We start from the raw sequence: 57,671 nt of genomic DNA, 5'->3' as shown, positions 1-57,671 counted from the left end.
GAGGATCTCGTCCGCGGTCTTGGTCCAGACGTAGGGCTTGGGGGCGGTGTTCCACGCGGCGATCCAGGTACGAATGTCCTTCTCGAGGGCCTGGACGCTCTTGTGGACGCCTCGCCGTATCTGCTTGTTGGTCAGCTCGGCGAACCACCGCTCGACCAGGTTGAGCCAGGACGAGCCGGTGGGCGTGAAGTGCAGGTGGAAGCGGGGGTGAGTCAGCAGCCAGGTCTTGATGGCCGGTGTCTTGTGGGTGGCGTAGTTGTCCAGCACCAGGTGGACGTCCAGGCCCGCCGGTATCTCCTGGTCGAGTTTGATCAGGAACTTCTTGAACTCCTCGGCCCGGTGCCGGCGGTGCAGGGAGCCGATCACCTTCCCCGTGGCGACCTCCAGGGCGGCGAACAGGGTGGTGGTGCCGGCACGCACGTAGTCGTGGGTGATCCGCTGCGGGACCCCGGGCATCATCGGCAGCACTGGCTGGGACCGGTCCAGGGCCTGGATCTGCGACTTCTCGTCGACACAGAACACCAGAGCGCGTTCGGGCGGGTCCAGATAGAGGCCGACGACGTCGTGGACCTTGTCGATGAAGTACGGGTCCGTGGACAGCTTGAACGTCTCGGTGCGGTGCGGCTGCAGGCCGAAAGCCCGCCAGATCCGCGACACGGTCGACTGCGACAGGCCCATCTCCGTGGCCATGGCCCGCGTCGACCAGTGCGTGGCGTTCTTCGGCGTCGACTCCAGCGTCCGCTTCACCACCGCCGCGACCTGCCCGTCGGTGACCGTCCTCGGGCTGCCCGGACGCGGCATGTCACCCAGTCCGGCGATCCGGTGCTCGACGAACCGCTTCCGCCAGCGGCCCACCGCATGCGGTGTCGAACCGAGTTGGGCGGCCACGTCCTTGTTCGACGCGCCGGTCGCGCAGGCCAGAATGATCCGGCACCGCAAGGCCCACGCCTGCGGAGTGGAGCGGCGCCGCACCCATCCCTCCAGCGCAGCCCGCTCCTCATCCGACAGGACCAACTCGGCCTTCGGCCGCCCAGTGCGTGCCACCAGGCAACCCTACACATCTGAACAGAATTCCTGACTCAGAAGACTAGGTGGGGGAGGCGGCCCGGACGGAACACCGAGCCGGGGCGCAGTGAGACATCGGGAACGTAACGGCGGCCGGTGCGGCTGACAAGCGGGTCGCGGCCTCCTTCGACCAGAAACGAATTGCTTGCGCGGCACCTCCGCCCGTCACCACCCTGGCGTCCACGTGCCCCAGCGTCACCAGGCCGTCCAGCCACCCCCGGCCGTGCCCGAAGGAGCCCTCATCCTCATGCCTCCGCTCCGTCCCACCCGCCTGCTGCCGCCACCCGGCACCACCGGTCGGGGGCACCTGCTCCGCGTGGTCCGTCGCGGGCTGCGGCGTCCTCCGCGCCGTGACCAGCCGTGGCCGGCCGTGGTCCTCATGTGCGCCGGGCTGCTGATGGCCGTGTGCACCGGTCCCGCAGGCGCAGCGCCTTCCCCCGCCTCCGCAGCCGCCACCGTGGCCGCCCCGGACGCCGCCCGCGCGGTGTGGCTTCCGCACGCCTCGGCCCCGGCGCCGGGCGTCGTAGCGGTACCCGGCACCGACAGGAGGGGGGTCGGCACCCTCATGGGCATTCCCGAAGGCGTCACGGCGGGGGTCGCCGTGTTCGACCGGGTGACCGGTGACTTCACCGAACTCCACGAGGCGGACCGGCCGTTCCGCGCCGCGTCGGTGGTCAAGCTGCTGCTCGCCCTGGACTACCTGTGGGACCGGGGACCGGTGTACGACGTGCCGCAGGCGGACCGGGACCGGCTGCGGGCGATGCTGAGCAGGAGCGACGACGCTGCGGCGAGCCACTACTGGGCGACGGGTGGCGGCAGCGCCGTCATCACCCGAATGGTGCCCCGTCTGGGCCTCACGGGCACGGTCCCGCCGCCCACGGCCTACCCCGGTCACTGGGGCTACACGGCGACCACCGCTGCGGACACCGTCCGGGTCTACCGCCATCTGCTCGACGAAGCGCCGCCGCCGGTCCGGGACCTGGTCCTGGGCGCTCTGCGCCAGTACACGCGCTGCGCCGCCGACGGCTTCGACCAGCACTTCGGCCTCCCTTCCGCCTTCGAGGCACCGGGGACGGTCAAGCAGGGCTGGTCGGGCTTCACCTCCGGGGGGTGTGGGGCCGGCGAGAGCCCGGCAGGCGGGTCCAGCACCGCACCGGGCACGGTGACGGGCACCGCCGCACCCGCGAACGCCACCGCCCTGGATCTGACGTCCGACGCACTGCACACCACCGGCACCGTCGGCCCCGACGACCGGACCGTCGTCGCCGTCCTCACACTCCATCCGGACGGCACGCCCTACGGAACCGCCTACAGCAAGGTCACGGCGCTCACCGGTTCCCTGCACGTGCCCGGGTCCGTCAGCCCCTCCGGGACCCGGTTCGCGACCTGGGGCAGCGGCGTGCGTGTCCGTGCCGCCGCGACCACCTCCGCCACCGCGCTCACCACCCTGCCCGCGGGCGTGCACGTCCTGGTGGGATGCCAGAAGCAGGGCGGCACGGTATCCGTCCCGCCCTACGTCAACGACTGGTGGGCCTACCTGCCCCAGTACGGCGGATGGGTGACCAACATCTACATCAGCTCACCCGGCGACACCCTCCCAGGCGTACCCCCTTGCCCGTAGGGCTCGGCGCCCTCCCGGACGGGCGCACAGCACAGGCACACTCCGGCCGCTCCGAGCCGCTCACGGACTGGGGACTCGGCCCGCCCCACGAGCGCGCGACCGGTGAACCGGCGTGCCAGGTCCGGTAGTTGCCCGTCCCCTTGATGGCTCCCCGCGGCCCGGCCGGCGTCGCGTCCGGCCCCCGCGAGAGCGCCCGGCTCAGAGCCCGCAGTCTCTTGGCGCGCACGTCCAGGGCCAGGCGTCCGGCCCGGTACGCCGACATGTGCCGCACCGCACTGTGACACCGGACCACGTCCGTCCTCCTCCCACGGGCCGGCACCGGCGTGGGCCGCATCCTCCCCGCCCGGCCGGCGCGGCGCCGGCGGCCTCGTCGGCAGACGCCCACTGCGCGCCCCGTCCGCCGGCTCCCTCGCCAGGCTCTTTGTCCCGCCCCTAGAGAAAGTTGCCGCCCGGTGCGTCAAAGGGCTATCTGGCGGGGGCAAAAGCCATTACCTTCCTGATCTGAACCGGACAACAAGGACGGAGTGCCTTCCCTCCCCTCGTGGGCACCCGCCTCCCCGGCGCGACGGCGCGCGCCTGTGTTCCACCCTGGCCCCGTCACCCACGGAGGATTCGCGTGCACAGGAGACCCACCCGGCCCCTCGCGGCGCTCGTCTGCACCCTGCTCGTCGTCGCGGGCGCCCTCACCGCCCAGCAGAGACCCGCCGAAGCGGCCCCGGCCGCCGACGCCTTCCAGCAGGTCACCCTCGCCAAGGGGGTGGCCGAGACCGGTGAGCCGATGACGCTCGCCGTCCTCCCAGACAGGTCCGTCCTGCACACCTCGCGGGACGGCACGCTGCGCCTCACGGACGCCGCCGGCACCACCAAGGTCGCCGGGAAGCTGGACGTCTACTCCCACGACGAAGAGGGGCTCCAGGGCGTCGGTGTGGACCCCGGCTTCGCCACCAACCGCTTCATCTACCTCTACTACGCGCCGAAGCTCTCGACCCCCGCCGGGGACGCACCCGCGAACGGCTCGGCAGCGGACTTCGCACCGTTCGACGGCGTCAACAGGCTGTCCCGGTTCGTCCTCAGGACGGACGGCACCTTGGACACCACCACGGAGAAGAAGGTCCTGGACGTCCCGGCCAGCCGGGGCCTGTGCTGTCACGTCGGGGGTGACATCGACTTCGACGCCCAGGGCAACCTGTACCTCTCCACCGGGGACGACAGCAACCCGTTCGCCTCCGACGGCTACTCCCCCCTCGACGAGCGGGCCGACCGCAACCCCGGTTACGACGCCCAGCGTTCGTCGGGCAACACCAACGACCTGCGGGGCAAGGTCCTGCGCATCAAGGTCAACCCGGACGGCGGTTACTCCGTCCCGTCGGGGAACCTCTTCGCCCCCGGTACCGCGAGGACCAGACCCGAGATCTACGCCATGGGGTTCCGCAACCCGTTCCGGATGAGCGTCGACAAGCCCACCGGCATCGTCTATCTCGGTGACTACGGCCCCGACGCGGGCACAGCGAGCGCGAGCCGCGGGCCCGCCGGACAGGTCGAGTTCAACCGGATCACCAAGGCCGGGAACTTCGGCTGGCCGTACTGCACCGGCAAGAACAGCGCCTACGTCGACTACGACTTCGCCACCTCGGCATCGGGCTCCGCGTTCTCCTGCGCCGCCCCCAGGAACACCTCGCCGAACAACACGGGCCTCACCGACCTGCCCCCGGCGCAGCCCGCCTGGATTCCGTACGACGGTGGCTCGGTGCCCGAGTTCGGCAGCGGTTCCGAATCGCCCATGGGCGGGCCCGTCTACCGCTACAACGCCGCGTCGGCCTCCTCGGTCAAGTTCCCCGAGAGCTACGACGGTGACTTCTTCGCCGGCGAGTTCGGCCGCAAGTGGATCAAACGCGTCGAGCAGGGTGCCGACGGTACCGTGCAGTCGATCAACGCGTTCCCCTGGCAGGGCACCCAGATCATGGACATGGCCTTCGGTCCGGACGGTGCGCTGTACGTGCTCGACTACGGCACCGGCTACTTCAACGGCGACGCCAACAGTGCCCTCTACCGCATCGAGAACGTCACCGGAGGACGCTCCCCGATCGCCAAGGCCACGGCCGACCGAACGTCGGGGAAGGCACCACTGGCGGTGCAGTTCTCCTCGGCGGGGAGTTCCGACCCCGACGGCGACCCCCTGGGCTACTCCTGGAAGTTCGGCGACGGCTCGACCTCGACGGCGGCCAGCCCCTCGCACACCTACACCACCAACGGCCGCTACACGGCGGAGCTGACGCTCTCCGACGGAACCGGGAACACCGCGACCGCCTCGGTCATCGTGACCGTCGGCAACACCGCCCCCGCCGTCAGCCTGGAACTCCCGGCCGACGGCGCCATCATCGACCCGGGCGCGGCCGTTCCCTTCAGGGTGACCGTCACGGACCCCGAGGACGGCACGATCGATTGTTCCAAGGTCAAGGTCACCTTCATCGTCGGCCACGACAGCCACGGTCACCCTCAGACGTCGGCCACCGGCTGCTCCGGCACCGTCCAGACGATCGCCGACGGTGAACACGACCCCAACGCGAACATCTTCGGCGTCTGGGATGCCGAGTACACCGACAAGGGGGCGAACGGCCAGCCCGCCCTGACGACGCACGACCAGAACATCAGCCAGGGCAGCAAGCGCCAGGCCGAGCACTACGGCGCCTCCGCGGGCGTGACGGTCATCGACAAGGCGTCGGCGAACGGCGGGAAGACCGTCGGGAACGTCGAGAACGGTGACTGGATCTCCTTCACGCCGTACCTCCTCGGCAACGCCACCTCACTGACCGCGCGGGTTTCCTCCGGTGGCAGTGGAGGCACTCTGGAGGTGCGTGCCGGATCCCCCACCGGGACCCTGCTCGGCTCCGCCGCCGTCCCCGTCACCGGAGGCTGGGACGCCTTCCAGAACGTGTCCGCGCCCCTCACCAACCGTCCTGCCGGCACCACGACCCTGTACCTCGTCTTCAAGGGCGGCAGCGGATCCCTCTTCGACGTCGACGACTTCACCCTGAGCACCACGGGCACACCCGCTCGCAGTGGTCCGGTCACGGGGATCGGCGGCAAGTGCGTGGACGTCGCGAACGGCGCGAGCGCGGACGGTACGCAGATCCAGCTGTGGACCTGCAACCAGTCGGCGGCCCAGCAATGGACGGTCGGCACGGACCAGACACTGCGCGCCCTCGGCAAGTGCCTGGACATCAGCGGCGGCGGCACAGCCGACGGCACGAAGATCCAGCTCTACGGCTGCAACAACACCGCAGCACAGAAGTGGGCACCCCAGAGCGACGGCACCCTGAGAAACCCCCAGTCGGGCAAGTGCCTCGACGCGTCCGGCGTGTCCTCCGCCGACGGCACCAAGCTCCACCTGTGGACCTGCCTCGCCGCCGTCAACCAGAAGTGGATCCTGCCATGAGCCGACGACTCGGCACCCTGACCTCCGTGGCGGTCTGCGGACTGCTCGCCGCCGCCGTCCTGCCCTCAGCCGTCTCCACGGCCGCCGATTCGGGGCCGGCCCCCTCGGTACGCCCCGCGGCATCGGCCGCCGACCCGGCGTACGACGTGCTCGTCTTCTCCAAGACCGCCGGCTTCCGCCACTCCTCCATCGACGAAGGCGTCACCGCCCTGCGCGCCCTTGGCACCGCCAACAACTTCACCGTCACGGCGACCGAGGACGCCGCCGCCTTCACCCCGGCCAACCTGGCCGGGTACGACAGCGTCGTCTTCCTCTCCACCACGGGCGACGTTCTGGACGCCGCCCAGCAGACCGCCTTCGAGGGCTACATCGCGGCGGGCGGCGGCTACGTCGGCATCCACGCCGCGGCCGACACCGAGTACGACTGGGGCTGGTACGCGGGTCTGGCCGGCGCCCTGTTCCAGTCGCACCCGGCGATCCAGCCGGCCACCGTGAAGGTGGAGGACCGTGCGCACGACGCCACGGCCCACCTCGGCCCGTCATGGCAGCGGACCGACGAGTGGTACAACTACCGCACCAATCCGCGCACCAGCGCCCACGTACTGGCCTCGCTCGACGAGTCCAGCTACAGCGGCGGCTCAATGAGCGGCGACCACCCCATCGCCTGGTGCAAGGACTACCAGGGCGGGCGCGCCTTCTACACCGGCGGCGGCCACACCGAGGAGTCCTACGCCGACCCGGCCTTCCGCCGCCACCTGCTCGGCGGCATCCGCTGGTCAGCCGGCATGACCGAGGCCGACTGCCGCCCGGAGACGGGTTACGCCACGCTTTTCGGGACCTCGGGAACGACGGGCTGGAAGCAGGCGGGGCCCGGCTCCTTCACCCACGCCGACTCCACCCTCACCTCGCAGGGCGGTCTCGGCCTGCTCTGGTACCAGACGAAGGAGTACAGGTCCTATTCGCTGAAGCTCGACTGGCGTCAGGCGGGTGACGACAACTCCGGTGTCTTCGTGGGCTTCCCGGCCTCCGACGACCCGTGGTCGGCCGTCGACAACGGCTATGAGATCCAGATCGACGCCACGGACACTCCGGACCGCACCACGGGTTCCGTCTACGGCTACAAGTCCGCCGATCTGGCCGCCCGGGACAGGGCGCTGAACCCTCCCGGCGAGTGGAACACCTACGAGATCCGGGTCGAGGGCGAACGTCTGAGGGTGTACCTCAACGGAGTGCAGATCAACGACTTCACCAACACCGTGCCCGCCCGCAGCCTCCAACAGGGCCACATCGGCCTGCAGAACCACGGCGACGGCGACGACGTCGCCTTCCGCAACATCCGCATCAAGGAGCTCGGAGGCACTACCGGCCCCAGGGAGGGAGCCGTCACGGGGATCGGCGGCAAGTGCGTGGACGTCGCGAACGGCGCGAGCGCGGACGGTACGCAGATCCAGCTGTGGACCTGCAACCAGTCGGCGGCCCAGCAATGGACGGTCGGCACGGACCAGACACTGCGCGCCCTCGGCAAGTGCCTGGACATCAGCGGCGGCGGCACAGCCGACGGCACGAAGATCCAGCTCTACGGCTGCAACAACACCGCCGCACAGAAGTGGGCACCCCAGAGCGACGGCACCCTGAGAAACCCCCAGTCGGGCAAGTGCCTCGACGCGTCCGGCGTGTCCTCCGCCGACGGCACCAGGCTCCACCTGTGGACCTGCCTCGCCGCCGTCAACCAGAGGTGGGTGCTGCCGGGCTGAGCAGGCCCTCGACTCCGTCGTCATCGCGGGAGGCGCTGACGACGGAACCGGCCGCGACATCGGGCCGGTGACGGCGGCGGGGCGCGACGCCGAAGCGCACCGCCGCCGTTCCCACAGAAGGAACCTCGGGGGGAGACCGCGCCGTCGCAACGGCCCACCCCGCGCCGGGCACGAGGGCCCGGCGAACCTCGGGCGACTACCTCAGCGGACGGCGCACAGGTGCTGGTGCACGTGAGGCACAGGTACCCGGGACGTGGCCCTCTGCAGCATCCCGACCTTCTGCTGCAACGGTCGCTGCTGCTCTCCGTGCAGTGCGTTGAGCACGACGACGGCCCCGGTCAGAGCCGGGACGGCCCACTGCATCACTGTCAGCTGCGTACGGGCCTTGTCCAGGTCGACGGGGTGCTTGGCGGCCTTCTCCAGGTCGTCGGGGTTGTCCGAGGTGACGAGTTCGAGCTTCTTGCCCAGCACTTTGCTGTACGCGGTCGCGGCCAGCGCCGCCCCGGTCAGCACGGTCTTGGCGAGGGTCGAGGCGGCGACCCCCTGCTGGTGCTGCACACGGGCCGCGTTGGCGGCCAGCAGACCGGTGCCGCCGATCAGGTGAGCGCCGATCGCCGTCGCTCCTGGCGGCGCCGTTCAGACCTACCGCCCCCATCAGGGACCCGCCGAACCATGCTGCCAGCCCCAGGTCGTGGACACTGCGCAGAGCGGTGTTGCGTTCCGACATCGTTGCTCCTCACTGCGTGAAGGCCCGCGGAGATCTGCGGACGTCACCACTACGCTCGCCGCAGTGGAACCGGTGCACCAATGCGACGACGCATCCGGGCGAGACACACACCACGATCGACAGGTGGCGGGGACGGGGAATCCTCTTCGCCGGTGGGAGTCCGTCCCGGGTGCACCGCCGGCACCGGCTCCGCGCGTCCGCTCCACCCCGGTGCCGGTCATCCACGGACGCGGACGCGGCCTCGCCACGTGGCGGAACCGTCGCGACTCCCTTTCAGCCCGCTCATCTGGAGACGCCCCCTGCCCCACTAGGATCCGGCTCATGGGGCGGGACGCACAGATCGTACTGAAGGGGCGCGGTGGCGCCATGCGGCTGGGGCATGGGGAGGTGAGGGTGGTTCGGGGGCGTACGACGTGGGTGATACCGCTGCGGGCCGTCGGCGCCGTGGAGAGTGACGGCCGTACGGCGGTGCGGCTCCGGAGCATCGGTGACGCCCCTGGGGGCGCCTTCGAGGTGCGCAGCCGCAACAGGCACGCCGTGACTGCTTTCGCCGAGGGTCTGCGGGGGGCCATGGAGGGCGTCACGCCCGTCACGGACGGGGCGGCCCTGGTGACCGTCACGTCCACGCCCCGGACTCCACTCGCGAAGACGTCCCGCGCCGCCCGGGTGAGCATGGGCGTGGCCGGCTACCGCTGGTGCTGGTGGTCCTGTTCACGGTCGTGGAGGCCCCGGACCAACTGGGCTGGCTGACCGCTGCGGCCTTCTTACTGCCCTGCGGCGCCGGACTGCTGGTGGTGGCATGGAGGTTCTTCCTGCGCGACCCGTCCTGCAGACTGCCTGCCGATCCGAGTGTTCGACTGGGGGCGTCCGCTGGACCGCGCTGAGCCTTCGTCGCCGCTCTGGGGCCGGACCCCGCGGCTGTTCGATGGGATCTGAACGCATGGCTGCGGTTCCCGAAGCCGGGCTGGAAGCGATCTCGCAGAAGTACGCGTGCCTCACGCTGACAGTGAATTCCCGGGACCTCTACCAGGACGAACCGTCGCAGGACCACACCACCCACGTTCACGTCCGGGATCGGAACGGCGACCAGATCGCCCGCGTCCACTGGCTCGCCGATCAAGTGAGTGGCCGATTCACAGGCAGGGTGGAGTTGGCGCCGCTGTAAGCAGGCAAGACCGGCGTTTCTATCTGTCTCTGCCCATGATCGGCCGGCCGGCCTCCCGACCGCAGTACGGTCCAGGCTCCGCGCAAGGGGCACCCTCCCGCCAATTCCATACCGCGAGCCTGCCGCAAGTCAGCGTTTGATGCGGCCGCGGACAGCGAGGACGGCAAGGGCTAGGAGAGCGGGTTCCACGAGGCGGGAGGTCATCTCGATGTACGTTCCGCTGGTGGTGAGGTCCTGCCCACTGGAACGGAAGACTACCGAGTTGAGCGTGACGCTCAGGGCCTTCTCGAAGCGCTTCGTGGTGAACCGGTCCCCGGTGGGGTTGCGCGGGTCATCCTTGTCGATCTCGAAAGTGACCTTGCCCCCACCCGTCGGCACGCTGCCAGTTGCCTGTTGCTTCAGATCATCCTGCGGGAGCCCGAAGGCCATCAGCAGCACGACGGTGACGAGCATGGTCGCGGCGAGCGAGCCCAAGGCGCGGGAGGCACGCAGACCGTAGCCAGACAGCGCCCAGTAGGCGGTCAACAGGCTTCGCTCGCTTCGGGGGATATCGTCAGCGTGCCGACGCATCTCCATCTCGCCGTAGTAGAAGTCGGCGGCGCCGGGCTCGTGCTTGCCGTCCTCGAACGCTTTACGAAGCGCGCGGTACACGGGCGCCAATTGCAGCGGCCCGACACGTCCGGCACCGAGCACGGCCACGTTCCAGCCAGGGGTGGCCTCTGGTTGGCTCGCGCGCCAGTGGTGCTCTTCGGCGAGGGTGCGGCGTGGGGTGTGTCGGACGGGACGCCAGCCCCGCCACCGGATCGCGGACGGCGTGGTGTCGAAGGTGCAGGCGCCCTCCAGCCGCAGCTGGTCCAGGTGCACGGTCCCGAGGAACAGGCACCCTGACAGGTCGACGTCCGCGAGGACCAGGTGCGCCGCGTCCACCCCGCGCAGCGTGGCGACCCGCACCACAGCACCAGGCGCATGGGCCAGCACCTGCTCGTCCACCGCATGCCCTTTGACCTGCGCGAAGGGATGGGCCTGAGCAGCGATCGTGAGGGGATACTCGAAGACCGCGTGGTCGAAGTCCACTGTTGCATAGCGCAGCTGCAACGTGGCTGTCGACGACCAGCGAGTCCGCCTACAGACGAGTCTGCGCGCGGCGAGCATAAGTGTCGCCGGGCTTCTGAACACAGCCCCGGACAAGTCGACCCGCCCAGCACACACCAACGGCCCCATATCCACCACCTGCTCGAAAACCGCCGACCCGAACCAGGCGTCGCCGTGGATGGTCATCCCCTCGAATCCCACGTCGCCCTGGAAGGTTGCCGCCTCGAACCCTGCGTTGCCCTGGAAGGTCGCCGACCTGAACCAAGCTCGGTCCTGAAACGTGGCCGCATGAAATGCGGTGCGGCCCTGGAAGACCGTCCTCACGAACCAGGCATTGCCGTGGAAGGTCGCGGACCCGAACGCGGCCCCAACCCGGAAAGTTGCCCCCTGGAACTCAGCGCTGCTCTCAAACCATGCCGACATGAATTGAGCGTCGTCCCGAAAGGTCGCCGACACGAAGCACGCATCGCCCTCGAAGGTCACCGACCCAAACGTGGCACGGCGCAGGAAGGCCGCCGAATCGAACCTGGCTCTGCCGAAGCGAGGGTGCCCGGTGGTGGGGTCACGGAGGGCGTCGAGGAGAGGCGCTAGCAGGGGCTCAGTGAAGGTGGTGCCGCGAAGATCGATGTTGCTGCCGGGGGCCAGGCTTGCCAGGTAGGCATTGCGGTCGGGGTCGGTCAGGTGGGCGAGGCACGCATCGTACGGGGCGACTTTGATGCCGCGGCAGCCGACCGTGTCGAACGCCTCGGCACCCCGTGCGCAGTGCGGCCAGGACGGTGCGGCGGGTGGGGTGCCGGTGGTCGTCATGCTCCGTGAGACGTCCTGTGCCTGCGGGGCGGTTGCCTTGATAGGTGGCAGACCGCGAGGGTCCTTTTGGGCTTTCGGGAGTACGTGGTGAGAACGAGGTGCGCCCGGGCATTGGGGCTGTGGCAGGTCATCCTCAGCAGATACGGACCACTGTCAGGGTGCCGTGGCGGCCGGTCCCGGCGACGATCTCGACGACCAGGTCGGTCTCGAGTCTCGTGTACGGCTCTCCGCCTGCGCGTCGCTCACCGAGGACGGATGCGAGGAGGAGCAGGAAGCGTCGCGGCGTCTGGCCGAGGTGATCGCCGCCGCGGCCCGTAGGGATGGCGGCGCCTGACCAACCCGGTACGCCGACCCAACCATCGCGCCCCGCCGACACAAGCACGACGTCAGCGGGGCGCAGCGCTGCCCGGCATCAACTCATTGGGCGACACACCGTACTCATGGCCCGCCCGCGCCGTCGGATCGGTCGGCCTTACCCACGTCGTCCCGGCCCCCGCTACCCGCACCGCCCCGCCCGGCTGCCCGGGTGCGTGGAGCCGGTGATGTCGCGCCGTCGAATGAGGCGCCGGGCGCCGGGCCGCGCCAGCACCGGCAAAGGCCGGCCGCCCGCTCCCTCACCCCGTCGAGTTCCAGACCCACCAGGATAAAACGCTCTTTTAACCCTGCAGCAGCCCCAACACCCGGTGCGTCAGCACTGAGCCAGGTCGCCGGGAGCGGCCGACGGGGTCACCGCCCGGTCGTGCCGATGGTCTGGTCGGCCGTTGCGAAGCGGTGCTCCGTCGGCTTCAGTACGTCGTAGAGGTAGCCGAAGTACTCCGTTTCCGCCGTTCCGGTGAGCACCGCCAGCAGGAAGGCGACGCACCCCATGTTGTGGTGCTCCCAAAGAGGGCCGCGCCCTTCGTTGTAGAGCACAGTCCACTCGTCGGGGTGCTGACCGGGCCGTGCGAGCCAGTACAGGAACGCTCCCGTGCCCTCCTCGAATGCCCACGGCAGGACCTTCGCTCCCGCCTCCTGCAGGCCAGCTGGCTTATCCTCGAACTCCCACAAGTCGGCCAAGATCCCGAGCCGTTCCGTCGTCTGCGCGTGCAGGTCACAGTCGCCGTAGGCAGAGTTGGGGACGAGCAGCCAGATTGTCTCGTCGAAGATGCCGTCGCCGTACGTCTCGACGAGCTGCTTGTAGTCGGCGGGCAGAGCCAGACCGAGGGCCAGCTCGGCATACGCCCAGTCCACTGCGGGCGGCGGATTAGCCGGCGGCAGGCAGAGACGGACAAGCGCATCGAGGGTGACCATGGAACGGACGCTACCGGAGAACCCGCCGGGAGCCATGGGGAGGTCGGCAGACCATACGAAGGCACACAGCGGAGCCCAGCCCAGGCAGAGCCCGCCGAGCTTGAAGACCCTCCTGGCGCGACCCGAAGAAGGCCGCCAAACAACCCATCCCGGTATGAAACATCGGACGAAAGCGACCTCTGAGTGGATGTCCGATTCTGGCTGATGCTTGTGGCAGGGATGCAGGTCGCGGCTTCGGCAGCTGCTTTCTGACGATGCTGCCGGTGTCGGCTTCGGTGAGGATGCCGAGTTCGACGAGGCGGGCGAGCTTGGCCTGGGTGCCCTTGACGTTCTTCGGGACTCGGCGTGCCGCAGCTGTTTTGCGAGTCGTTGCTCCAGTGCCACTAGCAACGGCCGGATCAGCGACCACTGCCCATTCGACAAGCCGCCCGGAAACGGTCCATCAGAAGGAGTTCTGGCTTACTTTCCGTGGAGCGCTGACTGAGTGTGATGTCAGCGGTGTGTGGTGGCGCGCTTGCGCAGGAGATCGAAGCCGACTCGGCCGAACATCTGGCGCTTGAGCATCTTGATCCGGTTGATGTGTCCCTCGACGACTCCGGAGTTCCAGGGCAGGGTGAGGCCAGCGATGACGGCATCGCGGTCCAGCGCGGTCACGATCGATGCCGGCGGCGAGGGTGTGCAGGCTGGGGAGGTCGTCTTGCCGGACGGCGTCGAGCCACTGCGGCAGCCGTTCGCCCCGGCGCTCGGTGAGCATCTGGCCGGAGGACCGGACGTGACCGGTGAGGGCACCGAGTTCGGGGCAGTAGACCAAGACAGCTTTGCGCCAAAGGCGGTCGGCCGCTGTCAGGGACCCGAGCCGGCGGAGAATCCAGCCGGCGACCACACGAGGTGACGGCGGCCGAGCTGTAACGGGGCCGGGAGAAAGACACTTCTCCCGGAAGTAGGCGCGAACGCGCTGGTCGCTGCCCTCATAGCCGAGCGGCACAATCTCCTCCCACATGGTTCAGGCATTCGTGCAGCCCTGGTTCCAGCGGTCATCCAGGCAGGGCTCGAACGCGTCGAGCTTGGACGGACGGCTCTGCCACCGCCCGTGGAAGAGGTCTTCCGGGGTGGCTGCGTCGGCGAAGAGCTTCACGGTACGGGATGTCATGTGGAGCTGGCGGCCGATCGCCCTCCGGCTGAGCCCGGCGGCCAGCAGTTCGTGGACGGTCGCGTGCTTGGCGCGGGTGCGGTCGGCGAAGCGATGGCCAGTGGGCCAGGGCGAGCCGGTCGGGTCTTGGACCTTGTCGGGCTCGGAAGCCGGCCGGGCAGGATCGGGTGTCAGAACCCGCAGGTAGCCCCGGTGGTCGGCGACGCATCGCTCAGCGGCCTCGCTCAGGTTGTGCCAGAGATGCCACCTGTCCGCCACCTGCACCGCCTGGGGTGCCCGGACGGCGGCGCCTTCGGCGAAGAACGGTGCGCGATCGCGGCAGACCACCTCGATCTCTGGCCGTTTCGCGAGCCAGGCGGCGAAGCTGGACGCCTCCCGGTCGGGCAGCAGGTCCACCGGCCGCCGACTTTCAACGTCGACCAGGATGGTCCCGTAGTTGGGACCCTTGCGGGTCGCGTACTCATCGACCCCGACCACCCGTGGTGCCGGAACCTGAGGGTCGGGCAATGCCTCGACCAGCCTTAACACCGTTCTGCGGCTGACGGGCACTCCGATGACTCTGGCCAGCCGGCACCGGCCCGGCCAGCGAGCGCGAGGCCGACCGCGGCCAACGTCAACCGCAGCCGCTCGGTCCGCCTGCCATAACACCGGGTCAACCCTGACAGCTGTTCCGCGAAGTTCCGTCGCCCGCACGAGATGACCGGGCAGAGAAAGCTGCGGACGCGTAAACAGAGAGCGACCCGCCTGCCCCCGCTGGGCATAACACCGGGAAAGCGAAGGTAGGAGCTGTGAACGCGCCGTGACCAGCTCCCACAGGCGGGACAGACGGCCCCAGCCACCGTGCTTCGGACCTCTATGCGTACCGCCTCGTCGTTCACGTCGACCGACAGCACCGCGACATCGGCGATCGACGGAAACAGCAACTCCTCCAGCCGGAGCACCACTTCTTCCACAGGCCGAACTGTCAGCCACACCGCATCCGGTACGGCTCAATTCCGGGCAAGTTCCCCAGGGCTCATTCGCTCAACAACCGTCACTCAGCGTGCACACTCCACGGAAAGTGAGCCAGAACCATTTCCCGTGAACACTCGCGGGCTCCCTGACCACTGATCGCCGTTGCAACTGGGTTCGGTCACAGATCCTGGGGAGCCGTCGCAGAGAGTGAGGGCGCTCTCACCCCTTCTGGCGAGCTTGAACGAGCCTGCCTGGGTGAGACGAGTCCCAGGCCGGCAAGCCGTCGACAGCGCACCATGGGTGCAGGCCCGGCCTATATGCCCAGGCCCGCACTCGTTGGTCGTCTGTGACCGCAAGGCGCCCCGAACCCGCCCCAGCGGACCGTGCGGATGCAGGGTCGGCGCGGTGGTCCGGGGCGCCACGGGTCAGGAGCGGTAGTCGCGCAGGAACAGTGAGGGGCTGGAGTCCGTACGGGAAGCGTTGACGCCGTCTCCGCGGGAGTAGTCCACGCCCTCGTTCGTGGCCCAGTCCTGGATCGGGCCGGCCGCGCTTCTCAGGTGCTGGAAGGTGCTCGCGTCATCTGCGGCGGAGCCGAACTGGTACAGCCGGGAGGTGTCGCCGTAGGGATGGTAGGGCTCGTACGGGCCTCCGGGGGCGCGTTGTTTGGCCAGGGTGTTGTGGAAGAAGACGTTCTGCGGGCCGGTGGAGCCCGACCAGCCGATGCCCTTGCTACCGGCGGCCCAGTAGATCGGCCACCAGGTGCCGTCGTCGCCGGCGCCGCCCTCGCCGCCGCAGTTGGTGTCGCACTCGCCCGAGGAGTGGTTGTACGGCACGCGGACGGTGTTGTTCTCGAACAGGTTCCAGCGTTCCCAGCCGCCGTGCAGATTGAGGTCGGAGTCGAAGTCGTTGCCGATCGCGACGTTGCCCGACGCCGACCACTGGAAGGTGAAGTGGCGCAGGTTCCGGCTGGTGTTGGAGGCGTACAGTGAATCCCAGACCCGTGATCCCCGCAGGTAGCCGTTGCCGCCCTTGCCCTTGTTCCAGGAGCCGTCGAAGACGTTCCGTTCGATCTGGATGTTCCGGGCCACTTCGGTGACGACGGGGTGCGAGCCGACCATGTCGGCGCGCACGCCCCGCACCCAGGAGTCGCGGGCCCACTTGAAGACGATGCCGTGCATGGCGTACTCGGGGGCCAGGTTGCCGTAGTTGTGGACCGCCTGGGCGGGGTCGAGCTGGTAGGTGCCGCCGCGGAGCTTCGGCAGGCCGTTCAGGTCCTCGGTGAAGGAGAAGTCCTCGAAGCCCACATCGGTGATCATCTTCAGCGCGGTGACCTTGCTGGCGTACGGCTTGCCGCTCACCCCCAGGGGCGGCGAGCCGTCGGAGGTGGAGTCCACCGGGAGGTCGTACTCCAGCGGCTTGTCGAGGGTGACGGTGCGCTTAGCGGTGTCCACTGCGGTGATGGTGAACACCTGCTGGCGCATGTGCAGGTTCTCCAGCCGGCCGTCGTTCTCGGCGCCCGCGATCTCCTGCGACTGGTAGAACTTCAGGCTGTTGGCCGCGCCCACCCACAGGTCGCCGCCCGGCTTGAAGGCGTCCATCTTCGCGTTGGCGTTCAGCTGGACGACCCGGTCGCCCTGGCGCGCGGCGTTGTTGGCGTCGCCGGGGGACCCGCCGACGGCGACCCCCGACTCCCAGTGCTGGTTGATCGACCCCTCGAAGAGGTCACGCCGGTTCTCCGGGATCTTGGACGGGAAGCCACAGATGCGGGCGTACTTCTCGGCAGCCTCCCTGGTCTGGACCCGGAACAGGCCGCGGCCCGGCCAGATCCAGCCGCCGGTGCCGACGTTGTTGCCGGTGGTGAACTCGCACTTGTGCTCCATGCCGGCCTGGTCCCAGCGCTCGCCCCTGGCGGTGAGGACGTCGTACCGCGTGTTCTCGTCGGGGCGGAAGACGATCCGCGAGCCGTTCGCCGGGTCCGCTCCCTGACCCCGTACGAGCAGGTAGGAAGCGTCTACGGAGAGCTGCTTGCTGACGTTGAGCACACCCTTGGGCAGCTCGATCACCGACAGCCGGCCGGGACTCGCATGCGGGGTGCAGTCATTACGGATCCGGTCGATGGCCTTCTGGAGGCCCGCCGTGTCGTCCTGCCCGTCATCGGCCTTTACCTGGAACTGCGACTCCAGGGCGGAGGGGCCGAAGTGGCAGGCGGAGTCGGGGTTGCGGGCGGCGGCGGACGGCAGCAGTTCACCGCCGCGGTACCCGGCCCGGCTCCAGTCGGGCAGCCCGGCCACGGGGCCGCGGCGATTGCCACGCCCGAGGTCTTGGCCCGAGTTGCCGACCGAGCCGTCCACGGCGCCGGGCAGTGCGTACGGGGTGCCCACGCAGGAGGAGGCCACCGGGTGGTCACCGAGCTGGGCGGCGATCTTCGTCAGGCAGGCGGCGAGCGCCTGCTGGCCGTAGCGGTTCGGGTGGATCGCCTCCTGCTGATGGCCCTGGGCTTGCCACGGCAGGTCCTTCGCCCCCTCGAACAGGTACGGGACCCAGCGCACCCACTCGGCGTGGTGGGCGCTCAGCGGAGCCGTCAGCCGGTGGCTCGAATCCGCCTGCCTCGTCGTCGTGCTGCACAGCTCGTGGCCGGCGAACGCGCTCTGCAGGTCCAGGAAGGAGACAGCCGCCTCGTTGGCCGCGCCCCGCAGCATGTCACTGATCCGGGGCACCACGGAGGTGTGCGCCCAGTCGCTGTCGGCGTCGAGGAAGGGGCAGCCGCCGTTGATGTAACGGCCGTAGTTGGCGGGCGGCACTGGAGCGTTCTCCGCGTCGCGGTAGTTACGGCCCAGCGGCAGCGGGTTGGCGTAGGACTGGAGGACGATCTGGTACGTGCCGTCCTCCTGCCCCGCCTCACGCAGCACCGTACGGATCGTCTCGACCGTCCCTACGACCTTGGCCCGCACGGGGCCGAGGCTCTCAGCGAACTCCTTCTCCTTGGCCCCCCGGCAGCCCTTGTTGAACACCGACGGGTAGAAGTACGCCTTGACGCAGTCCTGGAGGATGTCGGAGAACTTCAGGTCGTTGCCGCCGACAGAGAGCACCACCATGCGCACGTCGTTGTTCTGCGCGATCTCGCGGAGGTCCTCGACCTGGGGCCGCTGCCCCTTGAACCCGGTCGTGGTCACGTTGTCGGTGGTGGCTCCCGAGCAGGCGATGTTGAAGCGCCGCTCCAGCGGTACGCCCTCGAGTTCGAGGCCCCGGATCTCGGCGGAGTCGGACCTGTCGCAGGCGTCGGCGCCCCGGTCGTACCCGGTGTCGCCGTAGACCCGGGACACGTCGTGGTCACACGTGCTCTCGTCGGCGTTGCAGTTCACCGCCGCCCGGTCGGTGCCCCAGGCCGACCCGGCCGCCGAGACGGCCGCGTTGCCCGCCCAGCGTCCGCCCTCGCCGGAGATGTAGCTGTCGCCCATGGAGACCACGGCGGGAGGCAGGCCGCAGGAGTCGTCGCCCGCGGCGCGGGCGGCACGAGATGCCGGGTTGTAGACGGTGATACTGCCCCAGCTGTCGCCGCACGTCGGCCCGCCCGCGGGGGCGAACCGCACCGGCCAGTGGTCGGAGGTACCGTTGCGGCCGTTGAGGGACACCGAGAGGTTCTCCAGCTGGTCACTGGCGATCATGTAGTCCAGTGCGTAGCCGGAGAGCTGGGTGGTCGCGGGAGGGCCGTCGGGGCGGCCGTTACTGGTGGCGTAGAAGGTGTTCGGGAACCGGCCGCGGGTGGGAGCGGCGGAACTGTTGAAGTCGCCCAGGGCACGCCAGCTCTGCCCGGCCATGGTCTGGGAGATGGTGTTGATCAGGGCGACGGCGTGCGGGTTGGGGGTCTCCCCGGAGCGGATCGACGCGGCGTGGATGTTGAAGTACCAGGTGCCGCCCAGTTGTACGCCGAATGCGGGGCGTGTCCTGATCCACTTGTTGCTGGGGTCCGCGGCGGGCAGCACGCGGATGCTCGGGGCGAGGGTGCTGAGGTCCTCGGGGGCGTCCTTCAGCCAGATGGCCATGGACTTCTGGGTGTTGCCCTCGGTGCCGGTGTCGGGATCGTCGGTGCCGGTGGTCTGACCCCAGGCCGTCTTGTCCAAGATCTTCAGGTAGATCAGGACGCCGGGGGCCGCACGCGTGCTGGGCTTGCCCCAACGAGCAGCACTCACACGGTATTTGAGACTGGGTAGCCCGGTCGGGGTCTGCGTGGTGTCGGTGCTGTTGTCGAGGAGCACCTGCTCACCCGTGAAGTCGCTCGGTGGCTTCACGGTCTCCTGGAGGGCGATCACGTCGGCAGCCTTGAGCAGGGACGACCTGACGAGGTCCCAGCGGGTGCCGCCCTGGGTGTTGAACGTGATGGACGACTCGGTCACGTCTTCGACGGCCTGCGCCGGCGTGGGTGCGACCAGGGTGACGAGGGAGGCGAGCAACGCGGTGCAGAGCGCCTGCACGAGTGTGCGCCGGGGTCCGGGGCCGGGTCTGTGCCGGGTGGCGCGGCCCGGTGTGTGAAGGAAGTGCAGGGACACGGTGGTCTCTTTTCTGGGGCCGCTGGGTGCGGCGTCTCCTCAGCCGCGGGATGCGGCTTTCTGCCCACGGGAGGCGGCGGGCAACAGCGAGAGGCTACAAATCCGATCTGGCGGCGCGGGCACAACACCTCATGTCTGGCTTGTTGCTGACGATCCGAAACCTCCACCTGGCACACACGGTTAGGCTTTGCCGTGAAGGTCGCGGAGCGTCGCTCCGTGCGGTCCGGACCGAGCCGCACCGGCGGTTCAGAAGGTGGTAAGCCATGGGAATGAGTTCATCGGGAACAAGATCGCTCAAGGCGGCTCTCGTGACGGGCGTGGTCGCCGGTGCGGCGCTGTTGTCCGCTGCGGCCCCGGCCTCCGCGGCCAACCCGCCGTATGCCGACTGCCCGGGCTGGGCCCTATGCCTCTACCAACACGGCGGGGGGACGGGCTCCAAGGCGATCATCACCCCGTCCACCGGCAACATCAACCTCTACAGCGTCCACTTCCTGAACGGGGACCTGGCCAACAATCAGGTGTCCTCCTGGCTGAACAACTCCACCTGCCAGGTGAAGTTCGTCGACGACCCGTACAACTACTCGGACCTGGACTTCACTCCGAGCAATCAGTACGGCGCCACGGGTGACTGGGCCGGCGAATTCGCCAACGACAGGCTGACCGGGTTGCAGTTCTACTGCCCCTGAGTGGGCTTCTGTTCCGCGGGACCCGACCGGTTCTTCCCGCCAGCCTCGAAGCACGTCACGGCCTGGCACCGGACTCGCTCCCGAGCGTCTCTTTCGACGTCGGTCAAGCTGCCGCCCTGCGGATATCTCACCGAACGAGGACTACCGAGGTCACCTTCCCGCTGTCTGGCGAACAGCCCGACATCACCGGACCAAGTTCAGTAGCGTGCTCAAGCGCCATCTATCGCGCTCAGTCTTAACGTGGCTGAGCACGATAGATGGCGCCGACGGACAACTGCGATGCGCAGAATGGCGACAGGCGCGCGGGGTTCCATGGTTGGGGGTCGGCCACTCGTCGTTCAGGCCAGCGGGGCCCAAAAGTCGTCGTACGGTTCGGGTTCCCCGGTAATTGCGGCCCGGACTGCGGCCACCGACCGGCCCGCAGGGTAGCCGGTCACCTCGACGCCGTAGTCGTCGTAGTCGTCGGGTGCGTGGCATTGAGGGTCGGTGCGGTTGAGGAGGAATGCGTCGCGGGAAACGGTTCCGGAGCGACGCGCGGGCCGAAGCGGAGGAGACCGCCAAGAGCGTCAGCGCGGTGTGGACGGTGGGGGTCGGTGGTGATCCGGCTCAGGAACGGTACGGCGAGAGATGCGGCGGTCGGCTGTCGTCGGCGCACATGCAGATCAGTACAGCCACCGCGTTGCGTGCGGCCCCGTCTGCGGTGTGCATCTGCCGAACGGCATCTCGGGCCCCCGTGAGGGAAGTTCCCCCCACGGAAGGTCGTCTAGAGCGTTTCGGTGGGATCACCGCGCAGACCACATGAAGATGCCATCTGCTGCAGTCCGCGCTCGTACACGTCAACACACTCTTGCTGCAGCAGATCCTCGCCGAACCGGCGTGGGCGAAGAAGCTGTCGGACGAGACCGGCGCGGCCTGACCACGCTGTTCTGGTCCAACGTCAACCCGTAAGGCACGTTCCGCCTGAACATGGACAAGCGCCTCGGCCTGGGACCGACCGCCGCCGTGCCCCGCCCCCGCAGGCCGGCCTATGGCGCCGACCACTCGCGGACGGGGGAGCGATGAAGGGCTTCCAGGACCTCACCGGCCTCGGAGGAACGTGGCCGCATCGTGGACCCTCGGCCTGATGCGCGCCTACGCAGTCCGGGACCGTGCGGCAGTTGTTGAGCACCTCGCACACCTCATGTCCAGGTGTGGGCGGACCGGGAGCCCCGGCCCGCCCACCGCCGCATCAGGCCGCCAGCGCTTCGCGGAGCGTTGAAGGTTTGAGACCGAAGGTGTCGCGGATATCGCTGTCATCCACGATGAACGGACGCTCGGACATGTAGCTCATCTCGGCGAACTCCCGCCACAGTGGATCGGTGAAGGACAGCAGTGTTATGTCCCGTTCGGTGAGCGGCTCCAACCGCGGTTCGGGCGCTCCATGGCGTTCGGCGAGTTCGGTTGCGGCATGACGCACGGTCGTGGTGATGACCGGGGCGTGCCAGGCCCGTCCCCAGGCTCGCTCGTCGTCGCTGACCGCCACCAGCGCCGCTGCGACGTCCTCGGTGTAGGAAAACGAATGCGCGGCATCGGGGTTGCCGTGGACGAGAGCCAGTTCACCCTCGCGGACCCGGGGAGCGACCAGCAGCGTGAACGCTGAGACTGCGCCTGAGCCCAGGTACTGGCCGGCTCGCACTTCAGTGACCCGCAGCCGCCCTTCGTCGTGCGCGTTCTTGGCCCGCTGCCACAGTTCGGCCCGCACCCGGCCCTTTCGCGTGTGCGGGGCCATCGGGGTGCGCTCGGTGACCGGCCCGGTGGTCTGCTGATAGCCGTAGTGATTACCGAGCATCACGTAGTCGGCCCCGGCACGCTCGGTCGCCGCGAGAATCGAGGCGAACAACGGCGGCATGGTCTCCGGCCAGGTCTGGTAGGCGGTCATGGCGGCGTTGAAAACCGTGGCCGCTCCGGCCAGCGCCTCGGCCAGCTCGTCAGCGCGGCCCGCGTCCAGGGCGACCCGTTCGATGGCAGGGTGGTCGGGACCACTGGCGCTGCGGGTGATGAGGCGGACCCGCTGGCCGCTTTCGGCCAGTTGCCTGGCGGTCGCGACCCCGGTCGCACCTGCCCCGATGACGACTGATCCACCCATGGTCTTTTCTCCGTTCACCTTCAGCGATGGAACGCTTCCCCGAAGGGGAAACGTGGTGCACGGAGGGCCCGTCCGCACCCCCAACTCTGCCGTGCGGACGCAGGGTAGGTTAGTGGCCCGAAAGCCATGACCTCCAAGGATCTAGCCATGCATCGTGTCGCCGTCCTGGCCGTACCCGCGGTCAAAGCCTTCGACCTGTCCATGCCGTCCACGCTGCTCGGCGCCGCCGAGCTCAACGGACGTCCCGGCTATGAGGTGAAGGTGTGCACCGCCACGCCGGGCGTGATCGGCGCCTCCGGCGGCATCGAGGTGGTGGTCCGGCACGGCCTTGAGACGGTCGCGGCGGCGGACACGGTGATCGTCCCCTCGACCGGCAGCCGGCACGACGCCGAGCCGGCCGCCCTGGACGCCTTGCGGGTGGCGGCGGCCGCGGGCAAGCGCGTCGCCTCGATCTGCAGCGGCGCCTTCGTCCTCGCCCAAGCCGGACTCCTCGACGACCGTGTCGCCACCACCCATTGGGGCCTGGCCGAGGAAATGCAGCGCGCCTTCCCTTCGGTGCGGGTGGACGCCGACCGGCTGTTCGCCGAGGACGGGTTGATCATCACCGGTGCCGGCTCGGCCGCCGGGATCGACCTGTGCCTGCACCTGATCAATTCCGACTACGGCGCGGCCGTGGCCAACGCGGCGGCCCGTGCCGCCGTCGTCACCCCGGTCCGCCACGGCGGGCAGGCGCAGTTCGTACAGACCCCACTCCCGGCCGAGACCGACTCCTCACTGGACGCGGCCCGCATATGGGCACTCCAGCACCTGGACCAGCCGATCTCCCTGCGCGACCTGGCCGGCCGAGCCAAGATCAGTGTGCGGACCCTGACCCGCCGTTTCACCGCTGAGACTGGTGTGACCCCGTTCCAATGGCTGCTCCAGCAAAGGCTGCTGCGGGCTCGCGAGCTGCTGGAGACCACCGACCTCACCGTCGACCAGGTGGCCGACCGCAGCGGCCTCGGCTCCGGCGAGTCCCTCCGCCAGCACCTGAGCCGCCAGATCGGCATGACCCCGGCCGCCTACCGGGGCGCCTTCCGCCGCCCGCGCGTGAGACCCGGTCAGTGACCGCGTGACTCGGTCCCGACCTGGTGTTTCATAGGTGGTCGCCTGTGAAACGCCCCGCCCTGCGGCGACCGACCTGGACAGATCGTGCTGCATGTGTTGCTTCATCGCCGCCAAGCTCGTCATCATCACGGCCAAGAAGAAGGGCCAGCACCCCTCGCCGGCCTCTGTCATGCGCATGCTGCGCGGCCACAACGAACAGACCACCGCGGCGGCGAGTACGTGATCACCCCGCTACTTTGCACCGTGGGTCAGCGATAGGAGTCCGGGGCCGACGTCGGCGGTGAACTGCGTGACGCGGGTCTCGGTGAACCGGCCGCCGTCGTTGAGGGCGGGCGCGGTCCAGGTGATGGTCCAGGTCACAGGGGGCCGGTCCCCTGGAACCGGCCCCCCGGCTGCTCGGAGGAGGGCGGCATCGAGCGCGGCCACGTGGTCACCATCGCCCGGGGTGGCGGCCCCTGGCACCGAGCGTTCGTCACAGTTTGCGCGGACGCACACCCTGTCCGGGCCGATCGGCGCCACGCGCCCGGATCATCAGGGGATGGGGTCAGCTTCAAATGGTCGTCACGATCCCCGGCTACCCCAAACGGCGATCGTCGGCCATGTTGCGCCCTTTGCGCCCGTAGGGCAGCAACTGTCATCGCGAGCAGGCTCTGCTACTGAGGCACCATCCTGAGCGCCGCGAGGTCACCCAGGAGCCGGGAAGCACGTGTCTCCGCGCCCGGTGAGGTACGAGTCTTCGACTCACTGTCGGCGGAGCCAGCGGTGCGCGGACGATCGCCCACGAAGCCGTTCAACGACGATCTGCGTCTTACACAGTGGCGTTGCGAGGAGGGCCCGCGGGCCGTACGCAAGACGAGCCGCAAGCCTCTTGGTTTTTGGCGACTAGTTGTCAGGTAGGCAGTCTCTGTCACCCGCGAGGCCGGTTACCGATCGCCGTGACCGGGTGGCGGAGGTGGTCAGCCTGCCACGGCTTCACTGGGTTCGGTGCGCGGGCCGCGGCGGCGTCGTCGGCCGATGGGCGCGGGTCTCCACCAGTTGACGGGACCGAGAAGTGTCATGACGGCGGGGACGAGGATTCCTCGGACCAGGATCGCGTCGAGGATCGCCGCGGAGGCGATGCCCGCACCCATGAGTTTGAGGATGGTGACGTGGGAGGTCGCGATGGCAGCGGTGGAGATGGCAAGAGCCGCTGCGGCTGAGGTCATCAACCGGCCGGTGCGAGAGATGCCCGTGACGATGGCCGTCTGGTTGTCCAGGCCGCGGTCGAACTCCTCCCTGATCCTGCCGAGGAGGAAGACCTCGTAGTCGAGGGACAGGCCGAACGCCACGGCCAGGGTGAACAGCAGCAGACTTGCGTCAAGGGAGCCAGTGACCGTGAACCCGCCCAGCACGTTGGCCCCGTGTCCGGACTGGAAGATCCACACGATCCATCCGAGCCCGGCGGCCAAGCTGATGACGGCCACCGCGAGCGCCTTCAGCGGTGCCATCGCACTGCGGGTGAATACGGTGAGCGCGGTCAGCAAGAACACACACATCGCCACCGCCACCCATGGCAGAGCGCCGCGCACCGCGTCCGTGGTGTCGGTGATCTGCGCGGCCCGACCACCTACCAGTATCGGGCCCGGCGATGGAGCTTTCCGCAAAGCATCGACCAAGCGCGCGGCCTGGGGCGTGTCGGGTCCCACCGTTGCCGCCACCAGCACCACTGCCGGGCGCCGCTCTTGCTTGGCCTGTCCGGGCCCGCCCGCCGCAGAGGCCGGTACAAGGCGCACCGCACCCACATGCGGCAGCCGGGCCACGGCGGCCGTGTAGTTCGCTAGGTTCGCGTCCGGCCGTTCCAACACCACCACCTGGACTCGCTCCGGCGATACCTCGAAGCGGCCGCGCACGTCTGCGGCGGCAGCGGCGGACGAGGCCGTCGGTGCCAGTGTCCGCTCGTCGATCGCACCCAACCGCAGATCCATTGCCGGCCAAGCCATCACGACCAGCACTGCCAGCGCCCCTACGCCCGCCGCCGCAGGCCGGTCGGTGACACGGCGAGCGAGCTCCCGCCAGAACCGGCTGGGGCCCCCGATGGGATCCCGGCGCAGCCGGCGCAGCGGGTCGGCGCCATCGACGCGGTCACCCAGCAACGTCAACGCGGCCGGCAGTACCGTCAATGCGGCCAGCGCGGCCAGCAGTGTCACCGCCACACCCGCAAGAGCCAGCGCGCGCAGCAGCGGAACGGGGATGGTGGCCACCGCTACCAGGCATGAAGAGATCACTACCGCCGAACAGAGCACGCAGCGCCCCGATGTATCGAGAGCTACTTCCAGTGCTCGGGGGCGCAGCATGCCTTTGGCGTGCTCCTCGCGGTAGCGGGCCAGGACGAACAAGGTGAAGTCGATCGACAGGCCGAAGCCGATGGCCGCGGCCGCGTTGACCGCGAACGCGGACACATCAGTCACGTGGGCCAGCAGGCCCAGCAATGGAGCACAGCAGACGACGGCCGGCACCGCGACCACAAGCGGCAGCGCGGCCGCAGCCCACGAACCGTAGGTCAGCAGCAGGAGAAGCACGATGAGCGGCGCCGCCCAGAGTTCGGCCCTCAGCAGATCGCCCCCGCCCTGCTGGTCGATCTCGGCTGTCGCCCATGAGGGCCCGCTGGCATCCACCCGCATTTCTGGGACAGCCGCACGCGCCTTGGGCACCAGACGCAGCGCCGATTCCTTGCGGTCCCCGTCGCTGCCCGACAGCGAAACCGTCACCAATCCGGTGCGCCCGTCGCGCGAACTCAGCCACGGGTCTCCCGTGGCAGCGGACCGCACCGTACGCACACCAGACTCGTGCGCCAGCACACGGGCAACAGCACCGGCACCCGCTGCATCCGCCGGCTGGACGCCCCCGTCTCGCATCGTCAGGGCGAGCACGAGATCCGGGGTGCCGACGCCCAACAGCTCAGCCTGCTTCTGAGCCTTGGCCGACTCGGTGCCTGTGGCGATGGTCCCTCCGGCGCCGAAAGCGTCGGACATCGCGGGAAGGCTCAGCAGGGCCACGACCAGCGCAACCGCCGCGCATGCCGCCACCCTCCAGGCCCGGGACGCCGACCACGGCCGCCTTGCTGTCCCGCTCTCTCTGCGTACTGGCATGCCTGCACTAACGAGCAACCCGCACAGCAGTGCTGTTGGTTGTGGCCGGAAGGCTGGCCGAAGCGGCCGGACCGAGCCGGTTTTCCCGGCCTGTTGCGGGCGCGTCAAGGCTGCGTTCAGTGGTGAAGGGTGAGGTTTTCGTCGTGGACTGGGGCAGTTGGGCCGGCCTGGCGGCGGGCGCGGCGTCCAGAGCGGTGCGGCGCCGTTGGCACAGGCGGTCCAGAACCCGCACCCCCGGTTCCGCGCCGCGGAGCAGGGAGGGTGCGGAACCGACGAAGCGCGAGCAGACGCCTACGTGGGCGTGGTGGACCTCTGTCAGGACCTCGACCAGGCGCCTGTGGGCGGGGCGCAGGGTGGAGGACTTCGCCGGTGCGGCCAGACCCCACTCGCGCAGGCTCTGCACCAGGACGCGGTGATCGGCCGACCAGAGGCCGGAGAATCCCGGGGGAGCCTGCGGTGGGGCCATGGAGGGCCGGACGGTGTCGTGGTAGTCCTGTGCGTCGAAGGACGCGGTGATGCGCAGGGCGGACGCGCTGGCGCGCAGGAAGTGAGCGGCGGTTTCCAGGCCGAGGGCGGAACTTGCGGGCGAGGGAGCGCGAAGGGCGTGTCGCAGGGCGACGACGGTCGCCTGGGTGAGGGCGAAGAACAGCCGGTGTCCCTGAATCCAGCGTTGGTGCACCGTGGCCTGCGTCCTGGGCTCGCGATTGTCCGTTCGTGAGTCCAGCCCGGCCGCGTGCGCGGCGAGATCGAGGTCGGGCTCCGTCGAAGATCCGTCCGGGTGGCGGGAGAAGGCCCGCACTGCGGCGAGGGTGTCGTCGAGGGCGCCGATCAGCAGGGGCGCGGGGGCGCAGGCACAGCGTGAGACCGCGAAGTATTCGTCGAACACAGCTTCGCGGGGATCTCGTTCGGGGATCCGAGGGTGGTCGGGCGGTGTGTGGTGGCGGTCACGCCGGTTCGTGGCTTCGCGCAGGGCCGCCAGGCTGTGGGGCAAGTGCTGCGGCGGAGCGAGCCACAACACGGATTCGCTTGTCATCTGGGCCATTTCACTAGTTTTTATGCGGTATGTTACCCGGCATGTCAGTGACTCTTGGTGATGATTCGTTCCGCAGCGCAATCGGGGAGGTCGCCGCGGTCCTTGAGGGCTACTGGAAGGACCTGCGAGAGGAACGCCTGCCGGTGACGCCGGACCTCCGCCCCGGGGACGTACGTGCGATGCTGCCCGATTGCGTACCGGCACACGGCGAGCCGATCCGGGAGGTCCTGGCCGATGTACAGCGTGTGGTGATGCCCGGTCTCGTGCACTGGCAGCACCCGTCGTTCCTCGGCTACTACCCGACCCAGACCAGCCCCGCGTCGGTGGTGGGCGAGCTGTTGGCCTCCGGCCTGGCGGTCCAGCACATGATGTGGTCCACAGGCCCGGCCGCCACCGAACTCGAGGAAGCGGTCCTGGACCATCTCGCGGTCGCGCTGGGCCTGCCGGAGCGGTTCCTCAGCACCGGGGACGGCGGCGGGGTCCTGCAGGACTCAGCGTCCTCAGCGGTCCTGGTGGCCGCAGTCGCCGGCCTGTACCGAGCCTCAAGCGGGCGCTGGCGCGAGCACGGCACCGAGGGGCGCTACAGGCTGTACTGCACCGACCAGGCGAACTCCTGCGTCCCCAAGGCCTCGCGCATCGCCGGCCTGGGGGAACCGACCCTGATCTCCACCAGGGCGGGCACCTGCGCGATGGACCCCCGCGCCCTGCGCGAGCAACTGGCAGCCGATCGCGCCGCGGGCGTCGTTCCCGCGATCGTGGTCGTCTCGGTCGGCACCACGGGCACCTGCGCCATCGACCCGGTCGCCGATATCGCCGGCGTATGCCGGGAGTTTGGGGTCTGGTTGCACGTGGACGCCGCCTACGCCGGGTCGGCGGCCATCTGCCCGGAGAACCGCTGGATCAACGAGGGTGTCGAGCACGCCGACTCCTACGCCGTGAACTGCCACAAGTGGCTGCTCACCGGGCCGCCCTGCGACGCGATGTGGGTGGCCGACCGCCACAGCCTCACCGCCGCCATGGACATCCGCCCGCCTTTTCTGCGCAATCAGGCCAGCGACTCGGGTGACGTCACCGACTTCCGGGACTGGCAGGTGCCCCTCATGCACCCCTTCCGTGCCCTGAAGCTGTGGTTCGTCCTGCGCACCCACGGCGTCGAGGGCCTGCGCGCGCACATCCGCGAACAGCTCTCCCATGCTGCGTTGTTGGCCAGTCTGGTCCGGGACACCCCCGGCTTCGAACTGGTCTCGCACTCACTCGGACTGGTGTGTTTCCGCCTGGCCGGTGACAACGCCCGCACCGAGCGACTGCGTACCGAGCTCGACGCCACCCATCAGATCCTGGTGACCCCCAACACCGTGGACGGCCGCTACATCCTGCGCGCAGCCCTGGGCTCACGACTGGCATCCCAGACGTCCGTACGCAACGCCTGGGCGGTGGTACGCGAGACCGCCGCCTCGATCCCCGACGACCGGCCCGCGTCGCCCAAAGCAAGGCCGACGCCCCCGGTAGGCGCCCGGTGACCAGGAAGTGCGGCCTACAGCACCACGCACCCCGGCAGGCCGCGGACCCTGGACGCCGGCACGTGGGGTCCGGCCGCATCGGCCCCCGTCGATGCCGCGTCCCGGGACATGACGCGCCCCCGGGCACACAGCCCACGGCCCACGTCCCCGCCACGCGAACGACCTTCAGCGGAGAACCCCGTGCACGATCATGACGGCGCGGCCGACGCGGCCATGGCGGGCGAACGCTGGTTCGACTACGCGGCAGCACACCCGCACTCGAGCATGGAGATCGGCGGGGTTGCCGTCATCGCCGGCCCCGCCCCTTCGACCGCAGAGCTGCACGCGTTGATCGACTTGGTCCGGGTCGCCCACCCGCCACTGCGCGACCGAGGCCGCCTCCGGGGCGCGAACGCGGAGGGCCCGGCCGAACCCGCCGAGCACCTCCAGGAGGTCACGCTGCCCGCGCACGGCGGCGACGTCGCGCTGCACGCGGCGATCGAGCGCGTCTGTGCCCGGCCGCTGACGGACCTCTCCTGGGGCATGACCCTGCTCCACGGCCACCGCGACAATGAGTTCGCCCTGCTCCTTCGCGCCCACCACGGCCTCCTGGACGGCATGTCCCTGATTGGCATCATGCTCGCCGCGGTGCGAGAACCCCGCCTCCCGCACCGCCGCACACCTCCCGCGCCCTCGCCCTCCTGGACGAGCGGACGCGTGCGAGCCCTGGCACGCGCGGTCGCCGGCCTCGCGCTGCCCGCGCGCACCATCAGCCTCGGCCCCACGCGCGGCCAGGCCCCCACCGGCCCACTCAGGCGCCTGTGGGTCCACACCCCACTGTCCCGTATGAAGGCCATCGCGCGGACGGCCGGCACGAGCCTCAACGACGTTTACCTGGCCGCCCTCGCCGGCGCCCTGCGCCCCACTCTGCCCGACCGCGCCACAGGCACCGTGCGGGCAATCGTCCCCCTCAACACCCGGCGCAGCAGCACGAGCACCGCGTTGGGCAACTTCCACCGCGGCGTCCCCGTGATCCTGCCCTGCCACATGCCCACGGCCGCCGAGCGCCTGGCCGCCACACACGAGGCCACCGCGAACATCCTGACCAGCCGCCGCGATCCCGACGCGGATGTTCTGTTCGACGTCCTGCCCACGCGCTGGCACGGCAGAGCCCTGGCACGAATCCTGCACCCGCGGCGCACCACTATGGTGGTCACGCATGTCCCCGGTCCCGCACATCCTCTCGAACTCGACGGCCGTAGCATCGAGGCCTTGCTGCCGCTGATGTTCCTGCCCGCAGGACATCACCTGTCGGTCTGCCTGGGCGAATACGCCGGAACGGCGTACCTGGCCGTCGTCGCCGATCCCAGCCTGCCCGGCATCGACGAACTTCCCACCCGCTGGCTCGCCGAACTCGACGCGCTCGAAGTCACCTTCACGCAACCCCGACGACCTTCGGATGCCCACGCTCGGCCAGCGCGGTGACGGCCGGGACGTACTTGGCCAGCCTCATGGCCCACGACGGCCACAGCTGCGCCGGCACGCGCGCCGCCCGCTGCCGTAGGTCGTTGAGGGCCAGGAGTTTCAGCCGGGGCCGCCGTGAGGCCGATGCGTAGGCCAGCCGGTCATAGGCCCGCAGGTACGGACCCATGGCCGTCAGGACTCGGCCGGACAACGCTGGACTGACCCCTCGGTACGGCTACTCACCGGGAAGAACGGTGTCCCGGCGGGCAAGACCGGTCCGGGTGATCCACTCCAGAACTGCCTGACCTTCCTCGTCTCCGCCGGCAGTGGCAGCAAAGGCGAGGACGGAGCCGACGGCTACGCTGCCCGCCTCGTGAAGCGCCAGCGACAGGGACTACCGTCACCCACCTGCACCTGCTGCTGGACCAGTGGCGGCCCAACCGCTGCCGCCGCACGCCCAGCGGCCCGGTCGGCCACCACTGGTGGATCTTCCAGGCCGAGGTTTCCGGGTCGCTGTGCCCCTCGGCCCGTGAGGTCCGCTCCCCTCAGTGGATCCACCCCGACCAGCTGCAGCAGCACGCGCTGCGCACCGCCGCGTACGCCAACGGGGGCCTGGACCTTATAGAGTTCGAGTGCGAGCCCGGCCTGGAGCCGGTGTGGTGCCGCTTCCTGCACGACCTTGAGCGTGTCACCCTGCCCTCGGCCGACCTCGATCGGATCGAGGCCGGCCTGTGAACGGCGACCAGCGGCCTACCTCAGCGGGAGCCGACCGTCCGGCCGGCTGCCAGACGGCGCACGGATCCGCTCGCGGTCCTCGGGGAAGACGCTGTCCCAGTCGCCCACCAGACGGAACCATGCCGCCGGCTGGTTCTGCTCCCCGGCGAGCGGTACGTCGCGTTCGGCGACCGCGGCATAGGACAGGCCCAGCGTCGGAGACCAGTCGGCCCGGTAGGAACGCACCGCCACGGCTGCGGGCTCGGGCAGCAACTCGCTGCGCAGGCCGGTCTCCTCCAGCAGCTCTCGTGGCGCCGCCGCACGCGGCGCCTCGCCCGGCTCAACCTTGCTGCCGGGCGGCACCCATCCGCGCACGCGGTGCTTGACCAGCAGGACGTGCTCGAAAGCAGGGTCGGTGACCCATACCCCGGCCGCCAGCGGATCCATCGGGTGCCGGCGCGCTTCCTCCAGCCGGGCCCGTGCCTCCCAGTGCGAGCTGGAGTATCTCCGCTCGCGCAGCATCCTCGACCACGACCAGGACGAGGTCCTCATCGAGATGAAGCGGATCGACATCTAGCTCTGCGAGTACCTCGCCAGTCACGGCTGGGCGGCCGAGCACACTTTTACTTGAAACGCAGTTTCCTTCGCGACACCATCGCCCTCCGCCCGGACTTCTCCACGCCATGACCGACCAGGCGGCCCCCGGCAATCCCCCGCAGGAGGTACCGCAACCCACACGAGTGATCGAACACAGCATCACAGCCCGCCTCACCCGACCACAAAAGGAGAGGACCCGCTATTCGAAATCAGGTTCCAAATTTCGCCCGCCCCCACCCGTTACGGCGACAGCAGACCCGCCGTTACCCGATCACCTGTCCGCATCCCCCGAGGAGCCCACATGCATCCCGTACGCCGCCTTGCGCTCGTTCATCCTGCGTTCGAAAGCACCGCTGCCTCCTCGGGCGTCAGCCTTCACCTCGCCTCCGATCGCGCCGCCCTGCTCTACAACGGAGCACGACCGGATACGAGGTACCTCGCATGACGGACTCCACTCGTCTTCCCTCCCCCCTCCACGCCTGGGTGGAGAGCGTGCTGGGCCCCCTCGCAGAGCCTGACGCCGCCAGCGCTCTCGCCTACGGTCCTCGGCACGGAGACCCGCTCGTGACCGCACGCGGCCTGCGCACCGTCGAACGCCTGCTACAGGAGGGCCGCCTGTGAGCCACGCGCCTCACCTGCTGATCGCCGGCGTGGCCCAAGTCCTGCTCCGCGCAAGCGGCGCAACCCTGTGCGTACGTCGCAAACCGAGGGCGGCGCTCGCACCGGGACAACTCACCGTTGTGGGCGGTCATCTGGAAGCCGGCGAACCGCTCGACCACGCAACGCGGCGCGAAGCGGGAGAAGAGACGGGGGTCTGCATCAGCGCCGAGCAACAGGAGTTCTGCGGCCTCATTCACCACCATGAATCCGCTGACAGCCCGGACCGGATCACCGCGGTCTTCGTCGCCCGATCGTGGGCGGGCGAGCCGCACAATGCCGAGCCGGACAAGCACGAGGGCTTGTTCTGGGTGTCGATGGAGAAGCCCCCGCCGGACTGCCACCCGTACACCACCGCCATCTTCCACATGATCACCCACGGCCCGTCCTACCGGGCTCTGAACTGGCCGACGCAGGGAGGCAGCAAGTGAAGCGATTCTTCGGCAAGGTTCGCATGGCGGATCCCCAGGTTTCCGAGGCAGAGCGCGAGCTCTTCGGCGGGCCGTTGCGCTACGACATGGGCTGGTCCCAACATGAGCACGCGGGGCTGGACTTGACCATGCGGTCGGCGCTGCGCCAGATGCCCAGACTCGTCGGCGCTGCCCTGCGGATGGCCTGGAGCGCGGATCGCCGCGCGCTCGTGGCAGTGGCGATCAGTGAACTCGGCCAGGGCATCGCCGCCGCGGTCGGCCTGCTTGTCATCAACGCGGTCATGCACGCGCTGTTAGGGGCCGGAGACGCTGTCGAGCGGCTGCACGCCGTGCTGCCGGGACTGCTCGCCGCCGCAGGCGTAGCCGTCGTCAACTCCGCCCTGGCCGGCTGGTCGACCTCTCAGGCCGGCCGCCTGGAGCCGAAGGTCGAACGGATCGCCACCACCCAGTACCTGGCCGCGGCCACCGCTGTCGAACTCGAAGCCATCGACGACCCGGACTTCCGTCGTCTGATCGACATCGCCCAGTACGGGCCCGCCTCCGCGCGCCGCATGATCGGCGCCTGTGTCTCCGCGCTGAACAGCAGTATCTCGCTGATCGCCACGGCCGGTGTGCTCACCATCCTGCATCCGGCACTGCTGCCCATGCTGCTGGTCATCGCCGCACCCCGCGGGTGGGGCGCCATGCGGGTGGCACAGGAACGCTACGTGTCGGTGATGAGCTGGATCGAGCACCTTCGGGCCAGTCGCCTCATCGGCAACCTCCTCACCGAACGCACCGCCTCACAAGAAGTGCGCATCCACGCCGTCGGTCCATTCCTCCTCGATCGGTACCGGCGCATGGCCGACAGCGCAGAGGCGGAGCAGGAACGTCTGGCCTCCAGCAAGGCCGTCACCGAATGGGTCGCCTCCGCACTGTCCGGACTGGCAATGGCAGCTACCTACGGAACGATGATCTGGCTGATCATGGCCGGGCACATGAGCCTCGCCGTCGCCGGCACTGCCGTAATCGCGGTACGGACCGGGTCAGCGAGCCTGGGTGCCCTGGTGATGAACATCAACCAGCTGCACGAAGAGTCCCTCTACGTCCGGGACCATGGACAGTTCCTGGTCGAAGCTGCGCAACGTGCCATCCCCCACACCGGCAGACCCGTCCCCGCCCAGGTCAAGCAGGTCTCCCTTGAACACGTCACCTACCGGTACCCCGACCGCGACGCACCGGCCCTGGACGACGTGACGCTCACCTTCCCCATGGGGTCGGTCATCGCCGTGGTAGGCGAGAACGGCTCCGGCAAAAGCACCTTGATGAAGATCCTGTCCGGTCTGCTCCTCCCTCACGCCGGGTCGGTGAGGTGGGGCGAGTTCGATGTCTCCGGGCTGAAGCGCTCCCAGGTCTTCGACCGCGTCTCGCTTCTCACGCAGGACTTCCAGCGCTGGCCCGTGACCGCCGCGATGAACATCCGCATCGGCCGCCCCGGCCACGACGCCTCTATGCATGACCTGCAGATGTCCATCGACTACGCCGGAGCCGGATCCGTCACCGCCAAACTCCCCAACGGTCTGGAGAGCATGCTCGGCCGCATGTTCCGCGGCGCCATCGAGCTCTCCGGCGGCGAATGGCAGAAGGTGGGCCTAGCCCGCACCCACTGGCGCAGCTCAACATCGCAGGAGGACAGCGTCCTCATCGTCGACGAGCCGACCTCCGCGCTCGACCCCGAAGCCGAGATCGCTGCCTTCGACCGCATCCGCCGCCTCGCCGCCCCGCACCGGGCCGTTGTCCTGGTCACCCACCGCATGTCCGGCGTCCGCCATGCCGACCACATCTACGTCCTCAACCAAGGGCGCCTCGCCGAGCACGGCACGCACGACGACCTCATCGCCGCACGTGGCCGGTATGCCGCCATGTTCGACACACAGGCCGCCCAGTACGCCCCGGCCCCGAACGTCCCAAAGCCTGCTTCACCCAGCGTCGTAGACAAGGCATGACCCGCCCCACCGAAAGGCAGAGCCAAGCCATGTCCTCCTCTCTCCCCCGTCAGCACGAGTTGCCTCGCAGTCCGTCCTGTCAGCAGCGCAGTACGCCGCCGCCCGGCACGCTGCGTGGCTCGGCGCAGCCGCGATCATCACCGACGATGTCGGCCGGGTCCTGATTGTGCGCCCCACCTACCGCAAGGACGACTCGTGGCCGCTGCCCGGGGGCGCCGGCGAAGCCGACGGCGGTTCATCGCGGCCGACGAGTGGGACCGTTTCCGCTGGCCCTTGATCGAGCTTCTGCGGCGACAAGGCCGGATCGAGGAAGCCCTCGCCTACGCCGAGACCCTGCCGTCAGGCCTGTACGGACTGACTTCGAGCATCGCTTGGGTCCTGGAACAGGCGGGCGCGTCGACGAGGCTCTCAGCCTGCTCAAGGCAGATGCCGACGTGGACGCGTGGCAGGCGGCCGCGCTCCTCGTCAGGCACGGTCGTGCTGACGAAGCGATCGACAGCATGCCCTCCATCTCCGATCTGCGTGCAGCCAGTCGTTGGGGGGTAGCCAAGCCACCGAGCCACCGCCAACTTGAAACCGCAGGTCCCGAAGGTGGTGTCACTGGTTCTCGGGGATGTTCACTCCGGGCTTGGGCGGCCGTCTGGGGCGTAGATCGTCCGGCAGGGCGGCCATGCCGATGAGTTCACCTTCTGCGAACGGTCTACCCGGCGACACGACCATTCTTGAGAGGAGTGCCATGTCCACCATCCAGCCAGTGATCCTGACTGCCGAGCAGGACGCCCTGCTCGGCTTCTATACGAAGCTGTTCGGCGCCGAGGAGGTCTTCCGGGTACCGGAGGAAGGGCCGGCCTTCTACCGCGGCCTGCGCATCGGCGACACCGACCTCGGGCTGGTAACCAGAACGGACCTGGAAACCGGGGCGGCACCGCGGATGCTGCTCAGCATCAGTGTCGACGATGTCGACGAGACGCTCGGCCGCGTGGAGGCTCTGGGCGGATCGGTCCGCAGCGGTCCCAGCGACATGCCGTGGGGACAGCGCGTCGCCCACATTCAGGACCCCGACGGCAATCCGGTGAACCTCACCCAGTCGATCCCGGCCCGGTGACACTGTTCCCCCGTGATCCAGGAGCGTGGGCAGAGGAAACGGCTTTGCGCCCTGTGTGATGGGCATGGGTGCTGGCTCGCCGGGGGTACTGAAGATGATCAACTTGGTGTTGCAGTTGTCAGCCCGTGATCTGGTGCATGCGGACCTGGCGTCGTGCAAGTGGGCACGTTCTAACCACCACTTGGCCGGCGTCGCCAAGCAGTTGGAACGTGTCCGGTCCGGCGAGGTCGACTACCTTGCGGTCTGCCCTGCAACGGGCATCCCTGTGGCGAAAGGTGGCGTCGACTACCAGGTCAAGAATGGGGCCGGGCACTCTGGGGCAGCTGCCCGTCCACCCCGCATTGCAGTCGTGCGGAATCGGCACGTTCCTTGTCGCAGAGCGGTCGCCCCTGTCACGCCCCGTACAGGAGCGATGCAGGGGCGACGGCCGCCCGAGTAGAATTCGGCTCATCGTAGCGAGTGACGGGCGGCCACAGAACTACGTCTTTGGTACCGGTCCGCCCGGGTCCGCAGCCCGATTCGCCGAGCCCCGAGCGGACGGGTTTGGTGCCGGTGACGGAACGCATGGACCGGGGCATCGCTTGATCCGCTGGATTCGGAAGATCCGGTCTGCACGCCTGCACCGGTAGTGCCGCTCTGTGGGCAAGGGCAGACCGATCCTCTTACGGACGCGCCAGCGTCTCAGTGGCGCACGACGCCGGGTGCAATGTCCTCGGTGAACGATGCACCAGCGGCGCGGAAGTGCTTGCTGCTGTTGACGGGGTCGACACCGCAGAAAGCGGCTTCCAGCGTGCCTGCGAGACCTGTGTTGACGGTGCCATTGTTTGACGTATTGGCCATCGACGTCATACTGCGCTTGCCGTCGGCGGTCGTGAAGGCGTACGTGTAGTAGCCCTGCACGGTGCCGGTGTGACCGTAGACCTGCACACCGCAGGAGAGCGCCCTGCCCCGCAGGCCGAGGCCGTAGGACTGGGTACCGTCCGCGTTCACCGGGACCATGCTCATCATCTCCCGCAGCTGCGGCTGGGGGACGAGCTTGCCGGACACGAGCGCGGTGAAGAACCGGTTCAGGTCTGCGCCGTTCGAGATCACGGCACCGGCGGACTGGGCCCAGGAGACCGTCTGCTCGGTGGAGTCCACCATGGGGAGCGTGGTGTCGTCGTCGCGTACGTAGCCCCGTGCGAAGGACCCCGTGAGGGTCGTCAGCGGATGCACGTACGAGGTGTTCCTCAGGTTGAGCGGCTGGAAGATCCGTTGCTCGTACTGAGTGGCCATCGGCACCCCTGTGAGGTGCTCGATCATCTGGCCCAGCACCACGAAGTTGGTGTTGGAGTAGCTGTAAGCGGCCCCCGGTGCGCCGGTGGGCTCGTGCGCGGTCGACAGGTCGATGAGCTCCTGGAAGGAGAACACCTTGTTCCGAACCGCCTCGAAGCCGGGAACGGTGTAGTAGAACATGTCGTTCGTGTAGTCCCACAGTCCGCTGCGGTGGCTCAGCAGGTGCCTTACCGTGACGCGGTCATCCGGCAGCGGCTCGGGCAGGTAGTCGTTCGCCGGCGCGTCGAGGTCGACGCGCCCTTCGGCGACGAGTTGCATGAGCACGACGGTGGTGAAGCTCTTGCTGACACTGCCGACACGGAATTTGCGATTCGCGTCCATCGCGGTACCGGCCGCGGTGTCCGCCTTGCCCGAGGCGATCCGGTAGCTGGAGGCACCGGAATCGATGCGGGTGAGCGCGCCGGGCGCGCCCTGCGCCATCGCCTGCTTCTGCACGGCGAGGACGCCCGTGACCGACGGACTGGGGAGGACAGTGGTGGCGGCGCCGGCAGGGGTGACGGCCAAGGCTGTCATCATGACGGTGCCTGCGAGCGCGACGCTCGCGTTCTTGATGCGCATCCGATTCTCTCTGACGTGATCGGGTGAAGACGCTGACGGCTGTCGCCGGCAAGCCGGGACAAGTGCCTGACAGTAAAAGTCGTGCAACTCTCGGCCCGGAGAGCGTCCTGGGCCCACGAAGTGTCGGCCAGAACCATAACGCACAGGGTGGTCGGCGGCGGGGAGCTGAGCTGCCGGTACTGCACTTGCCGAGGCCCCGTCAGGTCGCAGGCCCGCAACGTGAGGAGGCCATTCCGATGGGAAACTCAGCAAGGGCGGTCCCGCCTATGGTGCGATGCTCAGACGTCGTCTCCAGCAACCCCTCCCGAGCCCAGGCACGGTGATGATGGTGCTCGCCAATTTTCACTGGTTCGGAGGCCGTGGCGATCGCCACGGACCTGATCTCCTTGCACGAGACACGGATCCACCGACCCAGGACACCCGCCCCCTGCTGATCACCCGCGAGGCGATCGGCCTCTCGGACGCCCAATGCGACCTGATCGGCTCCTGGGGCGCCGGCCAGCGCGGACGTGCCATGTGGAAGAGCGGACGCGGTCGTCCAGGGCCTGACCACCTGCTGGAACTCCGGTCCGGTGGAGGGCCGGGTCAATCACATCAAGATGATCAAGCGCCAGATGTTCCAAATTCCCGCTCCCCGTAAGCGCGTCCTCCTGACCTACACCCGCCCGTCAGCACAGCCACTGAACGCCAGGCAGGTCCGGTGATTTCCGAGGGGCGCACAGGGTGAACTCCTCGACGACTGGGCGGGAGCACGCCATGGAGATCACCGTCCAGTGGATACGGACTTCCTGGACAAAGGAGTCTCGGGGAGAGGAGGGGGCCTCGCGTAGGAATGCGGGCCCGATTGGTTTCGCTCTCCCGCCTGCCGAGACCACCACTTCCGCACACGTGATGACCATGTATGAGCGTGACGGCTTCGAGCCCTACGACGCCCTGGAAGACCGCCGCGGGGTCGGTGCCCAGCTCCGGGTAGCCGACGGACGGCTGCGGGTCTTCTCCCGAGTCCAGCCCTTATTTGCCCTGCCGCCCCGGCCACGGCAGCCCCCGGCAGTTCGGCTCGCCCTCCCCCGGGGGGTGCGTCGGCAGCTCAACTACCGCTTCAGTAGTGCCCTGGGGATTCGGGGCTGGTCGTACTGGCTGGACACGTTCACCCTCGCATACGGCCCCGTGAACGCCGATGTGTTCCTGTCCACGCCCACCGTGCTCATCGACGAACAAGGACCTCTCCGATAACCCCGTCCTGAACGTCGGCCACTGTCCCAGATGACATTGCGTCACCGGGGCTGAACGCCCTTGATCGTCCTCACAAAGACCGCGCTTGATCTCCAAGAGATCGACGAAGCCAGCGGCCGGTGTCGCGGACGAGAACGAGTTCGGTGCTCGTCCGGCGCTGAGTGGATCGCCGCGCGGATCGGTCGGAGACGAGCTGGACGATAGCGAGAGGGGTCTCAGCGTAGGTGTCGCGGCCGCCTCCATGTCCGCCAAGGCCGTAAACCCGTGGACAGCTCTCCGGCTCTGGGTGAGCATCACCGCGATGAACAACGAACCTCTCTCCGCCCCCAAACGCGTCCGTTTCGTCGAACTCAGTGCAAAGGCGCTACGGGCGCTTGCTGACGGTGACATCGCCGGCGGCAGTGCCGAGGCCGGGGTCGCCCTTGACGCACAATTTGTCGGTGAGCGAGCCCGCTGGATCTTCGGCTATCGGGCCGACCAGCTCGCCAAAGACCCCTCTGCCGCGCCCTGGATCACGCGTGCCGCGGTGTCCGAGCCGGACGGGGTAGTCGTTGGCGACGCCGGGTTCCACGGGCCGCCGGATGAGGCCGGCATGGTCGAGGTCGGCTATACCGTCGTGCCCGGGTACCGCCGCCAGGGCTATGCCCGCGCCATGCTGAAGGCGTTGCTCGTCAGGGCCGCGGCCGACCCCGACGTCAGGACCGTGCGCGCCAGGATCGACTCCCGCAACACCGCCTCCCTGGCGTGCATCGAGGGCTTCGGCTTCACGCGCATCGGCGAGCAGGGGGACGAGCGCGACGGACTCACGATCATCTTCGAGGTTCCGGCGGACGCCATTCAGGCCGGATAGCTTTGAACAGGCTTTGGCCTGGCGGGAGTGTTGGGTAACGCGGTGCTGCCGTGGACGATTGCGGGGTGTTGGTTCAAGTGGAAGCGGTGGGGCGGCCTCAGCCCGGCCACGACTTGCTGCCCGCAAGTCCTCAGCGGGCGTCGGCGCAGTCCACGCATTACCGGCGTCGCTCTATTCTTCGTCGGTCCACTGGTCCAGAAGTTCGTCCTCGGTGACCGTGGGCGACGTCGCCCGGTCACGCAGGGACTGCTCGGTCCAGATGTCCTTGCCGCGAGGGGTGTATCTGATACCCCAGTGCTGGGAGCACTGGGCAACAAGGAACAGTCCGCGTCCGCCTTCGTCGGTGGTAGCTGCACGACGTAGATGGGGGAAGTGCTGCTGGCGTCGGAGACTTCGCAGATCAAACTCCTGGTGTCGTGGAGCAACCTCAGGTGGATGGGCTGGGTGCCGTAGAGGATGGCATTGGTGACCACTTCGCTGACGATCAGTTCGGTGGCGAACGTATGCTCTTCCAGGCCCCAGGTTTCCAACCGCTGAGTGGTTTCGGCGGGGACACGCGAGACGGTGGCGGGGTCGCTCGATACATCCCAGACCGCGACCTTGTCCGAGCCCAGCGCACGAGTGCGGGCCACCAGTAGCGCAATGTCGTCAATGGGGTGCTCAGGCTGAAGTGCCTCCCATGACGGCGCTGCAGGTCTCCTCCAGAGTTCGGCGGGGCTGGTCGGTCAGGACGTCCCGCAGAATGGTCAGGCCGGGGTCGCGGTCGCGGTTCCAGAGTTCACGATCAAGAACGTGAACGACACGGTGGGGCGTCAGCTACCAGTGCTCTTCTGCGCCGCGGTCCTCCGCCCATGGATCGAAGAAAGGCCTGAGAGCCGGTCAGGTGCCGGCTTGCCGTCAAGGACCTGTGTTGTAGAGCCGATGGGCTCGCTCACGCGGGTGCGGGCTCTGCCCGTTCCCCACAAGCGCCGGAACTCAACTCTTCTGCTGCCGACGCACCATCTCGGTGATCCAGACGGGCGCGTACGGAGATGTACAACCCGGCGAGGTCGGATAGTCCTTGAGCACTCCGAGGCGCTCACCGATGGCGAGGGCGCGAGCCCGGTGTGCGGGGTACTCGATCCCGATCTGGGCCAGGCAGTGGTTCATCGCCCACTGCAGGCGGTCCGGGGCGCCACCCATCTCCGTCTCGATGACATCGAGCAGGCCCGCCGGATCGAAGCCTTCGGGCTTCGTCAGCACACGCGCAGTGGTCAGCTCCCACCCGGAGGCGGCGACCGTGGGGTCCGGATCTGCCAGCCACGTCTGCCTCAGCTCTTCGGCGTGCGAGCTCTTCTTGACGACATAGCTCACGAGCCAGCTGTGCACCTTGGGCGCGCGCGCCTGGCGCAACATGGAGTCCAGCTCGTCGCGTGTGAAGGCCTTCGGACGGCAGATCAGGAGCGCGAGAAGCCGCGCCGCGGCGTCACCCGACTCCCAGAGCTGACAGGCCAGGTCCTGGTTCGTCTTGAGCCTCTTCGCGAGCGACCGCAGCGCGCCCAGGTTCACACCGTGATCGTCGCCGTGCTTCTCGTTGACCGCACGAATCTTAGGGTCCTCAAGCTCGCCGAGCTCGGCCAATACGCCGGCCACCGTTGCCTCGGGCATCTCGCGCTCTCCTGTCCTCATGTAGGCGCACCCCACGGTGCAAGCAGGCCTCCATCGAGGAAACCCGGTTCATGCCCGACTGCTGACCAGTACGGATCGGTGCCCGTTATCTGGTCATGGCGTGCCTGGTCAACTCCCATTATTGCGTCGAGCCTCAACGGTGGTAGCGCACCGCTTCTCATGCGTTGTGTCGGAGGAATAGTCGTCCAGCGTGGCGCCAGGGGGTCCTGCAGGCTCGCGGCGTGCCGAGCCAGCTAGCGCCCCGCCAACTCGCGTGCTCCGTGCTCGTCGCCGGGCTTCTCCGGGTAGGTAGAACGGCGATGCCCACCGCCCGGTCATGGGTGGCCAGTTGCTGGTGAAGGGCGTTGCTCATGGCGGCGAGCCCATTGGGCAGCCCCAAAGAGCAACCCCCTCATGACAGATCTGGCCAACCAGTCACTTTGCGTCATCATCCTGCAACTGACAGGCGCAACGGTTCAGGTTGCGGATACATAAGGGGGTCGGAACGGTACCGAGGGTGATCAAGGGGCGGGGCGGGATGCTGACCATCAACGTAGGAGTGCTGCTCGCCGTGATCGTCCTGCTGCGGCTGCGCCGACGCACCGAGTCCCGCAGCCGGAACGACGAGAAGCTGACCGTGATCATCGTGCTCGCTCTAGGCGTCGTTATCGCCCCGACCCCGTTGGGCGAGGGCATTGGCGACTTCCTGGGCCAGCTCGCCTCCGGCATCACCGACTCCTCCCGCTGAAACCGGAGCGCGCCCGATGGCCAACCGCCGCCCCCCGTCCCGACGCCGGCCCGCGGTGCGCCGTCCATCCCGCCGCAGCGCGCCCCCGCGTCGGCGTCGCTCGCGCCGGCAGCAGCGCCGCGACACCCAGCTGCTCCTGTTCGGGTTCGGTGCCGCCGCAGGACTCGCGCTGGTCTGGGCGGTGATCTCCTGGCTGCTGGTGAACTGGTGGGCGCTGATCGTCCTGGGGGCCCTCGCAACCGTGGGCGGGACGGTGTGGACTCACCGGTATCGCCAGCAGCAGGCCTGGGAACGGGTACGGCAACAGGCACTGCGCTACGCGCTTCCGCAACTGGACGCCCTGCACCACCGCGACTTCGAGTACGCCATCCGCGACCTGATGCGCCGCGACGGGTGCACCGACGCCCGGCAGATCGGCGGGGCCGGCGACAACGGCGCCGACGTCCTGGCCACCGACCCCCTCGGGCGCACCTGGGTCATCCAGGCCAAGCACCGCAAGGACGGCGACCGCGGCTCAGCCGTCGGCACCCCCGACCTCCAGCGCGTGAACGGCACCGCCCGCCAGCTGTACGGAGCCGACGTCGTCCTGGTCGTCACCAACGGCCGCTTCTCCACCCGATGCGCGCCACTGGCAAAGCAGCTGCACATGCACCTCGCCGATCGGCGCACCCTCGCGGCCTGGGCGAGCGGCACACGTCCGTTGTGGGAGCTCCTCCCACAGATTCCACCGCCTCGCAAAGGCCGGTAGCCCGTGTGCCGGACGACGAAGTGGTGATGCGGCCAGTTCTGCGGCCTCAGGGAACATCGGTACAGCCCGTTGGCGCTGAGAACGATCAAAGTTCAGTCGGCGTGAACACCGACTGGGCACCTTGCCCTGGGCCACTCTCCGCAGGAGTGACCGGCCGTTGCCCGGCCTCGGGGAACATCGGCACGACGGTTAACACCAAGCCGATGATCATGGTCAAGCTGAGGCTCCGAGGACGCTGACACGGTTCTCGTGCTCGCGGCGGGCCTTGCGTTGGGCAGGGACCGCCGGAACGCCCTGGGTGACGTGGAGTGGTCGGGGTCCCGTAGGAAAACTGTCACCAGTCGCAAAACCGGTATGGGGGGTCAGAACAGGCGTTCAGGGCAGCGAGCGCTGCGGTCACGCGGCGGCAAGGGCGATGACCGTGGCGAGGCGGCGGAGGCGCGGGTGAGGGCGGCAGGGTAGCTGGTCCTCTGACCGCATGGACACCTCAGGGATCTCTCTCGTCAAGCTGGGTGATCCACGCCTCTGTGTAGCCTGTCGGTTGTTCGAAAAGATTGAAGGTCTGAAGGTGGACATCGAACACCCTCATGCCGCGATCGAGGTCCCTGAAGGGTCTTGGTGGGACTGGGACGTCCTCGCTTGGGACGGTGGTCAGTTCCGACTTGCGGCGGGTTCCGACCTCAGCTATCACCACGGGCTGGAACTGGCCTTCACCGACCCGGTCTTCGTCAGCTGCCCGGCTGACTTTCACGATCCGTTCTTCCGCGCGCCCACGCCCGAGGAGTTGCTGAAGGTCACACGTCAGCTTGGTGGAAGGCCGCCCGTGCTGGTCGCCTTCGAAGCGAACGCCGGCGGGTCGGAGCCGGTCTCGTGCCTTGTCGCCGCAGACCGGCTCGACATAGTGCGGACTGCGGCGGGTTTTATCAGATACGACGGGCCGATGGCGCGGCCCGCCTCCCCGAGGCGGTCGTTGAGTACGTCCAGCAGGCGGGCCGGGGTGTCGGAGTGACCTCGGGCGTGCAGCCAGCGGGCCAGCAGACCCTGCACCGGCGGCTTCTCAGGGGAGAGTCGGCGGAAGGCGAAACGGCGGCGCATCGCCGCGTCGGCCTTCGGCTCGAAGGAACCCTCACGGTCGCGTGGCACGGCTCGTCAGCTCTCCGTCATCCCTCTGGACGATGCGATCGCCGCCAGGGCCGCGGGGAGTGACGTCACACCGTCGGACGCGAGGAAGTGGCCGGCTCCGGGAATGACCTGGGTCGATGTCCCCAGGAGGTCGGCAAGACGGTCGGTGTGGCTCGGTGGTACGTAAGGGTCCGCGTCCGATCGGATCAGGGTGAGTCTGTCGATGTGGTTGCGGATCCCGGCTAGATCCAGCGGCTTGCCGACGTGAGCGTCCAGCGCCGGAAGGGCCGGCAGCGTGTCGACGAATCCTGAGACGAGCACGAGCGCACCAAGACGCCACGGACCTGTCAGGGAGCTGAGATGGCGCAGCGCCGTGATGCAGCCGAGGCTGTGCGCCACCAGGGTCGAGCCCTCATCCGGCGCACCGACGCTGGCTGCGACGGCCGCCAGCCAGCGATCAGGGTCAGGTGCCTCGGAGTCCGGAAGGGCGGGAACGGTCGTAGAGATTCCACGGGCGTCGAGCTGCGCGGCCAGCCATCCGAACCAATGGTCCTCGGGCGTTGCGGCATAGCCGTGGATGATCGTGGCCCGCTGCTGGGTTGTCTTCAGTGTCATGGCGCTGGACGGTACGGCTTCACGCCAGCGTGAAGGTCAAATCGTAGGAGGACCCGTGCGTATCAGCAGACTCGCCCAGCTGACCGGGGTGACAGCGCGAGCGCTGCGCCACTATGAAGACTGCATGCTCCTGGTCCCCGAGCGCGACCGGAACGGCTACCGGGCCTACACCGATTCCGACATCGCGCGCGTGGCCCAGATCAAGACGATGATTGCCGCAGGCCTCGGGACCGCAACCATCCGCCGTTACCTCGATTGCGCTCGTTCGGGTGAGCACGGTGTGTCACTTGAGATGTGCCCCGACCTTCGCGCCGAGCTGGATGCCCTGGCGCGACGCCTTGATGCCAAGGAAGCCTTGCTCAGGGAGACTCGGCAGCAACTTTCGGCACTCACCTCCGCTCGCTAGAGACGGGACATGCTGTCGTGGCGAACAGGAACTGTCTACACCAGCGGTGCATGGCCCGAACTAGTTTCCGAACCGTTTCCCGTCTGGTCACGTTCGCCCAGCTCCACGCTCAGCCCGGCTAATGGCAACAACGTCATGGCCAGCAACAGCTAGGCGGTGAGAGCGGTGATGAGGGCTTCTGTGGGGGTGCCGTCTGCAAGGTAGCGGATGCCGTCGCCGGGCGGGGGCGGGGTTGCGCCCTTGGTGAGGGGGTGGCGGCGGGCGGTGGCGGCGTGCCACCTGTGCCGCTCGTCCCACACGAGCGCGGGGGGGGTGCCCCTATGTCGTTCGTCAATCTTGCGCACGCCCACGTCTTCGGTGTCGGACATCGCGCCCTTCCCAAGGGGGTTAACGGTGCCGGCCTTGGCATCGGTGTCGTGCGCGCGCATCCACGTTATGCGGGCCAGGAGATCGAGACTCCACAGCTCGCCGACGTCTTTGTGGGCACGGGGATACGGCTGCGCTTGGCCTGTGTCACCGCCGTCGACCCCGAGCGCCAGGTCGTCGCCGTGGCCGACGCCGAGGGCGGCGGCGAACTCGGCTACGACACGCTCCTCTACGCGCTCGGCAGCCACGCGCGTGCTCGGCCACTCCAGGGACGCCGTGGTCGGCGCCACGTACCGGCAGTGCGCGTCCGGGGCCGGCGGGAGCCACTGGGCGGGGTCCTGGTCGGCCTTCGACCTGCTCGTACGAGCCGACACCGCGACGAGCGAACGACGGTGAGGGAGAGCGCGCCGAAGCCGCGCACAGGGGGTGCGGAGACCGGACCATGAGCTCGCTCAGAGAATGGGGCCTCATGGACCATCTCCTGCATCTGGACCGCACGCTCGACGAGCTGGACCCGCCCCGCTGGGACCCTCCCGCCGCCGACGCCACCCGCTTGGTACGCACGGTGCATGCCTTGCGGGGCGTACGCCTGGGCGAACTCGGACCCGCAGACCTGCGGATGCTCGTTGCCCAGCAGGTGGCGCTCCCGTACGTGCTGCCGCTCGCGGTGCGCCTGCTACTTGAAGAGCCCCTGCTCGACGCCTGTTTCTACGAGGGCGACCTCCTGCTCACCGTCGTCGGTTCTCCGCCCTCGGCCTGGGTCCCGCTACCGGATCTGAGCGCCCGACTGCGCGCCGTGATCACGACACTGCCGAAGACCGCGGTCGCGGACCTGCCCCGTGGAGCCACCGAGGAGCTAGCCCGTTTCGCCGTGCGGCCCGAACCGCTTCGCTGAATCTCCCTGGGCCGCCTGGCCGGCCGGGCCACCAGCAGGTGGCCGACGGGCCGTGCCAGGGGCCAGCACGGGCTGGCGGACGGCCGGATCCCTTCACGGGCCAGTGTCACCCTCTCCCAGTCGGTGGCAACGACCGCAGGTTGCGCTCCCTGATCCATCCCCCGACGTCCACCATGCTTCCCCTCCGCACAACGTTCCTGCTGCACGCAGCCGAACTGCTCAGCGCCGCGGTGACCATCCCCGCCCACGCCCTTGCCCTGAGCGCCCCGTGGCCGACGGGTCCCCCGGCCCCGTCCCACGTCACCGTCGGAGCCGCCACCGTGGCCCGCAGTCGGCCGTTCCGGATGCTGGCCGTCTCTCTGACCCTCGCCGCCCCACCGTTTCCGCCGTCTTGGTCTCGCGGGTGCCCTACTCATCGAGCGCGGCTACACCACCACCGAGGCCGCCTGGGCACTCGGGCTGGGCGGCGCCGGGCAGACCCTGGGCCGAACCCTGTACGCCACCCTCGCCCGCCGTGCCGCACCCACCCCGCGAACCGTCGCACTCATCGCGCTCGCCGGGCCCACCACGGCCGCCCTGGCGCTGCTCCCCGGCCCCTACCCACTGGTAGTCGCTCTCTCCGTCGCCGCCGGCATGGTCCGGAGCAACCTCACCCCGCTGCACCGCCATCACCGACCGCTGGGGAGCCACCCACTACGGCCGCCTCTCGGGGCTTCTCGCCGCACCTACGACCACCGCCTCAGCACTCGCACCCTTCGCCGGCGCCGCGTTGGCCCTGCGGCTCGGCGGTCACCCCCACGTCTTCCTCGGACTCGCCCTCATCTCCGCTGCTGCCTGCCTCACCGCCCCCAGGTCCGCATGGCCATCGCCCGGCTGACAGCGCGGCAGCCGTGCCACGGTCCGATGCAAATCCGCCCGGGTTACACGCCGTATTCCGTGACTGCGCTGACCGGCGCGACAAGGACGGGGCCGACGGGAACGCGTCCGCAGCGGATCCCGCGCGCCCCGACCACCGCCGCCGAGCAGACCCTCAACGGCCATCCGACGACGCCCTCTCCTGGGCTGCGCGACGCCTCAGGCCCGGTTTCACGTGGCTGCTGACACTGCCGGAGCGGCCGTGGACGCGAGCGAGGTGTTGCTGGAGCCGGATGTGCCGGAACTGGTACACGGCACCGGCCTGCCGGAGCACCCCCCGACGGTAGGCGTCGTCCAGGAAGGCGGCGGTGTCCCACGGCAGTCTGCGCGTCAGCGGCAGCCAGAACCGGGCCACCGTCAGCCACTGCCCCCATGCCGTGAGGGCGAGCACGTACGCCGCCGAGCCGCCCAGCCCGCCGACCGCCCCCAGAAGCAGAGCCTCGTCCAGCGGCCACAACAGCGTCCAGGGCAGCACCTGCTGGAGCAGGCCGACGACGACGTGTCCGCAGACGGCGAGTCCGGCAGTGACACCGGCAGCAAGCACGAGGAACTGCCGGGTGGCGGCTGCCCGGTTGACGGACAGCAGTCGCATCGGCGTGGCCGCGGCGGCGATGTCCACGGGGGCCTCGAAGGCTGCGACGAGTCCGAAGGTCAAGCCGGCCGTCAGACCGAAGATCAGTGCCAGGGCCAGCGTGTCCTGAAGCGCCGCTCCGATCAGATCCGCGTGCGGGACGGTTCCGGCCAACGCGCGAAACATCGCGGTCGTCCAGGCGTGTGCGACTCCCAGCACAGAGCCGGCCAGGAGCCCGACCCCGAAGCGCGTGAGGATCTCCCGAACCGGCCTGTGCTCGATCCCGGGAGCCACGGCCGCCAGCCTGAGTCGTACCTGGGTGGGAACGGCCACGGCACGGCCCGCCGCGGCGAGGGCACAGTGCGCGAGACCGAAGACGACCGCAGAGCAGAGCCCGAACACCGCCACCTCAAGCATCAGTGAGGTCTGCACAGGCGGAATGTACCCGACAGAAACGGCGAAAAGCATCACAAGCCCGTTGGCCGCGAACATGCACAGTCCGCCGAGCAGCGCGGTGTGCAGCACCCGCATCGGCAGCCGTACGGATGCGCCGAGCCGCCACCAGGCAAGGTCCCGACTGTCGTGGGCACCGGTGGCCAGGCTGTGGGCGAGGTAGCCGAGCCAGCGTTCGGCTTGGCCAGGGTCGCGGTTGCGCTGTCCGGGGGCGGAGTCGTCCCGTTCGGGGGTGCGGTGCCGGTAGACCGTGGGCACGAAGTTCGCCAGCAGATGTTCCTCCAGGTGGCGCCCGGTAGGAAAACGCACGGTGTCGAGCAGTTCAACGGGGTCGTTTCCGGGCACCTCGCTGTACATCGTCCGCGCCAGGGTCACCATCAGGGGCGTGCCCAGGACCTGTCCGAGCTGTCTGCTCGCCGGGGTGTCGCGGCGCAGTTCGTCCAGAACGGCACCCCACACACCTGTGGCGCCGCCACTGCCCAGGGAGTCTCCGAGGCGGTCGGTCCGGGGCAGGTACGCGGCCAGATCCTCGACGGTCAGGTCGGCGAGTTCGACGCAGGCTGCCAGCACCAGAGGCGCGTGCACGTCGCGGACCGCTCGGGCGTACTCGTCCCGTCGGCTGGTCAGCACCAATGGATGGGACGTGGCGTTGAGTGCTTCCAGCGCGGGGCCGCGCAGGGCTTCGGCAAGCTCGTCGAAACCGTCCAGGACGGGCAGAATCAGATCGGAGTCGACGAGTTCGGCGGCCAGCGTCGCACCCTCGGGAGTCGTACGGGCCAGATGCGGGTGGTCCCGTAGAAGATGGTCGATTAACAGGTCTCGTGGTGTGACGGTCAGCGGGTCCCACGATCCGATGCTGAGAATGACCGGCACCCGGAGGGAGGAAGTCGGAGCCGCGAGGAGCCCAAGGACGAACTTGATGGCCAGGATGGACTTTCCCGAGCCGGCGCGACCGAGAATGACCAGTCGCTGCGACTCGATATTCCGATAGGTGTCGGCGACCGTCCGCAGGTCGCCGTTCAGGTCCAGATCCCGGGCAGGGACTCCCGGCTGCAGGCGCTGGATGTTCTCCGGACGGTCCATCAGGACGGCGGGAGCCGACTGGTATCGCACGGGTAGGGGGAACGGGTCATGGACGCGACGATGTTTTTCCTCCCGCTGCCCGCGTCGGCCGACCTCGCGGGCCAGTGAGGCGGCGGCTTCGGCAAGCGGGCCGGTGGGCGACGCCCCGGCCGACGTCACGGCTGGCCCGGGTACGGGGAGCGGCGCGGCAGGTGCAGGGGTCGCCGCCTGAGTCCGGGGCTGAACGGTCGATGCCGGTTCCCCCGGCTGACCGGGCGGTGCCAGCTCCTCGGGCTGAGCAGCGGAGGTCGGCTCCCCCTGCGTACCGGCGGGTGTCAGCACCTCGGCCGGATCGGCGAGGGCCGGCTGTGTCCCGTCCAGGGCCGCGGTAAGCCGTTGCCACTCCTCCGGCGTCACGTTCAGGACTTCCGCCACCTTCTGCAGCGTCCTCAGCCGGTGCTCGGGGAGTCTGCCGTTCTCCAGCCGGCCGATCGTGCTCACGCTCACCTCGGCCCGCTCCGCCAACTGCTCCTGGGTGAGGCCGGCGCGTCTGCGCAGCTGACGCATACGCGTGCCTAACTCATTGCTCACTGGCGGACTCTCACCTTCCGTGGACACCGGTACCCCCCGAGCGTATCGAGACGACCGGTCACGGATGACCGGTCGCAGATGACCTCCCCCTGACCTGCACATGCCCTGTTCTCCGAACCCGGTGGGCCACATCGTGGTCATGCCGGCGGAGCGTCGGCCACCTCGCACAAGGGAGTACCGGATTGAGAACTTCATCAGCCCGCCACCGTCGCCTCGCCGGCGTCCTGTTCGCGGCGGCACTGCTTCCGGCCGTGTCCTTGGGATCGGCCGCCCGGGCGGACTCCCCGGCCGTCCCCGGCGTCGACTTCACGGACGGCTTCGGCCTGAGCCAGGTCGCGGACGCCACCGAAGTACGCTCCAGCACCGACTTCACGATCACCGTCACCACACCGGAGGTGGCCGGCCCGCACCGTATCCGGATCTTCCTGCCCAGCGGGTACGCCGACGATCCCGACCGGCGATGGCCCGTCACGTACTTCCTCCATGGGGGCGGCGGCAACGTGGACGATGCCGCCGCAGCCCCGGCCCTGCACTCCGATGCCATGATCACCGTCGTTCCCTACGGAGGTCTGAAGAGCTGGTACGCCGACTGGTACATGCAGAACACCGCCGTAGGGGCGGCCAACTGGGAGACCTTCCACCTCGAACAGGTCGTCCCCTACATCGACGCCAACCTGCGCACCCTCCCTGACCGCGAACACCGGGCCGTCACCGGGCTGTCCATGGGCGGATCAGGCGCACTCCACTACGCCCAGGCCAGACCCGACCTCTTCGGCCACACCTCCTCCCTCTCCGGCGGAATCGACTTCTCCATGGCCACGGTCCGCGCGGCCGTACTCGCCACGGAGCTCAATCTGCCCGGCGCCTGGTGCGCGCTCAGCACGTCGAGCAGCCAGGGCTGCCCGACCTACGGACCGTACGTCGACAGCGACGCCGTCTTCGGCTCGCCGTATCCGGTCCTGGGCGCGGACCACCGCTGGAACGCCTACGACCCCGCCGCCCCGGCCAACCTGTCCAAGCTCAAGAACACCCAGGTCACCCTCTACAGCGGGGACCAGGGCGTGATCGACGCCAACACGGCGACGGCCGCCCGCACGGTCAAGAACCGCTTGGACCAGCTCGGCATCCCCAGCCGGCTCGTCGACTACGGCAACGGCGCCTCCCTGTCCCCCCAGTGCGACGGCAGCCACACCTACAGGTGCTGGGGCCCGGCCTACGCGGACTACATCCCGCGCCTGGAGGCCGCTTTCGAGGCCGCCGCGCAGAACTGAGCCGGCAGGACCGGCACAAACCCGACCGAGCGAGACCTCTCCGAGGAGCGGACACCGAATGACCACCCGAAACCGTACGAAACTGGCCTCCGTCATCGGCGCCGTGTGCGCGACGGTACTGACGCTGTCCAGCTCTGCGGCGCACGCCGCCACCACCGAGTCCGACCACTCCGCCACGCTCGCCGCGCTCAAGGCGTTCCAGGCGGCGGCGGGGCCCGGCGCCGCCGTCCACGCCGGAAACGGCAGCGAGGCCTGGACCCTGTCGGCGGGTACGGGAACCGTCAACGCCAACCGTCCCATCAAGGCCGACGAACACATCCGTATCGGCAGCCAGACCAAGACGTTCACAGCGGTGGTGGTGCTGCAGCTGGCCGAGGAAGGCCGCGTCTCCCTGGACGCGCCGATCGATGACTACCTGCCCGGTGTCGTCACCGGCAACGGCTACGACGGCACCCGCATCACCGTGCGCCAGCTGCTCCAGCACACCGGCGGTCTCGGCGCCTACTCCCCCTCCCCCGGGCTGAAGACGCCCCCGTCGAACCCGGACGGCACCTTCAGCCTGGCGACGGTGGTGCGGTACGCACTGGACGCCTCACCCCCGGTCTCCACCCCCGGTGAAGGCTTCACCTACTCCAACACCGGCTACTACATCCTAGGGATGCTCATCGAGAAGCTGACGGGGCAGCCGGTGCACAAGGCCGTGACCGAGCGCGTCATCGAACCCCTGGGCCTGTCCCACACCCTCTTCCCCGCACCCGGTGACCGCGCCCTGCCCACGCCGGCCGTCAACGGCTACCACGGCGTCCGGGTGGGCTCCTTCTACCTGTGGGTGCCGGCGGTCTCGTACGACCCTTCGCTGTACAGCAGCGTGGGAGCCATGGTTTCCACGCTGGAGGACCTGAGCGCCTTCTACCAGGCGCTGGCCACCGGCAAAGTCCTCTCCGCGGAGAGCCTCGCCGAGATGCGCACCGCACGGCAGGTGAACACCGGCACGGGTTACGGCTTGGGCCTCCAGACGTACGGGCCCTCCTGCGGCGGTACGGCGCGGGGCCACTCCGGTGGTGTCCCGGGTTACCAGACCTTCACCCTGACCATGGACGACGGCCGCTACGCCTCCGTCGTCACCAACCTGCTGGTGCAGGTCGGCCAGCGCCCGGACCCGCAGCTGATGCAGCTGCTGGACACGGCGCTGTGCGAGGACGCACCGCAGCGCGACTGACGCTGACACCCGGCGTTCGCGCGCAGAGTCCTCGATCATCGCAGCGAATCACCACCACCTGACGTGGCCGGTGTGCGCGTCGTCGGCCGCTTCTCCCAGCAGCAGGCAGCCGACGCAACAGGGGAGCGCACACCGGCCACCCGTCCAGCACGCTCTGCCGCGCACTCACCTCTCTCCCTCCCCTTGCCTGCGAGCGCGCCCTCCGGGCCGGCTCTTCGTACGCCGGCGCTCGGTGTTACGCACTCCTCCCTCATCCCCCATGTCCCGCGGCACCAAGGAGTTGACATGGCACACCGGTACCGGTGCGGCGAATGCAGGTTCGCCACCCGGTGGACCACCGAATCCGAGGTCGGCGATCTCGCGGCGGCCCACTACGCCGAAAACCACCCCGGACTCGCACTCGGCGGCATCGTCGAGATCAACCAGAAGAACCCCAACTCCCTCGGGTGCCTGCCGATGCTCGGGATCGCGTTCCTCCTGCTTGTCATCGTCGCCGCCTGCCAGCGGTAGGCCACCAGCAGCCCGAGCGACCTGCGTCGCGACGGGCCGCACCTCCCGTAGGGGGGCGACGCGTTCCGCGGACATGCATCCGGGCGGCATGGGCTCCACACGGCTCCCTCGCTCGTCCACGCGGCACGGTCTGCAATCGCGCGCTGGAGAACGCGCAGAGCGAACGCCCTCGCGGGACTTCAGCCGGACACACGAAAGGTCACAGTGCCATGGCGGACGACAATGACCCCGGTCTCACTCCCCAACCGGACCCAGCACAGGCGCCGAACGGTCCGGTGATGCCGAGCGCGGCAGCAGAGCCGACGACGCCCCCTCCGGGACCACCACCCCCGCCCACGGTGCCGGGGAGGACGCCCAACGCCTCATCGAGCTCGTGGTTCCCCTCCCTACCAGGGCTGCTACGGGCCAGCCCCGGGCGCCGGCGTGCTGTCGTCCTGGGCGGTCTCACGGTGCTGGTTCTCGCCCTGATCGGCGGGCTTCTGTCGCTCACGTCCTCGTCCTCCGACTCGAAGGAGACGCAGACCGCGCACCGTGACCTGCGGCCGTTCAGGGAAGCGGTCGACGAGCTGGCCACAGCGCCAGGGTTGCGCTACAAGGACACCTCGGCCTTCGGCATCACCGAGAACGAGATCAACGTCACCGCGAGCGGCAGCCAGTTCGGCAGCACGTCGTCCGGTCGGAACGACCACGGGCGGGACGTACTGCGCATAGGCGGCAAGACGTTCACGCGGTGGCAACACGACCCCGCCCCCGCGGAAGACGTGAAGGCAGGCGCGAAGGCCCCGCCCAGCGAATGGATCGTGGGACTGGACGACGGCTCGGAACTCGTGGACGAGGCGCTGGCGCGTACCGTCGCCCCGCCGAAGCTGGCCGCCGTGCTGGACAAGGCCCTGACCGACCTGGAGAAGTCACCGCGGGCAAAGGGCTCCGGGCTCACGAACTCGTCGGAGCGGCGTCCGTCGAACGTGAACGGAACACCCGCACTCGGCGTCAACACCTCGGCGGGACGCCTGCTGGTGACCAAGGCCGCGCCGCATCGCGTACTGCGCCTGGAGGCGTACGACCTCCGTGAAGGCCTCTCCGACATGAGGGAGCAGATCGGGAAAGGAGAAGTGCCCGAAGCTCGCCCCAGAGTGACCACGGGGCCACTGGCATCCGGCGACGGCGAGGGAATGGACCTGACCCCGATCCTCGCCGACGCCGCCGACAAGATGTTCGACACTTTGGTCGAGTACGCCGACCAGCTCAAGGACGCTACCGACCGGGGCATTTCCTTCACCCTGGACGGTGCGGGCGAGATGGACTGCAGCCCCTCGGGCTGCACCGCCACCCAGAACTTCACCGGCTCGGTCAGCTCCATCGCGCGGAAGGAACGCGTCAGCAAGGGCGAAGTCACCGCGGTGATGAGCGCCACGTTCTCCATCGACGGCAAACCTGCCGGCGAGTGCACCAGCCCGCAACGCACCTTCCCTGTCCGCGGCAACGACGTCTCGGGCACCCTGAAGTGCTCCAATCCCGGAGCCGGACCGCTCTACGCCTCGGTTGCGGCCCGTGTACAGGCCCAAGCCCAGGCCGACGCGGATCGCTGCGGCTGCAAAGTCCGCCTCACCTACCCGCTCCGCGCCAGCACCCTGATCGACGCCCGCGCGCTCGCCAAGGTCGAGGCGCGGAATCTCGCCGACCGCGGGCGGCGGGAACGCGACGCCGCGACCTGTGCCAAGCCCCACAGCTTCCCGTCCGGCACCCGGGTGCTGCTCGCCGGCGGCGCCACTCGGGCCATCGAGGACATACGCATCGGGGATCGGGTGATCGCCACCGACCCGGAGCGGTCGGTCACGGCGGCCCGGCCGGTGACCAACACCATCACAACCGAGGGCGACAAGGACTTCACCCGGCTCACTGTCACCACCGACCATGGGCCGGCCACGGTCACGGCGACGGACAATCACCCGTTCTGGCTGGAGGGGTACGGCCAGCGGTGGAAGAACGCTGGTGACCTCCGGGTGGGCGACACACTGCGCACGCCGAACGGCGCCGGCGCGGCCATTACCGAGGTCCGGGATCAGCAGGGCCCGCAACGCACACACGACCTCACCGTCATTGGCCTGCATACGTACTATGTGCTGGCGGGGGCCACGCCGGTCCTGGTTCACAACTGTGGTGGATCGCAACCCGGACACTCCGATCTTTGCAGGTGCGACCCGGAGAAGCCCCGCAGCGAGGTTGTCCTGGACGCGGACTCGTTCGAACAGGCCAGAAACCAGGCCCTGGACACCGTGGGGCCCATCGATACCGGTTCGTGGCAGCGTCGGCAGGGGACGATGGAGTCTGCGGTCGACACATTCGGTAGGGATACCGGGTTCACCGCGACCAGCGGTGGGGAATACAGGTCGTTCCGCCTGGATACCGACGACCGAATCGGCCCGCACATCAATGTGATGACGGGTAAGGGTGCGGCGGTTCGAAAATGGGCGATAAGGTTCCCTGGCGGGAGCGGGGGTATTTCAACGTGGTTGAGGCGGAACGTATGACCGACGGTAGTTCTTATGGGAGTCATCCGGAATACCTTCCGGACTTCATGAATGACCCCCGTGACGACGACGGCCGACAGGTGATGAAGCTGGATCTCGCCGAGAACCGCGCGCTGGCGGCGGCGACGTTGAGCAGATTTCCGGCTGCTACCGGCGACGTGATCGACTTCGAGTCCACTCCGTTTGAAGACCGCCTCTGGTGGGACGATGAGGAGCACTGGACGAGGATGGCGGCGGAGCTGCTCTCCTCGTACGTACAGCGGGGTGAGCGGATCGCCGTCATCTGGGGCAACTATCTGATGCCGGCGGTGACCATGCCTGCGGATGTTGCGGTGCGACATGCGCGGGACATCCTGGATGCCGGGCCGCACTTCTGGATCCATCCGCTTGGCGGTTCGGTGCTCATCGAATGCCTAATGGATGGACAAGTGACGGTCGTGACGATTCCGTCAAGCTAAGTACAGAACCAGTGAGAACGCCCCGCCGGGGAATCGGCGGGGCGTTCTCACTGGTCTCCAATCGTTGTTCGCAGCCAGGCGGCCAAGCGGCAAGATTCGGAATTTCCTGAGTAGGTAACGCGGAGCCGAATACGGTCCGTGAATTGCGATCGGGAACCAAGCTGAGAGATCGCGTGACGCCCCTTCCTGCGCAACCTGAAGAGGGGGCGTTACGGGTTTGACGGCAACGCTGACGGCAACGTCAGCGGACGACGGCTATGACGGGTGGGTCGTCGGGGTCGTTGTCGGTGGGGCTGAGGGCGTTGCCGAGGGTGTTGATCGCCTGGCGCTGGAGGCGGAGTCGGACGTGGGCGTAGACGCCGGCGGTGACGCCGATGTGGGCGTGACCCAACAACTCCTTGATCACGACGATGTCGACGCCCTGTTCTAGAAGCAGGGTGGCGGTCGAGTGCCGGAGGTCGTGGAACCGGATGCGGCGGAGCCCGGCCCGGTTGAGGAGTCGGCTGAAGCTGCGGGTGAGGTTGGCAGGTTCGAGAGGGCCGCCAGTGAGGGTGGTGAACACGAGTCCGTTGTCCGACCAGCCCGTCCCTGCGACCTGGCGTGCTTCCTCCTGCTGTTCCCAGTGAGTCTTCAGGGAGTTGACGCATTCGGTGGGGAGGACTATGCGACGTTCGGAGGCGCGGGTCTTGGTGTGCAGGACGGTCAGGCCACCGGTACGGGTGCGCTGGAGGGAACGGTGGATGGCCGCGGTTCCCGTGTTGAGGTCGAGGTCGTCCCAGTGCAGCCCGAGGAGTTCGCCCTTGCGGAGGCCGGTGCGCAGGGCGAGTTCGTAGAGGGCGTGGAGCCGGTCGCTGCTGGTTGCGTGGAGAAACTGTCGGGCCTCGCTGGCGGTGAAGGGCTTGAAGCGCCGGGGGCGGGGTGCTGGGGTCTTGACGTTGCGGGCGACGTTGCGGGGCAGGTCGTCTTCGCGGACGGCGTGCTCCAGGGCGGACTTGAGGACCGAGTGGACGTAGGTCACGGTCAGCGGGGAGAGCCGCTTGTTGCAGCACTGGCCGATGGCGCAGCAGGAGCGCCGGTCGGTGTCGCGTCCCTGGGTGCAGCACTGGCAGGCGACGCGGAGGCGGTCGAGGAAGGTGCGGACGTCGCGGGCGGTGAGCCGTGCGAGCTTCTTTGCCCCGAGGCCGGGGTTGAGATGGAGGCGGACGCAGGCGGTGTAGCGGGTGTGGGTGTTTTCCCGTACCTGGTGGACGGCGACACTGTTCAGCCAGTACGTCAGGTACATGCCGACGGTGCTGTCGGCCGCCGCGACGGGCAGGCCGAGGTTGCTGGCGGCGATCTTCTCGGTGAGCTTGGCGAGGGCTTCCTTGCGGGTGGTGCCGTAGACGCGGACGCGCTTGCGGGTGTTGCCGGGGGCGAGGACGTATCCGG

Annotated in this window: 45 protein-coding genes and 6 pseudogenes (2 of these 51 cut by a window edge); 30 read left to right on the top strand and 21 right to left on the bottom strand. The window is 68.8% G+C overall.

All coding sequences use genetic code 11. The features are described from left to right. Positions 1–1,044, bottom strand: the 5' portion of a protein-coding gene (locus tag ABZY45_RS14100; RefSeq protein ID WP_356739582.1) for an IS630 family transposase. Its footprint begins 48 nt before the window's first position; only the first 1,044 of its 1,092 coding nucleotides appear in the window; its start codon is at positions 1,042–1,044; its stop codon lies beyond the left edge, outside the window. A gap of 268 nt (positions 1,045–1,312) precedes the next feature. Between ABZY45_RS14100 and ABZY45_RS14095 the strand changes: the two genes are divergently transcribed. The 3 genes from ABZY45_RS14095 to ABZY45_RS14085 all read left to right on the top strand — a co-directional run bounded on the left by ABZY45_RS14095 (position 1,313) and on the right by ABZY45_RS14085 (position 7,876). Further along, positions 1,313–2,686, top strand: coding sequence for a hypothetical protein (locus ABZY45_RS14095; protein WP_356739580.1), 1,374 nt, complete (start codon positions 1,313–1,315; stop codon positions 2,684–2,686). A gap of 616 nt (positions 2,687–3,302) precedes the next feature. Further along, positions 3,303–6,122, top strand: coding sequence for a PQQ-dependent sugar dehydrogenase (locus ABZY45_RS14090; protein WP_356739578.1), 2,820 nt, complete (start codon positions 3,303–3,305; stop codon positions 6,120–6,122). Beyond that, a complete protein-coding gene (locus ABZY45_RS14085; RefSeq protein WP_356739576.1) occupies positions 6,119–7,876 on the top strand; it encodes a ThuA domain-containing protein in 1,758 nt (585 codons plus the stop codon). Before ABZY45_RS14090 ends, ABZY45_RS14085 begins: the two co-directional genes overlap by 4 nt. A 201-nt stretch (positions 7,877–8,077) precedes the next feature. Here the strand turns inward: ABZY45_RS14085 and ABZY45_RS14080 are convergent. After that, positions 8,078–8,603: pseudogene (locus ABZY45_RS14080) on the bottom strand (hypothetical protein). A 321-nt stretch (positions 8,604–8,924) separates the two neighbouring features. On the opposite strand from ABZY45_RS14080, the gene ABZY45_RS14075 reads away from it, so the two are divergent. Together ABZY45_RS14075 and ABZY45_RS14070 are read left to right on the top strand one after the other, a co-directional pair. After that, positions 8,925–9,353: a hypothetical protein gene (locus tag ABZY45_RS14075; protein WP_356739574.1), complete on the top strand. Its 429-nt coding sequence runs from the start codon at positions 8,925–8,927 to the stop codon at positions 9,351–9,353. A 190-nt stretch (positions 9,354–9,543) separates the two neighbouring features. Next, positions 9,544–9,768: a hypothetical protein gene (locus ABZY45_RS14070; RefSeq protein WP_356739572.1), complete on the top strand. Its 225-nt coding sequence runs from the start codon at positions 9,544–9,546 to the stop codon at positions 9,766–9,768. 129 nt (positions 9,769–9,897) lie between these two features. Here ABZY45_RS14070 and ABZY45_RS14065 read toward each other — a convergent pair whose 3' ends face one another. Then, the gene (locus tag ABZY45_RS14065) at positions 9,898–11,667 is read right to left on the bottom strand and encodes a pentapeptide repeat-containing protein (protein WP_356739570.1); all 1,770 of its coding nucleotides are present in this window, start codon (positions 11,665–11,667) and stop codon (positions 9,898–9,900) included. A 163-nt stretch (positions 11,668–11,830) separates the two neighbouring features. Here ABZY45_RS14065 and ABZY45_RS14060 point away from each other — a divergent pair, with 163 nt between their 5' ends. Further along, positions 11,831–12,001 (top strand): hypothetical protein, encoded by a 171-nt coding sequence (locus ABZY45_RS14060; protein WP_356739568.1) that lies wholly within the window; start codon positions 11,831–11,833, stop codon positions 11,999–12,001. A 392-nt stretch (positions 12,002–12,393) separates the two neighbouring features. On the opposite strand, the gene ABZY45_RS14055 is transcribed toward ABZY45_RS14060, so the two are convergent. From ABZY45_RS14055 to ABZY45_RS14040, 4 genes are all read right to left on the bottom strand, one after another. Continuing rightward, the gene (locus tag ABZY45_RS14055; RefSeq protein WP_356739566.1) at positions 12,394–12,957 is read right to left on the bottom strand and encodes an SMI1/KNR4 family protein; all 564 of its coding nucleotides are present in this window, start codon (positions 12,955–12,957) and stop codon (positions 12,394–12,396) included. Positions 12,958–13,449: 492 nt separating this feature from the next. After that, positions 13,450–13,611: a hypothetical protein gene (locus tag ABZY45_RS14050; RefSeq protein ID WP_356739564.1), complete on the bottom strand. Its 162-nt coding sequence runs from the start codon at positions 13,609–13,611 to the stop codon at positions 13,450–13,452. A gap of 349 nt (positions 13,612–13,960) precedes the next feature. After that, positions 13,961–14,656: a transposase gene (locus tag ABZY45_RS14045; RefSeq protein ID WP_356739562.1), complete on the bottom strand. Its 696-nt coding sequence runs from the start codon at positions 14,654–14,656 to the stop codon at positions 13,961–13,963. Positions 14,657–15,486: 830 nt separating this feature from the next. After that, on the bottom strand, positions 15,487–19,608 hold the full coding sequence (locus ABZY45_RS14040; RefSeq protein WP_356739560.1) for a hypothetical protein: 4,122 nt from the start codon (positions 19,606–19,608) through the stop codon (positions 15,487–15,489). 269 nt (positions 19,609–19,877) lie between these two features. Between ABZY45_RS14040 and ABZY45_RS14035 the strand changes: the two genes are divergently transcribed. After that, the gene (locus tag ABZY45_RS14035) at positions 19,878–20,294 is read left to right on the top strand and encodes a peptidase inhibitor family I36 protein (protein ID WP_356739558.1); all 417 of its coding nucleotides are present in this window, start codon (positions 19,878–19,880) and stop codon (positions 20,292–20,294) included. 1,228 nt (positions 20,295–21,522) lie between these two features. Here the strand turns inward: ABZY45_RS14035 and ABZY45_RS14030 are convergent. Continuing rightward, complete coding sequence (locus tag ABZY45_RS14030) at positions 21,523–22,419, bottom strand: NAD-dependent epimerase/dehydratase family protein (protein ID WP_356739556.1); 897 nt, start codon at positions 22,417–22,419, stop codon at positions 21,523–21,525. Positions 22,420–22,566: 147 nt separating this feature from the next. Here ABZY45_RS14030 and ABZY45_RS14025 point away from each other — a divergent pair, with 147 nt between their 5' ends. Together ABZY45_RS14025 and ABZY45_RS14020 are read left to right on the top strand one after the other, a co-directional pair. Continuing rightward, positions 22,567–23,526 carry a helix-turn-helix domain-containing protein gene (locus tag ABZY45_RS14025; RefSeq protein WP_356739554.1) on the top strand — a complete coding sequence of 320 codons (960 nt, stop codon included), beginning with the start codon at positions 22,567–22,569 and terminating at the stop codon, positions 23,524–23,526. 91 nt (positions 23,527–23,617) lie between these two features. After that, a complete protein-coding gene (locus ABZY45_RS14020) occupies positions 23,618–23,749 on the top strand; it encodes a hypothetical protein (protein WP_356739552.1) in 132 nt (43 codons plus the stop codon). 8 nt (positions 23,750–23,757) lie between these two features. On the opposite strand, the gene ABZY45_RS14015 is transcribed toward ABZY45_RS14020, so the two are convergent. The 3 genes from ABZY45_RS14015 to ABZY45_RS14005 form a co-directional block, all read right to left on the bottom strand. After that, complete coding sequence (locus tag ABZY45_RS14015) at positions 23,758–23,886, bottom strand: hypothetical protein (RefSeq protein ID WP_356739550.1); 129 nt, start codon at positions 23,884–23,886, stop codon at positions 23,758–23,760. Positions 23,887–24,482: 596 nt separating this feature from the next. Further along, the gene (locus ABZY45_RS14010) at positions 24,483–26,537 is read right to left on the bottom strand and encodes an MMPL family transporter (RefSeq protein ID WP_356739548.1); all 2,055 of its coding nucleotides are present in this window, start codon (positions 26,535–26,537) and stop codon (positions 24,483–24,485) included. Positions 26,538–26,661: 124 nt separating this feature from the next. Then, the gene (locus ABZY45_RS14005; protein ID WP_356739546.1) at positions 26,662–27,687 is read right to left on the bottom strand and encodes a hypothetical protein; all 1,026 of its coding nucleotides are present in this window, start codon (positions 27,685–27,687) and stop codon (positions 26,662–26,664) included. A gap of 41 nt (positions 27,688–27,728) precedes the next feature. Here ABZY45_RS14005 and ABZY45_RS14000 point away from each other — a divergent pair, with 41 nt between their 5' ends. Then, complete coding sequence (locus tag ABZY45_RS14000) at positions 27,729–29,207, top strand: pyridoxal-dependent decarboxylase (RefSeq protein WP_356739544.1); 1,479 nt, start codon at positions 27,729–27,731, stop codon at positions 29,205–29,207. Positions 29,208–29,387: 180 nt separating this feature from the next. Continuing rightward, entirely contained in the window at positions 29,388–30,671 is a 1,284-nt protein-coding gene (locus ABZY45_RS13995) for a wax ester/triacylglycerol synthase domain-containing protein (RefSeq protein WP_356739542.1), read from the top strand. Here ABZY45_RS13995 and ABZY45_RS13990 read toward each other — a convergent pair. Next, positions 30,622–30,861 carry a hypothetical protein gene (locus tag ABZY45_RS13990; RefSeq protein ID WP_356739540.1) on the bottom strand — a complete coding sequence of 80 codons (240 nt, stop codon included), beginning with the start codon at positions 30,859–30,861 and terminating at the stop codon, positions 30,622–30,624. The genes ABZY45_RS13995 and ABZY45_RS13990 overlap by 50 nt on opposite strands. Positions 30,862–31,400: 539 nt before the next feature. Continuing rightward, complete coding sequence (locus ABZY45_RS13985; RefSeq protein WP_356739538.1) at positions 31,401–31,937, bottom strand: NUDIX hydrolase; 537 nt, start codon at positions 31,935–31,937, stop codon at positions 31,401–31,403. 465 nt (positions 31,938–32,402) lie between these two features. Between ABZY45_RS13985 and ABZY45_RS13980 the strand changes: the two genes are divergently transcribed. The 5 genes and pseudogenes from ABZY45_RS13980 (at position 32,403) to ABZY45_RS13960 (ending at position 36,768) form a co-directional block, all read left to right on the top strand. Next, a complete protein-coding gene (locus tag ABZY45_RS13980) occupies positions 32,403–32,582 on the top strand; it encodes a hypothetical protein (protein WP_356739536.1) in 180 nt (59 codons plus the stop codon). Beyond that, positions 32,579–33,049 carry an NUDIX domain-containing protein gene (locus ABZY45_RS13975; protein WP_356739534.1) on the top strand — a complete coding sequence of 157 codons (471 nt, stop codon included), beginning with the start codon at positions 32,579–32,581 and terminating at the stop codon, positions 33,047–33,049. The genes ABZY45_RS13980 and ABZY45_RS13975 overlap by 4 nt, the downstream gene beginning before the upstream one ends. A 23-nt stretch (positions 33,050–33,072) precedes the next feature. Then, entirely contained in the window at positions 33,073–35,034 is a 1,962-nt protein-coding gene (locus ABZY45_RS13970) for an ABC transporter ATP-binding protein (RefSeq protein ID WP_356739532.1), read from the top strand. A gap of 736 nt (positions 35,035–35,770) precedes the next feature. Further along, positions 35,771–36,139 (top strand): VOC family protein, encoded by a 369-nt coding sequence (locus tag ABZY45_RS13965; RefSeq protein ID WP_356739530.1) that lies wholly within the window; start codon positions 35,771–35,773, stop codon positions 36,137–36,139. Positions 36,140–36,233: 94 nt separating this feature from the next. Continuing rightward, positions 36,234–36,768: pseudogene (locus ABZY45_RS13960) on the top strand (GNAT family N-acetyltransferase). Between the two features lie 52 nt (positions 36,769–36,820). Here ABZY45_RS13960 and ABZY45_RS13955 read toward each other — a convergent pair. Then, positions 36,821–38,032: a serine hydrolase domain-containing protein gene (locus ABZY45_RS13955; RefSeq protein WP_356739528.1), complete on the bottom strand. Its 1,212-nt coding sequence runs from the start codon at positions 38,030–38,032 to the stop codon at positions 36,821–36,823. A gap of 891 nt (positions 38,033–38,923) precedes the next feature. On the opposite strand from ABZY45_RS13955, the gene ABZY45_RS13950 reads away from it, so the two are divergent. Both ABZY45_RS13950 and ABZY45_RS13945 read left to right on the top strand, forming a co-directional pair. After that, the gene (locus ABZY45_RS13950) at positions 38,924–39,265 is read left to right on the top strand and encodes a hypothetical protein (protein WP_356739526.1); all 342 of its coding nucleotides are present in this window, start codon (positions 38,924–38,926) and stop codon (positions 39,263–39,265) included. Positions 39,266–39,350: 85 nt separating this feature from the next. Beyond that, on the top strand, positions 39,351–40,115 hold the full coding sequence (locus ABZY45_RS13945; protein WP_356739524.1) for a GNAT family N-acetyltransferase: 765 nt from the start codon (positions 39,351–39,353) through the stop codon (positions 40,113–40,115). Positions 40,116–40,286: 171 nt separating this feature from the next. Here the strand turns inward: ABZY45_RS13945 and ABZY45_RS13940 are convergent. Continuing rightward, positions 40,287–40,886: pseudogene (locus ABZY45_RS13940) on the bottom strand (ATP-binding protein); the annotation flags it as partial. A 204-nt stretch (positions 40,887–41,090) separates the two neighbouring features. After that, entirely contained in the window at positions 41,091–41,762 is a 672-nt protein-coding gene (locus ABZY45_RS13935) for a DNA alkylation repair protein (protein WP_356739522.1), read from the bottom strand. A 538-nt stretch (positions 41,763–42,300) separates the two neighbouring features. On the opposite strand from ABZY45_RS13935, the gene ABZY45_RS13930 reads away from it, so the two are divergent. The 3 genes from ABZY45_RS13930 to ABZY45_RS13920 all read left to right on the top strand — a co-directional run bounded on the left by ABZY45_RS13930 (position 42,301) and on the right by ABZY45_RS13920 (position 44,267). Then, positions 42,301–42,510 carry a hypothetical protein gene (locus tag ABZY45_RS13930; protein WP_032769956.1) on the top strand — a complete coding sequence of 70 codons (210 nt, stop codon included), beginning with the start codon at positions 42,301–42,303 and terminating at the stop codon, positions 42,508–42,510. A 55-nt stretch (positions 42,511–42,565) separates the two neighbouring features. Beyond that, positions 42,566–43,258, top strand: coding sequence for a restriction endonuclease (locus ABZY45_RS13925; protein ID WP_356739520.1), 693 nt, complete (start codon positions 42,566–42,568; stop codon positions 43,256–43,258). A gap of 478 nt (positions 43,259–43,736) precedes the next feature. Then, positions 43,737–44,267, top strand: a complete 531-nt coding sequence (locus ABZY45_RS13920) for a hypothetical protein (protein WP_356739518.1) — start codon at positions 43,737–43,739, stop codon at positions 44,265–44,267. A 140-nt stretch (positions 44,268–44,407) separates the two neighbouring features. On the opposite strand, the gene ABZY45_RS13915 is transcribed toward ABZY45_RS13920, so the two are convergent. Next, positions 44,408–44,995 (bottom strand): alpha/beta hydrolase, encoded by a 588-nt coding sequence (locus ABZY45_RS13915; protein WP_356739516.1) that lies wholly within the window; start codon positions 44,993–44,995, stop codon positions 44,408–44,410. Between the two features lie 55 nt (positions 44,996–45,050). Between ABZY45_RS13915 and ABZY45_RS13910 the strand changes: the two genes are divergently transcribed. Beyond that, positions 45,051–45,401: a MerR family transcriptional regulator gene (locus ABZY45_RS13910; protein ID WP_356739514.1), complete on the top strand. Its 351-nt coding sequence runs from the start codon at positions 45,051–45,053 to the stop codon at positions 45,399–45,401. Positions 45,402–45,550: 149 nt separating this feature from the next. Here ABZY45_RS13910 and ABZY45_RS13905 read toward each other — a convergent pair whose 3' ends face one another. Beyond that, positions 45,551–45,769 (bottom strand): hypothetical protein, encoded by a 219-nt coding sequence (locus ABZY45_RS13905; RefSeq protein ID WP_356739512.1) that lies wholly within the window; start codon positions 45,767–45,769, stop codon positions 45,551–45,553. Between the two features lie 69 nt (positions 45,770–45,838). On the opposite strand from ABZY45_RS13905, the pseudogene ABZY45_RS13900 reads away from it, so the two are divergent. Next, positions 45,839–46,015 (top strand): annotated as a pseudogene (locus ABZY45_RS13900) (oxidoreductase); the annotation flags it as partial. 36 nt (positions 46,016–46,051) lie between these two features. Here ABZY45_RS13900 and ABZY45_RS13895 read toward each other — a convergent pair. Next, positions 46,052–46,153: pseudogene (locus tag ABZY45_RS13895) on the bottom strand (HNH endonuclease); the annotation flags it as partial. Positions 46,154–46,209: 56 nt separating this feature from the next. Between ABZY45_RS13895 and ABZY45_RS13890 the strand changes: the two are divergent. Continuing rightward, positions 46,210–46,662, top strand: a complete 453-nt coding sequence (locus ABZY45_RS13890; RefSeq protein WP_356739510.1) for a contact-dependent growth inhibition system immunity protein — start codon at positions 46,210–46,212, stop codon at positions 46,660–46,662. Positions 46,663–46,847: 185 nt separating this feature from the next. After that, positions 46,848–47,539 (top strand): annotated as a pseudogene (locus ABZY45_RS13885) (MFS transporter); the annotation flags it as partial. 153 nt (positions 47,540–47,692) lie between these two features. Here the strand turns inward: ABZY45_RS13885 and ABZY45_RS13880 are convergent. Then, positions 47,693–50,254 (bottom strand): helix-turn-helix domain-containing protein, encoded by a 2,562-nt coding sequence (locus tag ABZY45_RS13880; RefSeq protein WP_356739508.1) that lies wholly within the window; start codon positions 50,252–50,254, stop codon positions 47,693–47,695. 182 nt (positions 50,255–50,436) lie between these two features. Here ABZY45_RS13880 and ABZY45_RS13875 point away from each other — a divergent pair, with 182 nt between their 5' ends. From ABZY45_RS13875 to ABZY45_RS13855, 5 genes are all read left to right on the top strand, one after another. Beyond that, positions 50,437–51,525: an alpha/beta hydrolase-fold protein gene (locus ABZY45_RS13875; RefSeq protein ID WP_356739506.1), complete on the top strand. Its 1,089-nt coding sequence runs from the start codon at positions 50,437–50,439 to the stop codon at positions 51,523–51,525. A gap of 58 nt (positions 51,526–51,583) precedes the next feature. Beyond that, complete coding sequence (locus ABZY45_RS13870) at positions 51,584–52,744, top strand: serine hydrolase domain-containing protein (protein ID WP_356739504.1); 1,161 nt, start codon at positions 51,584–51,586, stop codon at positions 52,742–52,744. 285 nt (positions 52,745–53,029) lie between these two features. After that, complete coding sequence (locus ABZY45_RS13865) at positions 53,030–53,254, top strand: hypothetical protein (protein WP_356739502.1); 225 nt, start codon at positions 53,030–53,032, stop codon at positions 53,252–53,254. 449 nt (positions 53,255–53,703) lie between these two features. Continuing rightward, the gene (locus ABZY45_RS13860; RefSeq protein WP_356739500.1) at positions 53,704–55,785 is read left to right on the top strand and encodes a polymorphic toxin-type HINT domain-containing protein; all 2,082 of its coding nucleotides are present in this window, start codon (positions 53,704–53,706) and stop codon (positions 55,783–55,785) included. Further along, entirely contained in the window at positions 55,782–56,243 is a 462-nt protein-coding gene (locus ABZY45_RS13855; protein WP_234460750.1) for a hypothetical protein, read from the top strand. Before ABZY45_RS13860 ends, ABZY45_RS13855 begins: the two co-directional genes overlap by 4 nt. A 241-nt stretch (positions 56,244–56,484) precedes the next feature. Here ABZY45_RS13855 and ABZY45_RS13850 read toward each other — a convergent pair whose 3' ends face one another. Then, a protein-coding gene (locus ABZY45_RS13850) for a tyrosine-type recombinase/integrase (RefSeq protein WP_356739497.1) crosses the window boundary here: on the bottom strand, positions 56,485–57,671 show its 3' portion. 97 nt of this gene lie beyond the right edge of the window; 1,187 of the gene's 1,284 nt are visible here — the last part of the coding sequence; the start codon falls outside the window, past its right edge; the stop codon is at positions 56,485–56,487.

This window comes from Streptomyces sp. NPDC006516, assembly GCF_040611875.1.
GTDB lineage: Bacteria > Actinomycetota > Actinomycetes > Streptomycetales > Streptomycetaceae > Streptomyces.
Note: the sequence above shows the minus strand (reverse complement) of the source record. Positions and strands in the feature narration are given on the sequence as shown.

Excerpts from the sequence above, each read along its gene's own strand:
- ABZY45_RS14095 (WP_356739580.1), top strand. The coding sequence starts at position 1,313 with ATGCCTCCGCTCCGTCCCACCCGCCTGCTGCCGCCACCCGGCACCACC.
- ABZY45_RS14085 (WP_356739576.1), top strand. The coding sequence starts at position 6,119 with ATGAGCCGACGACTCGGCACCCTGACCTCCGTGGCGGTCTGCGGACTG.
- ABZY45_RS14075 (WP_356739574.1), top strand. The coding sequence starts at position 8,925 with ATGGGGCGGGACGCACAGATCGTACTGAAGGGGCGCGGTGGCGCCATG.
- ABZY45_RS14070 (WP_356739572.1), top strand. The coding sequence starts at position 9,544 with ATGGCTGCGGTTCCCGAAGCCGGGCTGGAAGCGATCTCGCAGAAGTAC.
- ABZY45_RS14065 (WP_356739570.1), bottom strand. The coding sequence starts at position 11,667 with ATGACGACCACCGGCACCCCACCCGCCGCACCGTCCTGGCCGCACTGC.
- ABZY45_RS14055 (WP_356739566.1), bottom strand. The coding sequence starts at position 12,957 with ATGGTCACCCTCGATGCGCTTGTCCGTCTCTGCCTGCCGCCGGCTAAT.
- ABZY45_RS14035 (WP_356739558.1), top strand. The coding sequence starts at position 19,878 with ATGAGTTCATCGGGAACAAGATCGCTCAAGGCGGCTCTCGTGACGGGC.
- ABZY45_RS14030 (WP_356739556.1), bottom strand. The coding sequence starts at position 22,419 with ATGGGTGGATCAGTCGTCATCGGGGCAGGTGCGACCGGGGTCGCGACC.
- ABZY45_RS14025 (WP_356739554.1), top strand. The coding sequence starts at position 22,567 with ATGCATCGTGTCGCCGTCCTGGCCGTACCCGCGGTCAAAGCCTTCGAC.
- ABZY45_RS14020 (WP_356739552.1), top strand. The coding sequence starts at position 23,618 with ATGTGTTGCTTCATCGCCGCCAAGCTCGTCATCATCACGGCCAAGAAG.
- ABZY45_RS14010 (WP_356739548.1), bottom strand. The coding sequence starts at position 26,537 with ATGTCCGACGCTTTCGGCGCCGGAGGGACCATCGCCACAGGCACCGAG.
- ABZY45_RS14005 (WP_356739546.1), bottom strand. The coding sequence starts at position 27,687 with ATGACAAGCGAATCCGTGTTGTGGCTCGCTCCGCCGCAGCACTTGCCC.
- ABZY45_RS14000 (WP_356739544.1), top strand. The coding sequence starts at position 27,729 with ATGTCAGTGACTCTTGGTGATGATTCGTTCCGCAGCGCAATCGGGGAG.
- ABZY45_RS13985 (WP_356739538.1), bottom strand. The coding sequence starts at position 31,937 with ATGTCGATCCGCTTCATCTCGATGAGGACCTCGTCCTGGTCGTGGTCG.
- ABZY45_RS13980 (WP_356739536.1), top strand. The coding sequence starts at position 32,403 with ATGACGGACTCCACTCGTCTTCCCTCCCCCCTCCACGCCTGGGTGGAG.
- ABZY45_RS13970 (WP_356739532.1), top strand. The coding sequence starts at position 33,073 with ATGGCGGATCCCCAGGTTTCCGAGGCAGAGCGCGAGCTCTTCGGCGGG.
- ABZY45_RS13965 (WP_356739530.1), top strand. The coding sequence starts at position 35,771 with ATGTCCACCATCCAGCCAGTGATCCTGACTGCCGAGCAGGACGCCCTG.
- ABZY45_RS13955 (WP_356739528.1), bottom strand. The coding sequence starts at position 38,032 with ATGCGCATCAAGAACGCGAGCGTCGCGCTCGCAGGCACCGTCATGATG.
- ABZY45_RS13950 (WP_356739526.1), top strand. The coding sequence starts at position 38,924 with ATGACCATGTATGAGCGTGACGGCTTCGAGCCCTACGACGCCCTGGAA.
- ABZY45_RS13935 (WP_356739522.1), bottom strand. The coding sequence starts at position 41,762 with ATGCCCGAGGCAACGGTGGCCGGCGTATTGGCCGAGCTCGGCGAGCTT.
- ABZY45_RS13930 (WP_032769956.1), top strand. The coding sequence starts at position 42,301 with ATGCTGACCATCAACGTAGGAGTGCTGCTCGCCGTGATCGTCCTGCTG.
- ABZY45_RS13920 (WP_356739518.1), top strand. The coding sequence starts at position 43,737 with ATGGACACCTCAGGGATCTCTCTCGTCAAGCTGGGTGATCCACGCCTC.
- ABZY45_RS13915 (WP_356739516.1), bottom strand. The coding sequence starts at position 44,995 with ATGACACTGAAGACAACCCAGCAGCGGGCCACGATCATCCACGGCTAT.
- ABZY45_RS13905 (WP_356739512.1), bottom strand. The coding sequence starts at position 45,769 with ATGTCCGACACCGAAGACGTGGGCGTGCGCAAGATTGACGAACGACAT.
- ABZY45_RS13890 (WP_356739510.1), top strand. The coding sequence starts at position 46,210 with ATGAGCTCGCTCAGAGAATGGGGCCTCATGGACCATCTCCTGCATCTG.
- ABZY45_RS13870 (WP_356739504.1), top strand. The coding sequence starts at position 51,584 with ATGACCACCCGAAACCGTACGAAACTGGCCTCCGTCATCGGCGCCGTG.
- ABZY45_RS13865 (WP_356739502.1), top strand. The coding sequence starts at position 53,030 with ATGGCACACCGGTACCGGTGCGGCGAATGCAGGTTCGCCACCCGGTGG.
- ABZY45_RS13855 (WP_234460750.1), top strand. The coding sequence starts at position 55,782 with ATGACCGACGGTAGTTCTTATGGGAGTCATCCGGAATACCTTCCGGAC.